The following is a 53,769-nucleotide window of genomic DNA, read 5'->3' as shown; positions in this document are numbered from 1 at the left end:
GTGCATAGACCAATGGCTGGACGAGAGCGGACAGGAAATTATCAAGAAAGCCCGGGAACACAAAGTGGCCCGGAGCACCCCATTTCGATGCCCTATCCGAAAAGTGGTGTTACCGACAGAGAAATGAACACGGGCGGGATGTAACGCGGCAAATCGTCCCAAGGCTATTCTACACACAGTAGAGTTGCTATCGTCCATTCATCGTAACAGGCGGAGTTTCTTAGGCCAATCGGGTGGTGAATGAACTCGAACAGGTGCATCCCATTACTCGGACGCCCTCTTCTCTATCCGTAACCACCAATACGGTGATCCGTGATGGCTCCGCGGAACGCGAGCCGGACGTTCGACACTAATCCCTGACACGCTCGTCCAATGGCATGCGGCCGGGTTTTTCGCAAGAGAGTTTTTCGGAGCGAACAATCCGTTCGGAAAGACAGACGTGCCAGCTTTTCTGGGAACGAACACAAACGAGGACACAAAAAAAATCGGGCCTCCCGGATATTTCCGGGAGGCCCGATTTCAATTGGTAGCGGGGACAGGATTCGAACCTGCGACCTCTGGGTTATGAGTCGGGCTGTCTCCGTCCCAGGCGTCCCCCGATGTGCTGTCAGTCCTGTTGTGACCAGCACCTTAGCTGCCATGTAGTACCAGCCGCGCCGGTCCGTCCCAGACGTCCCGCAGCGTTCCTGCTACACATCCTGCTACGCCCAGCAGCGGGTGATGCGTGCTCGTACAGCACCATGGGCCACCCTCCTGCTCGACTTCAGTTCGCTGTCATCGCGGGCTCCACCGCGCTCGGCAGCGGCCCGCGCGAGCAAGGCTACAGGTATCGCTGTCGGCCGATGCACTGGGGCACAGCTCGGGTCCGCCCGCCCCGTTTCATCTTCATGAGCCACACGGAGGAATCTATGTCCACCACACCCAGACTCGGTACCGTGGATGCCATGCCGACCGCTGATGATGCTGCCGCGCTCGCCGAACACCACCTTGCGCCACTGGGGCGACGGTGGCACCACGTTCGTGCGGTCGCAGCACGAGCGGCGGACCTGGCCAACGCCCTACCGATCGATCAGCGCAACACCCTGGTGACGGCAGCGTGGCTGCACGACATCGGGTATGCCCCCGACCTGGCGAAAACAGGGTTTCACCCGCTCGACGGTGCGCGCTTCCTTCGAGCGTCGTCATGGCCCGAACAAGTGGTGAACCTCGTGGCGCACCACTCCGGGGCGCGGTTCGAAGCCGAGGAGCGCGGCCTCGCCGACGAGCTCGCGGCCTTCCCCTTCGAAGACTCAGCGCTGCTCGACGCGCTCAACACCGCAGACCTCACCACCGGCCCGGATGGTCAACGACTGGCGTTCGGTGAGCGCATGGACGAGATTCTGCACCGCTACCCGGAAAACGACCCGGTGCACCGCACCTGGGTTCGAGCACGGCCGATCATCCAGGAAAGCATCGAGCGTACCGAGTCCCGACTTTCTGCAACTCAGCCGAGGTAGGGCATCCGCCGCGAATCGTCAACGGCGTGCTCGATCCGCATGCGCATCGAGGGGTGAATGTTCAACGACGGCAGGTCAGCCAGGTCCACCCAGCGAACGGCCTTGCTCTCCGTGCCGTCTTTGCGGGGTGCGCCGCCGACTTGTCGAGCCGTGAAGCACAAAGAGAACTGCTGACGCACTTCCCCGTCCGCGTAGGCCATGCGGTGGTTCGGGTTCGTGTAGGTGCCGGTCAGGTTCGTCACCTCGACCTCTACGCCGGTCTCTTCCCGAACCTCGCGCACAACCGTCTCCACAATGCTCTCCCCCGGATCGTGCCCGCCGCCAGGCAGAGCCCACAGGTCGTTGTCGACCTTATGGATCATGAGCACCCGACCGAGCTCATCGCGCACCACACAGACCACCGACGGCACGACACTGTTGATCGCGGGTGCGTCCGGATCATCGATGTAGTCAACCCGTGGCACGGCCACCGCCTTATTCTTCGGGTACCGCCTGCGACCACACGCGTTCGAACGAGCGCATGTAGTTCTCCCACATCAGACCACCATCCAGGCGACGGAGATGCAACACCGGATTCTGTCCGGCGAGCGACCCGTACGAATGCGGGTTCACGAGCATCTGATCGTCGAATCGGTAGATCGAGTTGTACAGCGGCGTGCCATGCGTCCGGACCTCGATGCCGGTAAGCCCGGCAATCTCCTGCATGTACCGGCGTACGAGCTGGACCCGCCCCTCAAGCCCCCCGGTGGTCCCCTCCTCGAGCGCCCGGGCGATGACACCACTTGAGGTCTCATCGCCGACACAGCACCGGACCCGCATCCCCCCGGCCGCCCCTGCTCGCATCGCGGGCAGGAAGTTGTACTGCTCAACGAGGAAGGTCCCGGAGTAGAACAGCACATCAACGTTCTCGGTCGCGCCCTCCACCAGCTCCGACCACACTGTGGGCGGCACCTTCGAGCGGTTTGGGTACACCTGCACGAGCTCGGTCTCTGACGGTGGCGGGGTTCGAACATCACCGGCAAGCGACGGCCAAAGGTGCACCTCGTCGACGGTCAGCAGGGTTGCCACCTTGTGACGCGTAGTTCGGTGGGGCACGCGGCTCTCATCACGGATCCACCGCTCAACTGTCTTCACGTCAGGACCGACCCGCGAGGAAACGTCCTCTACGGTCAGTCCGGCCGCGAGCATGGCGGCCCTGAGCCGGTCATTCGTCATCTGGCGTACCGCCCCTCGGGACGTTTCGGGGACACTTCGGACGTTACAACAGGAGTGAGGACGTTCACAAGAATCCTCGGAAACGTGGTGTGGACGTCTCCGAATCCTGGCGATGCTTTAACCATGACAGCGAACACGAAGACCTCCCACCAGCGGTTGGCCCTACCGGTCCCGGCCGCTGCCGGTTTCGAGGCGTTCGACTCGCTCCCGAAGCTCGCGAACCTCGTTCCGAAGCTCATCGAGCGGCCCACCGCCTTCCGGAGTCTCCCCGTCAGCAACCGCACCGAGGTACTCACGCGGCCAGTTCAGCGCAGCCGACACCGCGGCGAGGGTTCGCCGCGACGGCCTGTAAGTCCCGTAGTTGCGCTGGATACCGCGGAGGGTTGCCGACGACACCTGAGACCGCACCGCAAGGTCTTGCTGACTCAGGTCCAACTCACCCATTCGAGTGTTTATCGCCTCAGCGACAGCTTCCCAGTTCTCTTGCACTGAACCTCCCTAATCCAAGCCATGACCAGCGCTAATTCTAGCGCTAGAACTTCTGATTTACCAGCGCGCCAGTTCTGACGGGCATTCTCGCGGCTGACGTATCGCTTGTTTTATCGCTTGTTCTAGCGCTAGTGTTAGCGACATGAACACCAAGGAGACACCGTGAATTCCCGTTTGACCAGGCCAGCCCTTACTCCGGTCCAGCCGTGGCGGCTGCTCCTCGATGAAGACGAGGCACTGACCCCGGAAACAGAAGAGGCAGCCGCAAGCGAAGTGATGGAGCTGCTTGCCGAGTTCGACCGCCAGCTGGCTGAGAAGGAGGCCGCCGACGAGCGGCGTGCAGGTGAGGTTGTCGTGTTCCCGCGTACCGCGGGTGCCGCGACCGGTTCCCAGGATTCGGAGGCAGCGTGATGTACGAGCAGACGGTGATGGTTCGCGGCGAGCTTGCTGACCATGAGTGGCGCAAGGTGGGTCGGACCGAGGGTATTGAGGGGTTCCTGGTGAACCGGTGGCGGCGCGGCTCGGTTGAGCTGACGCTGGCTTGGGTTGGGGATCACGAGGTTTCGCACGCGGTGGTCTCGATCGCCGGGCAGGGCAAGCGTCGTATCGAGCTCGACGGTCTGGCCGGGCTGATCACCAGCCATTCGAGCGCGGAGCGGGATCTGGTTCTCAAGCGCACCACGGGTTTTCTGCACGCGGTGGCGTGGCAGGTCCGGAACCGTCGCCGGGCACGGACATATCTTCGGGCGGTGGGGGCATGAGTATCGAGTTGTGGTTGCTCGCGGCGACGGCGGTGCTGCTGTTGTTGGCGCTGGCAACCGATCTTGCCCCGGTGCGGGTGATGCGGCGGCTGCCGCGGTGGACCCCGGCCCTGCTGGTCGGTGGCGCGATTCCCTGCGCAATCGCGCTGTGGGTGGTGCCGTGGCTATGAGCACCACACACCCTCACCAACGAGTCCGCGAGTTCCGAGCGAAGCGAAGTTTGTCGATGTTGTGCCCCGGTACGGCGGTGCGTTCTTGGCGGATCCGACCGCCGTACCGGGTGTCCCTTACCAGCACGAACCGTATGACCAGCAATGGCCGGAAAGGTATTCCGATGATAGTCCCCGATTCCCCGCAGTGGCGGCGTCCGGTGGCGGTGTCCACCTTGGTCGAGATGGGCCGTCTGGCCCGTAACCGCCCGGTCGCGGATGCCCCGCCCGCTGTACTCGCCGAGTGGTACCACGCCAAAGCCGACCTGCACCACCGGTGCGCGGCCGAAGCTCTGGCCGCCGGGAACATCGCCGAGGAAGGCCACGAAGAGATGTACGCCCGCCGTGACCGAAGGCGCGCTGAGCACCTTGCCGCGACCGCGCGGCTTGGTCTGGGGGTGGCGGCGTGACGAGCCTGCACGAAACCTCGCGCCGCCTGCGGCTCCTGATCGCCCATATGGCACGGCACCCGGATCTTCCGGAAGTGCGGCATCTCGGCACGACGTACGGCCCAGAAGATCTGGAGATCACTGTGGACGGTGACGGCACGGCCAAGTTTCTGGCCTGGTGCGCCAGTTTGGATCAGCCCAGGGTCCGGGTGGTCGGCTCGTCGGGTCCGGGGCTGGCGATGTTGTGGTGCCGCGGGTTCATCCGCGGTGACATGGTCCAGCTTGACGCGCATGTCGCTGATCTACCGGAGCTGGGCGAGTGGAGCGAACCCATGCCGCTAATCGGGTTCTGCCACGTGCTGATCAACTCGGGATGGAGGCCCTGACATGGCGCACCCCAGCGACGACGCACCGATCCCCGACGAGATCGGCCGGGTCCTTGAAGCCGGGCGCGCCAGGTTCAAGTTCGACCTCAGCCCGGGGGCCGGGATCTGTCTGGACACCACGTCCCACGACCACCCCACCCGTGTACGCGGGCCACTGGTGGTGGTGCCCGACGAGCTCGACGCGATCCGCGCAGAGATCCGGCGACGGCTCGCCCGGATGGCCGATATCGCCGCCGCGGATCTGGACTAACCGGCGGGGTTCGGTCATGGCGGGGAAACAGTTCCCGATCGTCAAGGCCGAGGTTCCGTGGTCGACGGGGTGGGAGTTCACCCGCGGCGAGTACGACGGGCTGCCGCTGCTCTCGCACGGGTGGGCACCGCGGGAGCTGCTGGCGACCCGCCGCCAGCTCCGCGAGCTCGGGTTACGGCCCGGGGGCGCGGACCCGGTCGCGGTGCTGTATGTGCGGCACGCGGGGTCGGGGCGGGTGAACTACGCGAACCTGTACCTGATCGCCGCGGCGAAACCGGTACGCCCCATGACACCGGCCCGCAAGCAGGCCCTGGAGGCGGCGCTGGCGGGGCGGCGGCGCTGCTACTGGTGTGGTGAGGACACCGGCCGGTATCAGCCCCGCCAAGCCGAGCAGCGGTTCTGCGACGCGTGCTTGTTCGAGCACTGCGATTTGGATCCGTGGGACGAGCTACACCACTACGTCGACCCGGTCACCATCGGCGAGAAACCAGCATGGTCCGCCCCGGCACCCGCGCCGGGATGGGCGCTCGCAGCCTAAACCGGCGGCGAGCCACCGAGAACCCTCTTCCAGAAACCGGAATCCGTTTCGGGGTGTGGTCGAACGCGCCCCGAAACGCCGACCTTATCTCCTATTTGAAGGCGTATCCCTCATGATTGTCAGCGGAACTATCACCCTCTTAATCCTGGTTGTTCTGGCCTTTTTTGCAGTCAAGGCCGGATGGCATCACATCGTCACCCTGTTTCTTGGCGTGATGCTCGGTGTGGTGCTCCTGAAGTCCGCGCTTGCTGGGCCAGCAAACACCATCGTCACTCAAATACTGAACCTTCCCATGGGGCTGCTGCATGCCCTGCACATCAACGTCTAGCCCCAACACCTGCGAGTACGGGAGTGAGCGACTAGCTATGAGCCGTGCGAAACGTGCCAGGGAGGCCGAGTTGAGCCGGGAAATATGGCGCTACCGGCGACGGATACACGACCTGGACAAGCAAGCCGAGAAAGCACAGTCCAGCGGTGACAATGCCACCTGCAAACGACTTCGATTGCAAGCCATGAAACTCGAAAAAGAACAGACCACCTGTGTCAGTAAATACCGCAAGTTCCTCTGAAACCGGCGACCACACCCGTCGCCATCCCCTTTTTCTCTCCTGGAGTTTGTCTGATGAGTAACGCACGAGAATTCGCCGAGCAGCATCCCGAGCTGGCCCGCGAACTGGACTCGATCCCGCAACCCCACCAGCCACAATCCCGCGAACCGGAACCAGAATCGTCGCGGCCGCTGCGGCTGTATCTGGCGCAGTTCCGCCACGGCAGGGTGACCTACACCCCCGCCTGGCTGGTGATGACCATCGCCGTGCTCGGGGTCGTGTTCGACCTCGGTGGAGCGTGGCTGTCCTCCTATTTCACCGTGCACGACGTGCTGCCCGGCTGGCTCGGCTGGCCGCTGGCCGTCCTGCTCGGAATCGCCGCGATCGCCGACGCGTACCGCTGCACCGACCTCGCCAGCGAGATCCACGACATGCGCCGCGCCCTGAAACAAGGTGGTGAACAGCAGTGAGCTACGGACAAGCCGACTACTACGCCGAACTGGCCACCCGCTACCCGGGATCCAGCGACGCGCATGTCAACGCCACGATCGCGAACGCCTACGCGTCACTGGCGGTCGCAGGCGAGCTACGCAGGCTCCGCGCCGCCCTGTGCGGGAACCCGGCCGACGAGTTCACCGGGGGCGCATTCGGGGAGCTGGCCGATGCGATCGTGCGAGGTAGGTGACCGGTCATGACGCGCACATTGCCGAGCCAGGCCAGCGCGACACCGGATGAGCCGGTGGTCTCGCGGGCGGATCGGCTGACCGCGGACGCTGCCGAAGCGGCGGCGGTACGGGCGGCCACGAGTCACCCTGATGTGGTGGCGTTGCGGGTGGAGCGGGTGCGCACGCAGGTGGATGTGCTGGTGTGGTTGGGGATTGTGCTCGGTCTCGGGTTCACGATGGCCAACGTCCAGGCCTTCGCCGCCGCGGCCGCCGCGGTGTGGTCATTGCCGTGGTGCGCGGCGTGGCTGCTGGATCCGATGGTGTCACTGGTGTTGGTCGCGGTGCTACGCGCCGAGCAGGTCACCGCCCGCTGGCAGGTCGGCACCGGGACGTGGGTCAACCGCACCAAGTGGTTCTGCTTTCTGGCCACGTATGTCATGAACACGTGGCAATCGTGGTCAGCACTCACCTTGTCGGGGATCGTGTTGCACTCGGTTCCCCCGGTACTGGTGTTCCTGGCCGCGCAGATGGCCCCCACCCTGCGCGACCGGCTCACCGAAGCAGTCAACCACGCCGCCACCTGGCACACCCCCGCACCGACCGAGAACCCCGCCCCGGAACCGGCCGCCCCAAGCGGTGCCGAGGTTTCCCCGGCTGTACCTGCTGAACCGGAGACGACCGCGGGTACGGAGCTCGCCGAATCAGCGTGCGAGCAGACCATCCCGATCCCGCGGATCACCGACGCCACCCCGGGACCGGCCCCGGCCGCGAAGACCGGCCCGGCGCGGAAACCGAAGACCCGCAAGGCGAAGTCGCGGGCGGCGAAACCGGCACCGGCAGCGTCGCGGTCGCTGGACGAGTTGCGGGCCGAGCTCGCCACCGCGATCGAGGACGGTCGGATCACCGCGCCGCCCTCGGCCGAGCAGATCCGCACCACGTTGCGGTGCGCGCCGTCCCGGGCGCGGCTGCTGCGTGACGAGTACCAGGCCGAAACCAGCGCGGTAGCGGCCTAACCAGGAAACGCGCACGCGCGCCGCTTCGACACCCGGAATTCCCCGTGTGGGTTTCGGGTGCGGGGACGCGCGTGCCCGAAGAAGCCCTGTCCCCCTATGGAAAGGAAGTGCATGTCGAATTTCGATAAGGCCAGCCGGATCGAGTCCCAGATCCGCGAGGTCCAGGACCGAATCCGTCACGCGTCGAAGAAAGCGCAGGAGTGCACCGAGCGCGGGAAGCTGCGCGAGTACGCGAAGTGGGACCGCAAAGGCCGCAAGTTGGGCCGTAAGGAAGACCGGCTGCGCAAGCAGTTGCGCCGCCTCCTGCCCTAACCCCACCCCGTTCCCCGTTCCCTGCCCGGGTTTCCCGAGTGTTCCCCCCGATTTTCGTGAAGGAGTACTGCGATGGGATTTCTGACCACCCAGAAAAACGAGCGGTTGCGTGACAAGGGCAACCGGCACGCCGCCTCGAAATGGTCCGGCAAGGGCGGTGACGTGTGTGACGGCTGCGGTAAGCCCCTCGCGAGCCGCGGTGGTCGCAGCAACTACCACCCGAAGTGCGCCAAAAACGCCGTGAAGGGTTGGTGACCTGGTGAAGACGATCCGCACCACGCGCATGCCCTGTCCCAAGTGCCGGCAATCCGGACGCACACCCGCGGGCGGGGTGTGGCGCTGGCATGAGAAAGACCGTGACCACGCCCCCACGTGCATCCAATGCGGCTGGTGGCCCCGGCTCCGTCTCCCACCGAGCTAACCACCCCCGCCGGGCGCACACCGGGATCCCCGCGGTGCGGACGCCCCGCACGGTGTCCGCACCGCGGGGATCCCCTGTTCCCTTTTCCTTTTGATCCGAGTGAGGGTCCACGATGTACAACACTGAAACCAGCAACGGGCAGGTCCACGACCCGGACGCGCTCCGGACCGTGCTGCCTGACACCGACCCGGACACCCCGGGTCCCGGGTCGGCCGATGACCCGGAAGCGATCCCCGGCCCCCGCGGATCGATCCCCACCGACACCGACCCCGACAGCCTCCCCGACGACAGCGCCCCCGACGACGCCGTCGATCCGGACGAGGCAGTCGATTCGGACGAGGTAGTCGACACCGACGAAGACGGCGGGGAGTATGAGGTGCCGACCGTGGTCGAGGGCACCGTCATCGACCCGGGGACCGGGGAGGATCGAGGTGTCCCGGCCGATCCGGAACCGGTGGATTCGGCCCCGGATGACCCCGGCGGCGAGGAGGATCCTGAGGACCCGACCGATCGACCAAAACCGGTCGCGGTCGATGCCCCAGGGAAATCGACGCGGATCGAGCTGCCCGCCCGCGCCGCGGCGGCCGAAGCGGCGCGGCATCCGATCATCGCGCCGTGGATGAAACAGGCCAGCCAGCGCACCGCCGTCCTGCGGTGGGCGGTGCAGTACGCCCTGCACGTGGTCGCCTTCCACGCGGTGCGGATCCCGCTGTATGTAGGCCGCCTGGCGTTGCGCGCCCCGTATGGCACGTACCGGGCGGTGCGGGACACGATGCGCTGGGCATTCGACTACGAATCGAAACCCCTGCGCACGGGTGCCAGTGATGGCGGGGACGCGGCCACGTACATGCAGCTCTCGCACCAGCGCAACGACCGGGTCAAGCACCGCCTGATCACGCTCGGGTTCGTGGTGCTGCCGCTGCTGATCGGGGCGGTATTCGTGTGGTGGCTGCTGCCTGCCGGGCCGCGGCTGCTGACGTTCGTGGCGCTGGTGTGCGGGCTCGGGTTCGTCGGCTCGCCACGTGACAAGCCGGTCATCGGCCGGGCGGTGGTCAAGCACGGTTTGGAGAAGGTGACCAGCGAGATCGTGGTGCGCGGGCTCGGCTCGCTCGGGCTGACCGGGATCAATCAGGCCATCGCCAAGAAGGAGGGCATCCACTTCCCGACCCCGATCACCCGCGATGGTCCCGGGGCGCGGGTCGTGGTCGATCTCCCGCCCGGGGTCACCGCCGACGAGGTCATGGAACGCCGTAAAAAGCTCGCCTCGGGGCTGCGTCGGCCGCTCGGGTCGGTGTGGCCTTCCGGGGACGCCAGCGTGCACGAGGGACGGCTGGTGTTGTTCATCGGGGACGAGGACATGAACAAGGCCAAACAGCCCGCCTGGCCGCTGGCCAAGGCGGGCGAGGTCGATGTGTTCAAACCGCAGCCGTTCGGGACCGATCCGCGCGGTCAGTGGATCTCGATCACCCTGATCTACATCTCGGGGATCATCGGGGCGGTCCCGCGGATGGGTAAGACGTTCACGCTGCGGTTGTGGCTGCTGATCGCCGCACTCGATCCCCGCACCGAGCTGCACACCTACGACCTGAAAGGAACCGGCGACCTCGATCCGTTCGAGCCGATCGCGCATCGGCATCGGGCCGGGGACGAGGACGACGACATCGAATACATCCTCGCCGATTTCGAAGCGGTGCGGATCGAGATGCGGCGTCGGGCCAAGGTGATCCGCGGCCTGCCCAAGGACGTGTGCCCGGACTCGAAGGTGACACCGGAGTTGGCGTCGAAACGCTCGCTCGGGTTGTGGCCGATCGTGATCGGCGTGGACGAGTGTCAGATCCTGTTCGAGCACCCCGACCACGGGAAACGGTTCACCGAGATCTGCACCGACCTGGTCAAGCGGGGACCCGCCACCGGGATCACGCTGCTGTTGGCCACCCAGCGCCCGGACGCGAAATCGATCCCCCCGGGGATCAGCGCGAACGCGATCATCCGGTACTGCCTCAAAGTCCAGGGCCACACCGAGAACGACATGGTGCTCGGTACCTCCGCGCACAAGCAGGGCATCCGGGCCACCACGTTCGCGTGGGCGGACAAGGGCATCGGCTACTACCGCGGGGAAGGCGCGGACGCCACCATCACCCGCTCCGTGGCGCTCGACGGGCCCGCGGTCGAAAAAAGGATCGCCGCCGCCCGTGCCGTCCGCGAAGCCCGCGGGCTGCTCACCGGCTACGCCGCAGGTGTGGACGCGGACCCCGACCAGGCGCACACCAGCGCCAAGCCGCGGTTCGACGTGCTCGCCGACGTCGTCACCGTGTTCGACGGTGAAGGCGCCGAGAAGCTCTGGACCAGCGTCATCCTCGCCCGCCTGGCCGAACTGCACGGCGACGTGTACAGCGGCTGGACCGCCAAGGCACTCGCCGACGCGCTGCGCCCGGTCGGGCTCGTGCCCGGCGCGGTCTGGGCCGTCGATGAGAACGGCAAGGGCACCAACCGCAACGGCTACACCGCCGCCGCGGTCCGGGCCGCCAAAGCCAACCGCGACAGCGGCCAACCCGGCGACGACCCGGACGAGTAACCCAACAATCTAGACGGAGAGTAACCGAGAGTTGGTCTAGAGGGTGCCGGGATTCCTAGACCCGGCACCCTCTAGACCTAGACCCGCCTCTAGACCCCCACATACCCGCTGGCCAGCAGCCTAGATCCTAGACCCGACCCGGCCGGAACCAGCGGAAACCCGGAAAACCCCCGCGCGAGCACCCCACCGGCCGCCCGCGCGGCCAGCTCAACACACCCACCAGCAGATACACACCGTAACCATTGGAGGAGACATGACCACCCAGTACCCGCCCGCGGATGACCCCTGCGAACGGCTCGCCGAACACCTCAACGAGTTCTACGAACGCGAGTACTACACCTACGACGACGTCCACGAAGGTGCGGTCGCCGTCATGGGCGAACTGTCCGGCGACCGCTCCCGGCTTGCCGACGAGCTCGTGCGCGCCAACCGGCAGCGGCGCGTGTTCTGGGACCTCCTCGAAACCCAGACACGGCACCGGAGCACGTACGCCGCGCTCGCCCGCGCTCACCGGCGCGCCCTGGCGCGGGCCACCGACGAACTCACCGCCCTACGCCATGAACGCAGCGCCTTGCGCCACGAACGCGACCACCTCGCTGAAGAGGCCGCCCGGCTGCAACGACTGCTCGACACCGCCGTTGGCGAACCCCTGTTCGCCGACTCTTGAACCACGCACACCCCGACCCCGCGCCCCCGACAGATTCGAAGGAGAACCCTCTCATGCCCCGAAGCATCGACCGCGCCACCGGCCAGGAAATCAAGACCATCTCCCCGGTCCGCGCCAGCGGACACGTGCGCGTGCGCTACCCGCACAACGGCCAGACCGAAGTCATCGACGCCGCCCGCGTCAAAAAGGTCAAGCGCTAACCCACCCGCACCCTGCCCGGGTGCGCCCCTCGAGCTCTGCCGGGGCCAGTACCGCACGCCTTGCTGCTGGCCCCGGCAGCCCCCACCCCGAAACACCCTGCCCCGCAACAGGAAGGAACACCTGCGATGGCGATCGTTCGCCGCGACATCGTCGCTTCCGGTATCCCGCGCACCGAGTGCCGCCACACCGCACGGTGCGCGCGCTGTAAACGCAAACTCGCCCCACCACCCAACGACGGGGTCATGTGCCCCAAATGCGCCCGCCGCTAACCCCCTGCCCGGAAGGAAACCTCTCATGGCCAAGAAGATCCGCGCCGACCAGATCCGTCCCGGCATGCGCGTCGACGTCGACGGCCAGTGGTCGACCGTGAAGACCACCGACACCAGCGGCGGCCTCGTGACCCTCCTGGTCGCCGCGCCGAATGGCCGGAACGTGTACCTGCACGCCCGCCGACGCGACCGCATGGAAACCCGCTAACCCCCGCACCTCTACGGAAGGAAACCCAGCCATGGCCAAGATTCGTGCCGACAAGCTCCGCCCCGGAATGCGCGCGATGATCCGCGGCAAGTGGTGGACCGTCGAACACACCTCCACCTTGTACGGCGTCATCACTATCGACGCTCGCGCCGTCGCAGGCGGCGCGACCAAAACCATGCACGTCCACGGCATCAACCGTGTCGAGTACCGCTGACCCCGGGGATCCCGTATGGAACCCATCCACATCGCCAAGGACGCCAGCGGATACGCGCATCGGCTCGGGCTGACCCGCACGGTCAAGACCTACTGCGGGAAACGGCTACGCGCCCACGATCCACCCTCCGATCGTGCCCGTACCTGCCCGGAATGCGCGCGCCGCGCGGGCTGGACCGGCACCCCACCCGAACGCCCACGGAGGCCAGCGTGACCAACGTGATCCCGCACCAGTGCACGCGCCGGATGGGGCACTACTACCAGTTCCACCGGACCCGGCGCGTGTGGATCTGCAAACGCTGCCGCCACATCAGCACCCACCGATGAAAGGACCCGGATGCCGACACCACCGGCCACCCCCGAAGAACAGTTCGACCAGCTCGCCCAAGCGCACTACGCCCAGGCCAAGGACCCCAGCGAGGACCCGCGCACCCGGCAGATAGCCAAGGCCCGCGCCGACTTCTACCGCCGCGAAGCCCGCCAGATCCGCAAACAACGACGCAAGCAGCCCTAGCCACCCGCCAGTACAAGGCCCCGGCCAGCACGGAAATTCTGTTCAGAGAACGCGTGCTGGCCGGGGCTGTTCCCACCCAAGGAAGGAACCCACCCATGGTAGCCCCTGACCAGAAGTACCGCTCGGCAAGGCGCCGCTCCCGCTGGGAATGCCGAAGCTGCCGACTCGATTTCCGCACCTTCGGTCGGCTCACCACCCACATGCGCCGCCACCACGGCAAATAGCCCGGGAGCCCCCATGCCCAGCAACCGTGACCGGGACCGCTCGCGCTACCTCACCCTCGCCGCCGAATTCGCCCGCGAGGCCCGTAATCCCAACAACAGCGCCAAGACCCGCAAACAGGCCCAGACCAGCGCCGACCACTACCGCAACCAGGCCCGGCAACGCCGCGGCCGCTAACCCGAAGGACCCCATGGAACCCGTACACGCTGTCGGGAAGTTCGAAATGCTCCTGCATCACCTCGGACTCAACAACAACCAGATCAAAGCCCGCTGCGGCAAACCGGTCCTGCCCAACACCAAGAACGCGCCGCTGTGCCGCAAGTGCGCCCGCATCACCGGCGAAACCGACCCGCCCCGCACCAACCGCAAGTAGCTCCCCGGGGAGGACCACCTCATGGAACCTATGCACATCGTCGGGCACTTCGAGCGTTTCCTCGACGTGACCGGGCTGAACACGAACATGAAAGCCCGCTGCGGCAAACCGATCGGCTCCGGCGCACCCCGCAACGCCCCCATGTGCCGCCAATGCGTGCGCATCGCCGGATGGGTCGGTAACCCACCCCGCCCACCGAAATAGCCACGCCGCCTGGGGGCAGGTTCACCGGACCTGCCCCCAAGCACCACCCCCACCCTGCACACGAAGGACCACCCACGATGGCTACCACCGACCTCGCCGAATGGGCGCTGTACCTAGCCCTGATGGGCTGGCACGTGTTCCCCCTCCGGCCCAACAGCAAAACCCCCACCGGGCACCGCGAAGCCGACTGCCCCCGCACCGGACGCTGCACGGGCGGGCACCGCACCCCCGAACAGCGCGCCACCACCGACCTCGAACTCATCCGCGCCGGATGGCAGGACACCCCCTGGAACATCGGTGTCGCCACCGGGCCATCACGGCTGCTCGTGATCGACCTCGACACCCCCAAACACCCCGGCAGCCCGGACGGTGCGGCCGGGCTCGCCGAGCTGGCCGCCACCCGCGGGGTCACCCTGCCCGACACCTACACCGTGGCCACCCCCTCCGGTGGGTCGCACCTGTACTACCGGATCCCGGACGGGGTGCACCTGCGCAACACCAAATCGGTGCTCGCGGCCGCGGTCGACACCCGCGCCGAAGGCGGGTACGTCGTCGGTCCCGGTTCCGTACTGCCCGCGGGCGGTTACGAGCTCGCCGACGACACCGAGCCCGCCGAACTGCCCGCGTGGATCCTGCAAGCCCTCTGCGAACACCACACCCCCAAGCAGCAGAACGCGCCGGTCACGGTGCACAGCAGCACCTACGGGAAAGTCGCGCTCGCCGGGGAATGCGACCGCGTCCGGAACGCGGAACCCGGACACCACAACGAAACCCTTGTCAGCGCCGCCTACCGCATCGGCCAACTCATCGGAGCCGGACAACTCGACCACCACAGCGCCCACACCACCCTCACCGACGCAGCCCAAACACTGATCACCGGCAACTGCGGCTGCACCCCACGCGAAATCGAGCGCGTCATCACGGCCGGACTCCACAAAGGACAGAGCAACCCGCGCGCCCTCGCAGCCAAAAGCCAGGCCGCGTAACCCTACGGACAGGAAAACCACTCATGACCACAAGCAGCACCTTCGACCCCACCGCGACGAATCAGGTTCTCACCGAGGTACAGCACGAACGCACCCGCCAGCACCTCAAGTGGGGCCAGCAGAACCACCCCGCCGCTACCTGGCTGGCCATCCTCACCGAGGAAGTCGGAGAACTCGCGCAAGCCACCCTCGCCGACCAGTTCGGCACCGCAGACCACCACTCCCACAGCAGCAGCCTGCGCGAGGAAGCAACCCAAGTCGCCGCCGTCGCGGTCGCCTGGCTCGAACACCTCAACCGCACCGAAAGCCACTGACAATGCGTATTCGCATCACCGGAACCGAACCCGAAACCAGACGCGCGGCGGCGCTGATCGCCGAACTGTTCCCCGTGCGCGAGACCAGCCGCTTCTACCGCAACCGTTCCGGCGAGCTTGGCCGGATCTACATGGAAGTCCAGTCAGCCCAACCCCCGCCGTCCCCGTGACGGTCACCTACCCACCGCGTCCCTAAGCGCCGACCCGCACCGGAGGCCCCATGTTCGCCGCCACGCTCCCAACCACTGTCGAACAGCGTGCCGCCACCGAGGCCGCCGACGTCGCCCGCGCTCCCGAAGGACAAACCGATGCCGGATGAACTCGACGCCACCCTGGCGGCCATCGACGCCGTCACCACCCCCACCGAGACCTCACCGAGCCCGGCCCCGCTGTGCCAGCAGTGCGGATCCGGGCTCGGTGACTCGGTCTCCGACGACTTCTGCACCGAACCCTGCCAGCACGCCTGGCAAACCGCGCGCGCCCAACGCCCCCAACCCAGCGACGGTGAACCGACCATGCCCGACGAAACCATCCCGGACACCGATCCGGGCAGCATGCCATGGCTGACCGGTCCCGAAGCCACACCCGAAGCAGGCCACGACATCCTCGACGAGCTGACCGCGTTCATCCTGCGGTTCAGCGCGTTCCCCGACCAGCACTGCGCACCCATGCTGGCGCTCTGGTACGCCCACACCCACGCCGCGGACTGCTTCTACGTCACCCCGCGGGTCATCCTGGACTCGGCCGAACCCGGATCCGGGAAAACGCGGGTACTCGAAATCGCCCAGCACTTCACCGCCCACCCGGAAATGACCATCTCCGCCACCCCCGCGGCGCTGTTCCGGATGGTCTCGGACGGGCCGATCACGCTGCTATTCGATGAAGTCGACACGATCTTCAACCCCAAGAACGGAGGCAACAACGAAGACCTGCGCGCCCTGCTCAACGCCGGGTACAAGCGCACCGCCACCGTGGCCCGCTGCGTCGGCGACGCGAAAGCGATGAAAGTCGAGCGGTTCCCCGTCTACGCACCCGCCGTCCTGGCCGGGATCGCCGGACACATGCCCGACACCATCACCACCCGCGCGGTCACCATCCACATGCGACGCCGCAACCCAGAACTCGAACCCGTGGAGCCCTACGACGACCGAGCCGTCACCGCACAAGCCCAACCCCTACGGCAGCGACTCGCCACCTGGATCGGGCATCACGGCGAATACCTCGCCAACGCCCGACCCACCATGCCCGAAGGAGTCACCGACCGTGCCGCCGAAATCTGGGAACCCCTGATCGCGATCGCCGACCGTGCAGGCGGGCACTGGCCCGACACCGCCCGCGCCGCCTGCACCCACTTCGTCGCCCAAGCCAGCGGCGACAAGGGAAGTCTCGGTGTCCGCCTGCTCAAAGACCTCAAATGGGTCTTCACCAAACACGGAACCGACCGGATGCACACCGACACCATCCTCACCGAGCTGCACGACATGGAGGACGCGCCATGGGCCGAACTCAAAGGAAAACCCCTCGACTCCCGCGGACTGAGCCGACTGCTCGGCCGATACGAAATCAAGCCCGTCGACGTCAAGGTCAGCGGCAACAACCGCAAGGGCTACCGCACCGACGCCGGACTCCACGACGCATGGAGCCGCTACCTCCCCCAGTCCGCTACCTCCGCTACCAGCGCTACCCCGCAGGTCAACCCGGTAGCGGACACCGAAACCCTGCCGCTACCTCCGCTACCCGACCCAGACGACGGTAGCGCAGGTAGCGGATAGGAAACCCCATCCGCTACCGCTGTGACCAGCAAAGTAGCGCAGGTAGCGGAGGTAGCGCACCCCCAAACCGAACCACCACCCACCACCCAACCGGCCAGGCACCAGCGCACCGCCAACACCACACCCATTCACAGAGCACCGCGCCCACAGACCCGGCCAGAACGGAACTCGCATGTTGCCTCACGATCCCTTCACCGATCAGCCCCCGCTGATTCCCGTGCCGCGTGGCGCGACGCTGCTCGGTATCAGTCGCTCCGCTGCCTACCGCTACGCGGAAAACGGTGACCTTCCGGCCCGCAAGATCGGCGGCCGGACCTACCTCGTCACCGCTCTCCTCCGCGAACTGATCACCGAGGCCGACGAACCCCAGAAGGGAGCCGCCTGATGGCTGAGAAGAAGCGCCGCATCCCCGGCATTTCCGTGTACCCGCGCGGTAAGAAGTGGGCCTACCTCGTGGAGGGCGCCCCGGATTTGGTGACCGGCGACCGTCAGCGCATGTACAAGGGCGGTTTCGAGACCGAGGACGATGCGTGGGAGGCCGCGCTCGCGCTCAAGGCTCAGGTCGATGCCGGGCGCGTGGTGAAGCCGTCCAGCCGCACGCTGGAGCAGTTCCTCCGGGAGTGGCTGCCTGCGGTGGAACCGGCGCTGAAGCCGAGCACCTACCGGAACTACGTCGACAATGCCGAGTCCTATGTGTACCCGTTGATCGGCCACCATCCGCTGCAAGGAGGGCTCAGCGTTCCGGTGCTGAACGCCTACTACGCCCGGCTCGCTGAAAGCGGTCGGATCAAGGGTGACGGGAACGCGCGCATGTACGCGTACTGGTTGCAGCACAAGGAAAAGCGGGACGGTCAAGGTCCCGGGCCAACGGAGTTGAGCAAGGTGTGCGACACGTCGTATCACGCCGCGCGCAAGGCGGTGCACCGCTACCAGCACGGGAGGATCCCCGTGGACTACTCGGCAGGTTTGGCTCGCAAGTCGATCCTCAACGTGCATCGGCTGCTGCATCATTCACTCGATGACGCGGTGGCGTGGGACTACGTCAGTTTCAACGCCGCCGCGCACGCGAGCTTGCCTCGCCGTCGTCGTGGGCAGAAGACGACTGAGCAGCCGTGGAGTTTGGAGGAGCTTGCCCGGTGGTTGCAGGTCGCGATGCGCGACCGGTTCGCCGGAATGTGGGTGTTGGTCGCGACGACGGGCATGCGCCGCTCGGAGCTCGCCGGGTCGACCCGTACCGGTCTGAAGCTCGACGCTGCGGTGCTCTCGCTGCTCGATACGCGCGTGGTGGTCAACGGTCAGGTAATCGACGAGGACGGCAAGAGCGATGCGGGCGAGCGGGATGTGTCCCTCGATGTGTTCACGGTCGCGGCGTTGCGCGATCACGTGGCCATGCTCGATGACGAGCGGCGCGCGTTCGGGTCCGGCTACGAGAACAACGATGAGCTGTTCGTGTGGGAGGACGGGAGTCGTCCGCATCCGGACACGATCACGCGCCGGTTCAATCAGCTCGTGGACGCGGCGGGGGTGCGCCGGATTCGGCTGCACGACATTCGGCATACCTACGCGACGCTCTCGTTGGATTCCGGGGTGAACGTGAAGGTGCTCAGCGACCGGATCGGGCATGCCCAGTTGCTCAAGGACTATGTGCACCAGACCAAGGGAGCTGACCGGGCCGCGGCGGACCAAATCGGGAAGCTCATCGGCGAAGCCGTCGGCCACTCGAAGCCTTCGAAAAAGGCCTCGTGACGGTCGGTCTGCTACACATTTGGCTACACAGCCACGAAAAACGGCCCTCCAGATGTTCTCTGGAGGGCCGTTTTGGCTGGTAGCGGGGACAGGATTCGAACCTGCGACCTCTGGGTTATGAGCCCAGCGAGCTACCGAACTGCTCCACCCCGCGTCGGTGTGTTGAGAACACTCTATCCCACGCCTCCACGGCCCGTTGCACGGGGGGTGGTTACCGCGTTTTCGCCGCTCAGCCACCTCCGCTTTGGCCGCCGTTGGCACCGGACTGATTGCCCTGTGCGGACTCGAAGCGCTTGGTGGCCTCGTCCAGCTGCTTGTAGGCCTCGCCGAGCTTGCCGAAGTCACCATTGCGCTGTGCGTCGCGGACCTGCGCCAGTGCGCTCTGAATGTCACGCACGGCCGAGGACAGTTGCGGGCTGGCCCCGCCACCACCCCCGCCCGTGTTCGGCGGCGGGCTGGATGACGAGGAGGGCGGCTGCTGCCCCTCGTCGCCCTCGTCGCTTCCCGGCGCGCTGTCCGAGCCCGGCGTGAGCTTGTTCAGCGCGTCCTGCAGGTTGTTCCCGACGCCCACCTGGTTGTTGTAGGAGACGAGCACCTTGGCCAGGTTCGGGTACGAGTCCTGGCCGTTGCGCTGGATGTACACCGGCTCCACGTACATGATCCCGCCCGCGACCGGGAGCGTCAGCAGGTTGCCGAACTTGGGCTCGACATCTTTGTTGCCGAACAGGGTGCGGTCGGTGGTGAACGCGGGGTTGGTGTCGAAGGCGTTCTGGGTCTGGAACGGTCCCCGGGTCTGCGCCCCGGACGGCAGGGTCAGCATGGTGAACTTGCCGTAATTGCGCGGATCGCTCGACGCGGAGAGCCAGCCGGCCATGTTCTGCCGGTTCAACGGGGTGAACGTGGAGGTCAGCTGGAAGGTCGGGGATCGCTGTCCCGGCGCCTGCGCGAGCACGTAGTAGGGCGGCTGACCGGGCGCTTCCCTGCTCGGCCGCAATCCTGGCTGGGCCGCCGGGGTGTTCTCCTCGTGGTAGGTCGGATCCTTCGGCACGCTCCAGAAGCTGTTCTGCGAGTAGAACTCCTGGGGATTGTTGACGTGGTACTTCGCCATCAGGTCCCGCTGCACCTTGAACAGGTCCTCCGGGTAGCGGAAGTGTTCGGAAAGGGCGGGCGGGATCGCGCTCTTGGGCTTCACGGTCCCCGGGAATACCCGCTCCCACGCCTTGAGCACCGGGTCCTGATCGTTGACCGAGTAGAGGCTGACCTTGCCGGTGTAGGCGTTGACCGTAGCCTTGACCGAGTTGCGGATGTAGCCGATGTTCCGGTCCTCCTGGGGCCGGACGCTGCCCCCGGTCGTGGACACGTTGGTCGCCTGCGCGAGCGGGGTGGACTGGGAGTACGGGTACTTGGACAGCGTGGTGTACCCGTCCACGATCCACTCGACCTGACCGTTGACCACCGCGGGATACGGGTCGCCGTCGGTGGTCAGCCAGGGCGCGACGGCCTGCACACGGTCACGCGGATCCCGTTTGAGGATCACCCGCGAGCTGTCGTCGATGTCGTTCGAGAACAGGAAGTTGCGCTCGGTGTAGTAGGCGGCGAAGGCGAGACGGTTGAACCAGTTGCCGATCTGCACTCCGCCGGAGCCCTGATAGGTGTACTTGGGCTTGTTGTCCGCGTCGTACTCGCGCGGCGCGCCGGTGCCACCGCCGACGATCGCGTAGTCGTCCGGCGAACGGTTGAGCAGCCCGTAGTAGATGCGCGGCTGATTGACCCGCAGCCCGCCATCGCCTGGATGGTCGAGATCGCTGATCTTGATGTCCGGGTAACCGCCCTCGTCACCGGACTTGATCTGGTTGGCCGGTGCCGCGACGAAACCGTTCCCGTGCGTGTAGACCAGGTGCTTGTTGATCCAGTCGCGCTGAGTGTTCGCGAGCTTGTTCGGATCGATCTCCCGCGCGGCGACGATGTAGTCCTGCTTCTTGCCGCCCACCGTGTACCGATCGATTCCGAGATTGTCCGGGAACCCGTAGAAGTTCTTGTTCCCCGCGCCGAGCTGGGTGAACGTCGGCGAGAGGATGGCCGGATCGAGCACCCGGATGTTCGACATGGTCGGGTCGTCCTGGTTGACCTGGGAGATGGGCTTCGCCGACTTGCCCGGGTCATAGGGGATCTTGTCGATCTTGTCGCCGGTGATCCCGTAGGCCTGCCGGGTCGCCTGGATGTTGCGCTCGATATAGGGCGCTTCCTTCTGCTGCGCGTTCGCGCTCACCGAGAACTGCTGCATCAGCAGCGGCCACACGGTCCCCACGAGCAGCGCGGAGAGCAGCATCAGCACAAAGGCGATGGCGGGCAGCTGCATATTGCGCATGAACGCGCCGACGAAGAACGCGACCGCGCAGAACACCGCGATGCACAACAGGATCAGCTTCGCCGGAAGCAGCGCGTTGACATCGGTGTAGGAGGCACCGTCGAACTTGTCCGAGTGCCCGGAGAACAGCGCCTCGTACCGGTCCAGATAGTAAGCGCCCGCCTTGAGCAGCACGAACAGCCCGATGAGCAGCCCGAGATGGATGCGCGCGGGCACCGAGATCTGTCCCCCGCGCCCGGCGAGCCGGATCCCGCCGAACAGGTAGTGGGTGATCAGCGCCGCGAAGAAGGACAGCGTGATCGCGACGAACAGCAGGCTCTTGATCCACTGGATGAACGGCAGGGTGAAGACGTAGAAGCCGATGTCGATGTGGAACTGCGGATCGGTCTGGCCGAAGGAGCCGCCGTTGAACAGCAGCTGCACGGTCTGCCACTGCGCGGTCGCGGTCCACCCGGTGATCAGCCCGATCAGCGCCGGGATCCCGATGATGAACAGCTTCCGCCTGCGCACGATCGTCGCCCGGTAGCGGGTGAGCGGATCATCGCTGCCGGTCACCGGCACGAACACCGGGCGGGTCCGATAGGCGAGGAACATCGCGAGCAGCACCGCGCCCGCCATGAACACCCCGGCCACGAAGAACAGCACGATCTCGGTGACCAGCTGGGTGCCGAACACCGAGCGGAAGTTCACCTCGCCGTACCAGAGCCAGTCCACGTATTTCGCCAGCAGCCGGTTCCCGAGCACGAGGACCAGGAGGATGAATACCCCGATACCGATCAGTATCTTGCTGCGCCGAGACAACCTCGGCAGTGCTCCCGCAGGCCGACTGGCCACCAGACACGCTCCACACAGGTCAACGTCGAGTACATCCCCTTGCCCGACCCTAACGTGCCTGACCACGCCACCAGTTCCCGGATGCACACGGCGTGCCACGATGGGGCGGTGGCAGAACAAGACGCGAGCGCGGCGATGCTCGGTGGCCTCGCCCGTGAAATCGAGGAGTTCGTCGGATCGGCGGGCTGGGACCAGGGCCCACAGCTGTTCGCGCTCGTTCCGACGAGAGTGCTGATCGCCGAACAGCCCGAGCTCGCCGAGCAGCTCGCGGAGGCCGCCGAGCTCACCCCGATCGCCCAGGAGGGACTGCCCGCCGAGGATATCGGCGAGGCGCTCGCACAGATCGAATGGCCGGAGACGGTGCACGGCTGCGCGCTCGCCCAGGAGATCGTGATCCTGCCACCCGAGGCGCAGGCCGAGGTGGACGAGCTCGGTGAGGACGACGAGCACCTCGAACAGCTCGCCGCGCAGCACCCCCAGCGCCGGGAGGCCCGCCTGGTCGCGGTCGTGCACCGGAACGAGGTCGCCGCCTGCGTGCTACGGCTGCGCGCCGCGGAGGACGAGGAGGAGCCCGAGGAGATCGTGGAGCACCCGGACCTCGCACCGAACCTGGTCGAGGCGCTGCGCACCACGCTCGCTTAAGAGTGCGGGCTCGCTCAGCAGTGCGGGACAGCCTGCCCGGAACGTAGTTTGCGCAGGTCGGTGACGGCATCGCTGAGGGAGCCGACCTTCACCAGCTGCAACCCGTCCGGAGCGGTCGCCTTCGCCTCGACGCAGTTGCCCGCAGGGACGAGGAAGGCCGAGGCACCCTGTTCCTTGGCGGCGATCAGCTTGAAGTTGATCCCGCCGATCTGCCCGACCCGGCCCTCACTGTCGATCTCACCGGTCCCCGCGATCGTCTTGCCGTCGGTGAGCTGGTCCGGGGTGAGCTTGTCGATGATGGACAGCGCGAAGATCAGCCCGGCCGAGGGACCGCCGACGTCGTTGAGCCGGATGCCGATGTTGAACGGCACATCGGCCCGGTTGGTCGGGGTGAGCCCGAGAAAACCGAAGTCGCCCTGCGGGTTCCTGCCCAGCTTGATCCGCTCGTCCCGCGGCTGCCCGCCGTGCTGCGCGGTGACCTTCACATCCACCGACTGCCCCGGCTTGGTCTTGCGCATGACGTCGAAGACCTGTTTGGCCGTGGTCACGTTCTTCCCGCCGATCGCGAGGATCTGATCACCGGCCTTGATTTTCTTGTCCGAGGGACCGCCGTTGACGATCGTGTTCGCGAACACCTTGCTCGGGAAGTGCAGGTAGCTCAGCGCGGCGACCTCGGCGTTGCTCTGCGAGCTCTCGAACTCCTGGGTGTTCTGCTGGTTGACCTGCTGGCGGGACTGCCCGGGCGGGAAGTACGCCTCGCGCGGCGCGAGCGCCTCCCGGCCACCGAGCCAGAGCCCCATCGCGGCGAACAGGCTGAGGTTGTCGGTGAGCGAGACCGTGGTCATCCGCAGCTGGCCGGTCGTCGGATAGGTCTTCGGCCCGGTGCCGATCTCGATGACGTCCGCACCGTTGTGTTTGCCCAGGGTGTTGAAGGTCGGACCGGGTCCGACCGCCACATAGGGAACCCGCACGAAGATGCCGATCAGGGCGAACACGATGACCAGTCCGAAACTGAACAGCACCGTCCACGTTCGCCTGTTCCACCTGCGCCCGGACGGCGCCTCGGTCTGTTCACTCACGGGCGCCAGCCTAGAGCCCTGGCGACCTGGCCTGTTCGCAGGCGGCGATACGCGTTTCGCGCGCACTCCGCGTACGGTAGGAGGCATGACCAATATGCCGTTCGGGTTCTCTCAGGGCGAGCCCGAGGAGCCCGACAAGCGAGGCGAGAACGAGCAGGGCCCGCAGCAGGGCGGGTTCGGCTTCGGCGCGCTGCCCGGGGGGATGCCTGGCATGCCCGGCATGGGCGGCCCCGGTGGGGAGAATTTCGACGTCGGCCAGCTCGGCCAGATGCTCTCCCAGCTCGGTCAGATGCTGTCGAACGCGGGCACATCGAGCGGACCGGTCAACTACGACCTCGCCAAGCAGATCGCCGTGCAGCAGCTCACCAACGCGGCCGGGCTCGCCGGTGCCGATCAGCAGAAGGCGGTCACCGACTCGATGCATCTCGCCGAGATGTGGCTCGATCCGGTGACGACCCTGCCGGTCGGTGCCCGCGAGATCGGCTCCTGGTCGGCCCGGGACTGGGTGGAGCACACCCTCGAGACCTGGCAGCGACTGTGCGACCCGGTCGCCCAGCGAATGTCGGGCGCCTGGGTGGAAGCGCTCCCCGAGGAGGCGAAGCAGGCCGCGGGCGCGCTGCTGGGCATGCTGGGGCAGATGGGCGGGATGGCCTTCGGCTCGCAACTGGGCAACGCACTCGCCCAGCTCGGCTCCGAGGTGCTGACCTCCTCCGATGTCGGCCTTCCGCTCGGCAAACCCGCGACCGCCGCGCTGCTTCCCGCGAACATCGAGCGGTTCACCGAAGGCCTCGAGCGCCCCACGTCCGAGGTGATGGTCTTCCTGGCCGCGCGTGAGGCCGCCCACCAGCGGCTGTTCGAGCACGTGCCGTGGCTGCGCGAGCGCCTGCTGTCCACCGTCGAGGAGTTCGCCCGCGGGATCACCGTGGACACCGCGGCCCTCGAGGAACTGGCCGGCCAGATCGATCCGAACAACCCCGCCTCGATCGAGCAGGCGATGAGCTCGGGCATGCTCGAGCCGAAACAGACCCCCGAACAGGAGGCCGCGCTCACCAGGCTCGAGACGTTGCTCGCGCTCGTCGAGGGCTGGGTCGACGTCGTGGTCAGCGAGGCCGTCGGCGAGCGGTTGCCCGGGGCGAACGCACTGCGCGAGACCCTGCGCAGGCGGCGTGCCTCCGGTGGACCGGCCGAACACACCTTCGCCACCCTTGTCGGCCTCGAGCTGCGGCCGCGCAAACTGCGTGCCGCCTCCGGCCTGTGGAAGCTGCTCGGTGACCGGCTCGGCATTGAGGAGCGGGACAAGCTCTGGTCACACCGGGACCTGCTGCCCACCGCCGAGGATCTGGACAACCCGACCGACTTCGTCGACCGGCTCGCCGGAGCGGAAGCGGGCTCGGACGAGTTCGCCATCCCCGACGACCCGATCGCCGCGATCAAGCAGGCCGAGCGCGAGGAGCAGGCAGCCAAGGAGGACGAGGAGGAACCGGGCGAGCAGGACTGACCGCCCGGTCCGGGTCCACCTATTCCGTATCGGCTTCCTCGTCGATCGGCCAGCCCGCGGCCGCGGCCAGCCCTTCGAGATAGCCGATCGCGCGCTCGGCACGCGGGTAGCGGTTCACCATCTCCCAGAACGAGTCGTCGTGCGCCGCGATCTTGAGATGCGTCAGCTCGTGTACCAGCACGTAGTCGAGCACCCAGCCCGGCGCTTCGCGCAGCCGGTTACTCACCCGGATCGTGCGCCTGCTCGGCGTGCAGGAGGCCCAGCGGGTGCGCATCGGCGGAACCCAGCGGATCGCCTCCGGGACCAGGGCGGGATCGAGATAGGTCTTGGCCAGGTGCTGGCAGCGCGCGAGCAGCGCGGCATCCGATTCCCCCGCCGGTGACCGCCTGCGCTGTTCGCTGCGTTGCAGCCGGCTGACCATTTCATTCACCCAATGGAGTTCCTCCCGTTTGTTCATGCGCGCCGGGAGGAGTACGACCACTTTGTCCCCTTCGCGATACGCGCTGACTGTGCGGACTCGGCGCTTACTGCGGCGCACCTCGATGCGCGGTTCTGACACGAGTCCACAGTACGTCCGATCACCGACAAAAATGGACCGCTCACCGGAAAACCACCGGCCCGGGCAGACACACCGTGGCCCACATGCACAAATAGACACCCATACACGGGTAGCGTGCGAACAAACCGAGCACATCACGACCTCGGAAAAAGGGAATAGTCAAGGAGTGTGAGTCGTGGCGGATCAGTACAACGGATACTGCGTCAAGTGCAGGGAGAAGCGCGATTTCCAGGGGGAGATCAGCGAGACCAACGGTCGGCGAATGGCCAAGGGAACCTGCCCGGTCTGCGGCACGAAAATGACCCGTATCCTGGGCAAAGCCAGCTAACGGACACCGTAACTCCGCTGGTCGCGCGCCAGCCCGGCAGCGGATTCTTCGTCGCTATCGCGCGCGGACATTCGATTCGTCCGCGTCAATGGTTCCATTGACGCGGTCGCCGGTATTCCAGGCGAGGCCGGAATCGTGCCAGGGTTCGGTCATGAACCAGATAACCAAGTACGCGAACACTCCGCGAAGATCGCTGTCCAGCCGTCCTCGGCTGCTGCCGGGCCTCACCTTGCTCAGCAGGGCCCCGGACGTCGCACAACTCGGACACGCCCTGTGCGTCACCGGCTCGAAGCGCATCTACGAGCTGCTTCGCGGCCTCGACGGCAGGCACAGCTATACCGAGCTGCTGCAGTCCACCACGGAACCGGAACTGCTCCGCGAACTCGTCACCGACCTGGATGAATCCGGGCTGCTCGAAGATACCGGATCGCGTCCTCCTCCCGGCAGGCTCGATGGCGATCTCGCGGCGCGGGCACTCGAGGGTGCGCGCCCGCGTGCTGTGCTGGAGGCGCGCGCCAGGGCCGCGGTGGTCATCCACGGCGACGGCCGGATCGGGATCGCCACCGCGCTGGCGCTGGCCGCGGCCGGTGTCGGGCACGTGCACCTCGCGGCGAGCGGGACCGTGCGCGCCCAGGACTGCGGCACCGGCTATCGCGAGACCGATGTCGGCAGGCCACGCTCGACGGTCGCGCCGGAGCTGCTGCGCACCGTGTCGAGCACCGCGCGGTTCGACAGACTCTCCCCGAAACGCGCCCCCGATCTCGTCCTGTTCACCGACACCCCGGCGGCCCGGCCGGAGATCGCGACCGCGCTGCACTCCGCGGGCATCCCCGCGCTGCTCGCCTATCCGCGGGACGGGACCGGAGTGATCGGCCCGCTCATCGTCCCAGGTCAAACCGGGTGTGTGCGCTGTATCGATCTGTGGCGTACCGGCAATGATCCCGGCTGGCCGCGCATCGCAACACAATTGGCCGATCTGCCCCAGCCCAGCCCGCTCGCCGTCGCACACCTGACCAGCGCCATCACGAGCGCACAGGCACTGCGCTTCCTGGACGGCGATCCGCTCGGGCAGCTGCGCGACGCCGCGGTGGACGTCGAACCGGACACCTTGAACCTGCGGTGGCGCACGTGGCCCCCGAATCCCGCGTGCACGTGCGAACGGCAAGCAGGGCAGGAGCCGGCACCGTCATCCGAATCACATCCGGCACGCCAAGCAACACGGGAGAGGGGGTAGTTACCTGCGCCGGTGCACGGCAAACTAGCGAGGGTGAGTGACGAACTCCCGCGCAAATCGATGCAACGCACCGCGAGGCTGGCCAGCCTGCCGTTCGGCGTGGCCAGCCGGGTCGTCGGCGGGTTCGGTAGGCGGATCGCGGGCGGCAACGCCGAACAGATCAACGCGGAGATCTCGGCGAAGACGGCCGAGCAGTTGTTCACCGTGCTCGGGCAGCTCAAGGGTGGCGCGATGAAGGTCGGCCAGCTGCTCTCGGTGTTCGAGGCCGCGGTACCCGAGGACATGGCCGCGCCCTACCGGGAGGCACTCACCAAGCTCCAGTCGGCCGCTCCCCCGATGCCCTTCGAGACCGTGCAGACGGTGCTCACCGAGCAGCTCGGCACCCAGTGGCGGGAGCGGTTCACCGAGTTCACCGAGGAACCGGTGGCCTCGGCGAGCATCGGCCAGGTCCACCGCGCGGTCTACCGGGACGGGCGCACCGTCGCGGTCAAGGTGCAGTACCCCGGCGCCGACGCGGCGCTGTACGCGGACCTTCGCCAGCTGCAGCGGTTCTCCAAGCTGATCCAGGCCGTGCAGCCGGGTGTGGAGGTCAAACCGCTGCTCGCCGAGATCCAGGAGCGCGTGGTCGAGGAGCTGGACTACCGCACCGAGGCGAACTATCAGCGCGCGTTCACCGAGGCGTTCGCCGGCGACGAGCTGTTCGTGGTCCCCAGGGTCGTGGCGAGTGCCCCCAAGGTGCTCGTCTCCGAATGGATCACCGGAACTCCGCTTGCCACGATCATCGCCGAGGGGAACCAGCAACAACGGGACCACGCCGGCTACCTGCTGGCCCTGTTCGGGTTCAGTTCGCCGAACAGGGCGCACCTGCTGCACGCCGACCCGCATCCCGGCAACTTCATGCTGCTCGAGGACGGCCGGATGGCCGTGATCGATTACGGCGCGGTCGCCAGGATGCCCGAGGGCAGCCCGCGCGGTCTCGGCGAGATCGCCACCATCGCGCTGCACGACGACCCCGAGGAGCTACTCGCCATGCTGCGCGCGGAAGGATACGTGCGCGAACACGTCGAGGTCGACGCGAACGCCGTGCAGGCCTTCTTCGCGCCGTTCGTCGACGCCTGGCGCCAAGACCGGTTCCAGTTCAGCCGGGACTGGCTGCGGGTCGAGGCCGAACGGGTGACGGACCTGCGCGGCAAGGACTTCCAGACCGGGCGGATGCTCAATCTCCCGCCGGAGTACGTGCTGGTCGTCCGGGTACTCGGCGGGCTCACCGGCATCCTCTGCCAGCTCGGCGCCCAGGTTCCGGTGCGCGGAATCGCCCACCGCTGGCTCGACGGTTTCGAGGACGAGCACGCCGAACAGCACTGAGCAGTCTCGCACTGTTCGCACGCACAGCAAGGAGCATCGGATGGGATCCCGGCTCAATCCGTGTATCGCCTTCGACGGGAACGCGCGGCAAGCGATGGAGTTCTATCAGGAAGTCCTCGGCGGGAAGCTGGAGCTGGGCACGTACGGCGATTTCAGCTCACCGGAAGCACCCGATGGTGATACCGGCAAGATCATGCATTCCGTGCTCCGCACCCCGGACGGCTACACCGTGATGGCATGGGATGTCCCGGAGCGGGTGCCGCTCCGGCCGGGCAACAACGTCGCGCTTTTTCTCGAGGGCGAGGACACCAAGCTCCGTGACCACTTCGAGAAGCTGTCCGCGGGTGGCACCGTGACACTGCCTCTGGAGAAGCAATCATGGGGCGACGAGGCCGGCTCGCTCGTGGACAAGTTCGGGATCAGCTGGATGGTCAACATCAGCCAGCAGCACGCCGAACAGCGCTGAATCGTGAGTTGTCCACAATTCCTCAACGGAGTTATCCACACCATGGTGTGAATGGACCATTCACGAGGTTAGTTGTCCACATTTTTGGCAAATTGCAGGCCGGGAATTCACCAGCCGTGCATCATTGACTCCATGTTCAGAGAACAACACCCAAAGTGTGTGAATACCGGCAAACCCGTATCGGAGCGGGCAACGGATACCGCGGATCACGGAGTCACGACGCTGGCGAAACTGAAAGCGGCCGGGATCTCCGAGCACGCGATCGCCACCCGGTGCCGGACCTGCGGGCCGTGGCAACGGCTGTTCGGCAAGGTCGTCCTGCTGCACTCCGGGCCGCCGAACCGCGAGCAGTTCCTGCGCGCCGTGTTCGCACATCTCGGTCCTGGGACCGTGCTGACCGGGGCAGATGCGCTGCGGCGGCACGGGGCGCGGCTGGAGGTTCCGCGGGGATCGGTGCACGTCCTCGTTCCGGCGAACCGGAGGGTGGGCAGCCCGTCCGGGGTGATCGTGGAGCGCACGACGCGAACTCCACGGACCATCGAGGCCGACGGGGTCCCGCTCGCCGCCCCCGCACGGGCCTGTATCGACGCGGCGCGCAAACAACCCGGTGGCGAATCGGTGGACCAGATCCTGCTGGCCACCCTGCGCGACGATCTGTGCTCGCTGTTCGAACTCGAGACCGAACTCGAACAGGGCAGCCAGCGCGGCGCCGCGACCGTGCGCGCCCGGCTGCGCGATCTCTCCGGCAAGCTGGCTTCGATCAACGAGCAGCGGGCCCGCCGTATCTGCGCGGCGAGCCGGATCCCGGCGCCGCAATGGCACGCCGCGCTCACCGACGCCGAGGACAGGCCGCTGACCGTGGTTTCGGCGCACTGGCCGGACCTCGATCTCAGCTGGGACTTCACTCCGAGCGGGCACCACGCGAAGCTGCTGAACGAGCAGGGCAGGGCGGCCGTGCACACCCCGCCGCGCATGCTCGCCAGGGACGCGGCGCGGGTGCGCACGCTGCTCGAGACGGCCTACCTCATGGCGGGCGACCGATCGGCAAGCCACACACCGTGATCACCAGTACTCGGTCGGCAGCTTGCCCTCGATATCCCGCAGATGCAGCCGGGCGCACGCGGGGCACAGCCAGGAGTCCCGCTCCGGTGTCCGCTCGTGCACCCAGGTCAGCCGCTCGGCAGCGGGTGCCTCTTGCCCGAGCGCCAGACCACAGCGCCCGCATGCGATCGCGTCGGCATCCATCGCGATCACGGTACTCACCGGCCGGGGTCGCCGGAGCATCCCCGACCGGCGAGACGCGGAAAAAATCCCCGCGGGCGCGGGTCAGCTGTCGCGGACCTTCGCGGCGCGCTTCGCCGCCCAGCCTGCGAGCCGTTCCCAGCGACGAATCGCCAGCATCCGGTTCGCAGTGCGTTGTTCGGCGGCCACGCGCTGGTCCTCGCGCATTCGTATTCTCGACATATCCTCGTAGATCAACATTCGCTTGGTCTCCTTCGTTCGTAGCCCGGTCGGTCGGGAAGTCGGGATCGGGGTCTTCTCGGCGTATCGCCGATTCACGGTCTGGACGAGTCGGATGCGGTTCATGCGACGAATTCCTCCTGCCTGGTCTGGTTCTTGCGCGGACGTCCCCTCGGCCTCTTGCGAGCGATGACGGCTCCTCTTTCGAAGATCTCGCCGCCCCACACGCCCCACGGCTCACCGCGGGACAGGGCACTCGCCAGGCACTCTGCTCTGATGGGGCAGTCCGTACAGAGTTTCTTGGCCTTTTCCAACTCGGCCGGGGTATCCCCGAACCACAGGTCCGGATTGCCGAGTTGGCACGGCAAGTCGGTACGGCCCGTCCCGGCTGCGTCGAGGACACCTGCGATGCCGGTACAGGATTCCTCGTCGAGTTCGGGTACGGCTCCACCGTCGACTGGAACCGTTGCGGTCAACACTTGCTCTCTCTCCTTGTCTCCTCGGTTCGATATTCGGTTGTGGAGTACGGCCCCCGAAACACAAGAAGGCCGCGGAACCGATGACGGTCCGCGGCCTTCTCATGCCTTGAGGGTCCTCGTGGGTCAAGGGCATCGGTCCGGTACGGACGACAGCATCGGCATATCTGGGGTCATCACGACCTGCTCGACCGCCATCTGCACGCCGACGGTGCTACGGCGCGCGCGAGTGATTCCGGCGGACTGTGCGCAGGCGCGCTCGAACTGACCATGAGCGCCGAGGTGACCGTCGATCTCCGTGAACTTCAAAACCACTTCGGCCACCTCCTTCATCGCTACGCACGCCGCCCCGCTCGGGAACCGGCGCCGGGGAACCCTTCCCCATCCACGGGCCACGTTGAACCCGGTGCTTGCAGGCTATTCGGATCGGGTACGCGGGTGCAACTCTTTTTTGGAATCTTCTTCCGCGAGCCCCGTCACGGCGACCAGATCGCCCCCGACCAGGGCAAGGACATCCTCGCCGAACCGTTCGAGCTTGGTCGCGCCGATCCCCGGGATCGCGACGAGCGCACGGGTATCGGCCGGTTGTTGTTCGGCGATCGCGAGCAGTGTGGCATCGGTCAGCACGACGTAGGCGGGCACGCCGAGCGACTTGCACTTCGCCGAGCGCCATTCCTTGAGCCGCGCCAGCAATTCATCGTCCACATTGGACGGACAATGATCGCAACGGCCGAGTTTCACGGCCAGCGCACCGGTGAGCGGCCCGCCGCAGACCCGGCAGGTGCCGCCGCGTTTCCCGGTTTTCTGGCCCGCGGATTTCGGCAATCGCGCTGCCGGGTGATCCTCGGGAATCACCCCATAGAGAAACCGGCTGCGCCTGCGATTCGGTTTTCCGCCCTCGTGCCGGGAAAGCGCCCAGGACAACGACAGCCGTTCACGCCCGCGCGTGACACCGACATAGAGCAGCCGTCGTTCTTCCTCGATCGCGGCCTCGTCCCCCTCCGCGTGCTGGATCGGCATCGTGCCCTCCACGAGCCCGACACAGAACACGGCATCCCACTCGAGCCCCTTGGCCGCGTGCAGCGAAGCGAGCGTCACCCCTTCCACCTTCGGCGGGTGCTGCGCGTCCGCACGCTGCTCGAGCTCGCGCACGAAATCCGCGACCCCCGCCTGCGGAACGCTCGCGGTGAGTTCCTCGGCGAGCTCGACGAGTGACAGCAGCGAACCCCACCGGTCCCGCGCTGCGCCGCCCTCGGGCGGTTCGGCGGCGAGCCCGAGCGGAGCCAGCAGCTCGCGCACCCTGCCGGGCAATGGCTCGCTCGTCTCCCCGGCCGTGCGCAGCGCCGCAAGCGCTTGCCGTACTTCGACCCGGTTGAAGAACCGCTCCCCGCCGCGGACCAGATACGGCACCCCGGCATCGGCGAGCGCCTGCTCGTAACGCTCCGACTGCGCGTTCACCCGGTACAGGACGGCGATCTCGCTCGCCGGGACCCCCTCGGCGATCCAGCGCTTGATCCGCCCCGCGACCGCGGCCGCCTCGGCATGCTCGTCCGGGTGCTCGGCGAACTCGGGCTCCGGTCCCGGCTTCCGCTGGCCAACCAGGCGCAGGCGGGTTCCCGCGGGGCGGTTGCGCGCCGCCCCGATGACCTGGTTGGCGAGGGAGACGACCTGCGGGGTCGAACGGTAGTCCCGCTCGAGGCGAACCAGGGTCGCCTCGGGGAACCGCCTGGTGAAATCGAGCAGCGGACGCGGCGAGGCACCGGTGAAGGAGTAGATCGTCTGGTTGGCGTCGCCGACGACGGTCAGATCGTCGCGCCCGCCGAGCCACGCTTCCAGCACCCGCTGTTGCAGCGGGGTCACATCCTGGAACTCGTCCACCACGAAGCAGCGGTACCGGTCCCGGAACTCGTGCGCCACCTCGGCGTTGTCCTCCAGCGCTGCGGCGGTGTGCAGCAGCAGGTCGTCGAAGTCGAGCACCTGTGCCGCGGTCTTGGCTTCCTCGTAGAGCGCGTACACCTTCGCGAGGAGCTCGGGCGCGACCGGAGTGTCCCGATGCGCCCTGCTCGCGGCGGTGGCGTACCCGTCCGGGGTGATCAGAGAGGCCTTCGACCACTCGATCTCCGAGGCGAGATCACGGAGCGATTCCGGCTCGGTGGACACGCCACAACGATGCGCCGCCCGCCCGACGAGCTGCAGCTTGCGCTCCACGAGATCCCACGGGGCGCCGCCGATCACCTTGGGCCAGAAGTACCGCAGCTGGCGGAACGCCGCCGCGTGGAAGGTGCGCGCCTGCGCCGAGGCCACGCCGAGCGCACGCAGCCTGGTGCGCATCTCCCCCGCCGCGCGGGCGGTGAACGTCACCGCGAGCACCTGACCAGCCGCGACGTGCCCCGCGGTGACCAGCTGCGCGATGCGGTGGGTGATCGCCCTGGTCTTCCCCGTCCCCGCACCGGCGAGCACGCAGACCGGACCGCGCGGAGCGAGCACCACGGCACGCTGCTCGTCATCGAGCCCCTCGAGCAGTGTCGGTACCAACTCCCTCGGTCCTCCCTCGCGCATCAGCAGAGCGTTCTCAGCCATCCTCGCAGATGCCTACGACACTCCCGGCCGTATCCTGGTAGGCATGGCTGGTAAGGAGAAAGCCTCGGCGCAGGAAAAGCAGCAGCAGCGTGCCGAACGCAAGCAGAAACGCGGGCAGTTCTTCGAAGCGTTCAAGATGCAGCTTCGCGAGGACAAGGGCCTCATCCCGTGGCTGCTCGGCACCTTCATCGTCATCGCTGCCGTGGTGTTCGCCATCGGCTGGATCATCGGGCAGCCATGGATCCTGCTCCCGCTCGGCGTGGTGCTCGGTGTGCTCGGCGCGGTGATCGTGTTCGGGCGGCGAGTGCAGCGCAACGTCTACGCGAAGGCGGACGGGCAGCCGGGGGCCGCGGCCTGGGCACTCGACCAGCTGCGCGGTGGCTGGCGGGTCAAGCAGGCGGTCGCGGGCACCACCCAGCTCGACGCGCTGCACCGAGTGGTCGGCAGGCCGGGGGTGATCCTCGTCGCGGAGGGCGCGCCGCACCGGGTCAAGTCGCTGATCTCCCAGGAGAAGAAGCGCATCGCCCGGGTCATCGGGCAGACCCCGATCTACGAGGTCATCATCGGTGACGAGGAAGGCCAGGTGAAGCTGTCCAAGCTGCAGCGCCACCTCATGCGGCTGCCCCGGAACATCACCACCAACCAGGTGGACGAGATCGAGAAACGGGTCACCGCGCTCGGCACCAAGGGCGCGGCCATGCCCAAGGGGCCGACCCCGCAGGGCGCCAAGATGCGCAACGTGCAGCGCACCATCCGCCGCCGCTGAGCAGCCGGGTGCTCAGCGCGCGTTGAGCACCATCGTGCCCGAGGCCCGGTCGTGCAGGCCGCGATTGTCGCTGTTCCATACGCAGGCCGGGACGATCGGCGCGATGAGCAGGGTGCGCAGTGCCGCCCTCGGCACCCCGACCAGCTGGGTGCCGTCCATGCGGACCACGCGCAGCCCGAGCAGCGCCATGCCCGGGGTGAACCCGAAGAAGCCGTGCCCGATCACGGTGATCACGTACCAGATCCCGACACTGACGTAATTCTGCTGCAGCATCGCCGGGGTGTCGGTCGGATTCGCACGCAGGAACAGGGCGCCGATCAGTCCGGCGATCACCAGGTCTACCAGCAGTGCGCCGAGCTTGCGCCCCATCGAGGCCACCGAGCCCTTGCCCGACTCCGGCAGCTCGAGACGTTCCCCGGGGTAGGCCTGCCGGTCAGCCTGATCGGCCGTGGGCGGCCCGGACAGCCACGACCCCGTCCACCTGCTCGAACGCTGCGTATCGTTCACACAGCGAGGATAGCCTCGCCCATTCGTGCGCACGGTATCGCGCTCGTCACGGCTGTGTCCTCGGTTCGCCTCCTCACTCGCTCCGCTCCTCGCTCGCCGGGGCTCGCTACGATGCTCGCTCGATCGTCGCCTTCACGAATCGGTTAACGTGAGCGAAACCTGCGGGTGATGGTCGAGCAACACCTCGAACATAGATTCGCCGGAGACTGCAACCACGATGAAGGAGCAGGTGACGGTGTTCCAAACTACCGACGAGGTACTCGAGTTCATCTCTGACGAAGGGGTGAAGTTCGTCGACGTTCGGTTCTGCGACCTGCCGGGCGTCATGCAGCACTTCACGGTGCCCGCGAAGGCGTTCGACGCTGACGCGATCACCGAAGGGCTGGCATTCGACGGCTCCTCCGTGCGCGGCTTCCAGTCCATCCACGAGTCCGACATGCTGCTGCTGCCGGACCTCACGACCGCGCGTGTCGATCCGTACCGCACCGAGAAGACACTCAACGTCAACTTCTTCGTGCACGACCCGTTCACCCGTGAGCCCTACAGCCGGGACCCGCGCAACATCGCGCGCAAGGCCGAGCAGTACATCACCGAATCGGGCATCGCCGACACGGTCTTCTTCGGCCCCGAGGCGGAGTTCTACCTGTTCGACTCCATCCGTTTCGACTCCGCCGAGAACGCCTCCTTCCACGAGATCGACTCCATCGAGGCCTGGTGGAACACCGGTGCCGATGAAGAGGGCGGCAACAAGGGGTACAAGACCCGGTTCAAGGGCGGCTACTTCCCCGTCCCGCCCCAGGACCACTTCGGCGACCTGCGCGACCGCATCTGCCTGCAACTCGAGAGCGTCGGCTTCACCATGGAGCGCGCGCACCACGAGGTCGGCACCGCGGGCCAGACCGAGATCAACTACAAATTCAACACCCTGCTGCACGCCGCCGACGACCTGCAGCTGTTCAAATACATCGTCAAGAACACCGCGCACCAGGCCGGACGTACCGCCACTTTCATGCCCAAACCGCTCTACGGCGACAACGGCTCCGGCATGCACTGCCACCAGTCACTGTGGAAAGACGGACAGCCGCTGTTCCACGACGAGTCCGGCTACGCGGGCCTTTCCGACAGCGCACGGCACTACATCGGCGGCATCCTGCACCACGCGCCCTCACTGCTCGCCTTCACCAACCCCACGGTGAACTCCTACCACCGCCTGGTGCCCGGATACGAAGCCCCGGTCTCGCTCGTCTACTCCCAACGCAACCGGTCCGCCTGCGTACGTATCCCGATCACCGGAGACAACCCCAAGGCCAAGCGCATCGAATTCCGCTGCCCCGACGCATCCGGGAACCCGTACCTCGCCTTCTCCGCCATGATGATGGCCGGACTCGACGGCATCAAGAACAAGATCGAGCCGCCCACACCCATCGACAAGGACCTCTACGAGCTACCGCCCGAAGAGGCCCGCGACGTCCAGCAAGTGCCCGCCGACCTCGGATCCGTGCTCGACGCTCTCGAAGCCGACCACGACTACCTACTCGAAGGCGGCGTGTTCACCCCGGACGTCATCGAAACCTGGATCGCGTTCAAACGCGAGCACGAGATCGACCCGCTGCGGTTGCGCCCGCACCCCTACGAGTTCGCGCTCTACTACGACGTCTGATCAGCCGGGCTGATCACCAGCGGCGAATCTCAGAGAACGACGGTTGACCTGCGATAACCAATTTCAACGGATCGCAGCGTCTTCCGTCGTTTTCTGCTGTCATGTGCCCCAGCCCCCCATCCGTCCACTGTGGACGATGGCGCGAGCGAGCTCAGACCAGGCCGCCGAGGAGGCGGCGCAGTTCGGAGCCGGTGGCGGCAGCTGTTCAGAGAGTTGATCGAGTGCGTGTCTGCAGAGCTCGAGCTGTGCCGATTCGTTGGTTACCCCTGCAGTGCCCGACGAAGCTGGTAGACACCCAGCGAGCCTGTCCTCCTAGGGTGACGAGCTTCCTTGGGTGACGAGGCGGGCTCAACACGTCCTTCATGCCATCAGCGGGCGAGGGTGGCGCGGTGCACACCAACGGCCCTCTCCGCTTCGCCGGTGCTGACCAGTCGCTGCGCGGGCATGGGTGGACGCCGACGCGCGGCGGCTTGCGCGGGGTCGGTTCGATGAGATCTTCCAAGCACGGGCCGCGCCGGACGCGGCGGTGTGTCGCCCCTCGGCCACGCTGCGGCAGGCACATGCTGATGACCCATGTGAACCCAAGAGGAAGGCCGTCATCCCCCACACATGACAACGGCGAAACCTCACGCCGAAGCGACACCAGCACCGAGCCGACTCCAGGAAGCAGGCCTAGGCGCCCCATCCTGCCGCCCGACGGAGACGGCCTTGTCCCAGGTCGACAATCCGACCACTACAAGTCAATCCCCCAACTCGGTGGCGAACAGGTGGACTTACTTCGCGGTTAGCTGTGTATAACGCGCATAACGGACATCGCCAGCCGTCTCGGCTTCGGCGGAACCGTCGCCCCTCCTCGCGCGTCCGAGTGCCGAAGCGAGAGACTTGTCAGAACCGGTACTACGCCAGTGATAGGTCCGCTACACTCGCCAAACACGAGGCGCAAGCGGTTGGTCGAGGGAGGGAACCCGATGCCAGGAAGCATGCAGTACGACAGCGCCGCGATGCAGAACGCGATGAAGACGCTACAGGACGCCTACAACAAGCTTACGAAGATGCAAAGCGATGTAGATTCCCTTAAAGACGTGGTACCGCCCGGGCGTTCAGACTATACCGGTCAATTCCACCAAGCCCTCGTCAACACCAACAATGCTTTCCGTGCGAATCACCAGGCGCGCCTCAAGGAAATAACTGACGCCTTGACAGAACTTGTTGCCATCGATAAAGCATACAATAATTCAGAGCTGGTAAATAAGCTCACTCTGCAAAAGTTTGATAAGGCCGAGAGTAAAGGGTAGCCATTGCGTACCGCTACACTGGGAGTACTCGCGCTTGGTGCCACAGCCTTCGTTCTTGCTTCGTGTTCTGACCCGATCACGGGCACGCCTACCTCGGCGGAGTCATCCCCTTCGCAGACGAAAGAATTGCATGGCGCTCCCCACGTAGATAAGCCGCTTGACACTCAAAAGTTCAAAACAGATCCATGCAGCGCCCTGACTCCGGAACAATTGAAATCACTCAGTGCGTCCCTCGGGATTGGCACAACAGGCGAGCCGGAGCACCGGAGGGGACTTACAGACAAATGTACGTGGATGGGTTCTACTAGCACCATGGCAGATGTTGGATTCCTTCAAGGGGGCGGCGGACTATCTTATATCTATGCCCAACGCAAAGAATCTCCTGTTTTCGAGGTTCGTCCCCCTATTGACGGGTATCCAGTAGTGCACGAAGCCGGAGGACCGGAACGTCCCGGAGACTGCCGAGTGGTAATAGGCGCTTCCGATGATCAAGCTGTTGCGGTCGATTACTCGCAGCCTTCTGGCGACGTGAAACCGTGTGATGCCGTAACCAAGGTGGCCACGGAAGTTGTGCGGACGTTGAAGTCGGCGGGCTGAGATTTGCTAGGCGTCATGGTGAGCGGGAGGTAGTCATGGGACTGGGCGACGCCCTTTCAGCGGTAGGTAACGGGCTTTCGAAGGCTGGCGAAGCGATCGGGCATGCCGCCGAAGAGGTCGCGGAAGATATCGGAGAAGGTATTGAAACCGCGGGCCAGTACCTGAAAGTCCATTTCATGGGCGGTAAGGTCGGCGGAGTGGACCCGCACGAAATCTGGGAGTATTTCCACGGCGGCCCCGGCACGCCCACATATGAAGCGGCTAAAGACGTGTACGGTGATGCTGGCAAATCATATGGGGGAATCTCGCAGCACATCAACGCCGCGAAGCAGCAGCTCGACTCCGGGTGGCATGGAGGAGCCGCTGACCGGGCCCGCGCTGCGATGAGCCACGTCCAGAACAACTTCGACGCTGTGGGCAAGTTCTCGGGTTTCGCGTCCGGCCATATCGGTCAACAAGTAGATTCATTTAATGACGCGAAGAGCAAGGTGGTCCCCGTAGCAGACAAACCACCGTCCGGCGGAATCGGCGGCCTGGATCCCATCAGCATGGCAGTGGGTATGCCCGCCGATATCAAGGCGATGGATTACCAGAATAAGGCTCAGGCAAACCAGCACGTATACAAGGGATATGGGGGCGCCACCACCCCCCAGGGCACGGCCCTTCCAAATAATCAGGTTCAAGCGCTACCTATGGGGGACACGGGTTCGCCAGATCCGACGACAACGAGCGGTGGGCAGACCTCGAGCTACAACTTCTCCGGTGGTTCTGGCGGGGTGAATCTCGGCAGCGGCCCGTCCACGAGTGGCAAGAATCGGTCGACTCCGTCGGTGGGTACTCCTGGCGGTACCTCGGCGCAGAGTGTGGAGGCTCCGCCGTCGAATGGCCCGGTGAACGTGCCTCCGCCGAGCAACGGGCCGGTACCTGATCCCAGTCGTGGACCGTTGGCCCCTGGTCCGATCGGTGGCGCTGATCCGCGTCTCCCAGGTGGTGGCGGGGAACCGTTCTCGCCCGGTCCGGGTGGGACCGGCGGTGCACGAGGTGGCGGAGTTCCCCCGTTCGCACCGGTCACAGATGGTGCTGGTGGGCGCGGTGGGTCGACGCTGCGCGGCACACCGAAGCCCGGCACGTTCCGTGGCGGCAGCTTGAAGGAGCCCGAATCCGGTAGTGGTAGCGGCGGCAAGGGCTCGGGAACGACCGAGCGAACCCAGCCGGGTGGCCGCACCGCGGCCAAAGCACTCGGCGCGGAACCGGAAGGCACAGCCGCTGGGAAAGGCGCTGGTGCCGCAGGCAAGGGCGGTTCCTCGGGCGCTGTTCCTCCTGGTGGACGTGGCGGTAAGAAGAAGGACGACGAAGAGCACGAGACGCCCTCGTACCTGATCCACGAGGAACACGGCAACCAGATCGTCGGCGACCTGGATCCGACCGCGCCACCGGTTATCGGCGACACGGCCACGGATCAATGAGCCGGATCCAGTTTCCGTTACACTTGTCTGCTTCGACGTTCGCGTTGACCTGGGACTTCGCTGAAGACGTCGGCGAGTTGCCGACACCGTTGTTCGCCTTGTACGAAGGCACGACCGACGACGAGGTTCTCCGCTCAACGGTCGGTGCGTACCAGGAGTTGTTTCGCGGAGGTGCGTTCGACGAGGCGTTCGCGAACGAGCTCGAGCGGGTGTACCAGGCGCTCTCTGGTCCACCGTTGGAGTACTACGGGTATGTAGCGCGCGAGGACGGAACGACCTTCAGTGTGTTCGTCGCCTGCCACGACCGGTACGCCTATCTCGCGGTTCTCGACGGGGACGTCGTGATGATCAACCAGGTCTCCCCGGACTACGCTGCAGAGGCCCTCGTCTCGGTGTTGCCGGAGTATCCAACCGGCGCGTTCCGCTCCGCGAGCGCTCCGGCGAGCGAAGTCGTCGGGGATTCCCCTCAAAGCAACGGCAGCGTGATGGTACCCGCAACAGCCAACCGCAGCGGGGATGCTGGCCTTCTGGCTCGCCTGCTCCGTGGCAGCAATCCGCCTGGTAAGGGGCAGCTGTACGTCGCCATGCGGAACAAGCACGGACGCCGACAGGCCAGCGAAGAGTTGACGAACTACATCGACCACGCTGAATACGGACGAGTGATGTTCTACAAGACCGGACCAGCAGAATCTGAGTACATCACCGCACGTGCTGGTCGACCGGACAACCTCGCGGGGCGGCTGTACGAGGTGCGGGACGGCCTCCGGTAGCTGGACACATCGGCATGGCAGAAGATTCCGCTCCAGGCGGTGGCGTTCGGCTACGCCCGTACCAGGTCGAAGCGGTCGATGCGATCGTTGCCAGGCTACGGCGTGGTGGTCGTGGGCAGTTGCGGGCGGCGTGCGGGACGGGCAAGACGCTGGTGATGGTGCACGCCAGCGATCGACTGGTCCCGCAGTGGGGAACGGTGGTGGTGCTGTGCCCTTCCCTGGCGTTGGTTGCTCAGCTGTTGGCGGTGTGGTCCGAGCACGCGCCAGATCATGCGGTGATGGCGGTGTGCTCGGACATCGGAGTGCGGGACTCGTTCGTGCATACCAGCGACCTGCCGTGCCCGGTCACGACGAACGCGGACGAAGTCGAGGCCTGGCTGCGTAAGCACCAGAACACGCGACGCCTGCTGGTCGGAACCCACCAATCGGCCCAGGTAGTCGCGGAAGGTCTCAGCCTGGTGGGCTGCCGCCCGGACCTACTCGCCGTTGACGAGGCGCACCACACCGCGGGCAGCCGCAAACACGTCGCGCTCGTGCACGACGACACCCAACTCCCTGCGGCGCGGCGCTTGTACGTGACCGCAACACCGAGGATGCTCACCGACCAGGCCTCCGACTCGTCCGAACAGGACGGGGATGAAGCCGTGTTCTCGATGGACGATTCGGACGTGTTCGGGGCGGTCTGCTTCGACTACCGGTTCTCCCAGGCCATCGACGAGGGATGGCTGGATGATTATCGGTTGGCAGTCATCGGCGTAGCACGACCGGATGTGCTGGCCATGCTGCGACGAACTGATCCGGACGCAGTGTTGGATCCGAGACTGCCGCGGATCCGCACCACACTGGTGCAGCTCGCCCTTGCACAGGCGGCTCGCAGGTGGAGTCTGCGGAGGGTGATCACATTCTGTCCGCGCATCGATGAAGCGGCCGAGTTCGCCCGTTCGATGCAACGCACGCTTGATCAAGCTCCGGACGGGACACGACCCGCGGGCGAACTCCGAGCTCACCACGTCTCAGGACGAATGAACGTGCGCCAACGCGAGTTGGTCATGCAACAGCTTCGCCATCCGCCAGCCGATGGGTGGACCGTGGTTGCCAACGCGCGGTGCCTCTCCGAGGGTGTCGATATACCCGCGGTTGACGCTGTGGTGTTCGCGCATGCGAAACGTTCCACCGTCGATATCGTGCAAGCGGTTGGCCGAGCACTGCGCCGCAATCCTGAAGGACACGGTACCGCGACGATCCTGGTACCGATCCTGTTGCCCGACGACCCGCACGCGTTGACCGATGTCGGGGATCCCGGTGAATACGAGGCGCTGTGGGAGGTCGTACGGGCACTTCGCGCGCACGACGACACCCTGGCCGCGGAACTCGATCGCAGTCGCACCCGCTATTCATCGGAGGAACCGCAGCTACCAAGCAGAATCCTGATCAGTCTTCCCGACGAATACCAGACGGGGAACCTCGCCGAGACACTGTCGGTACGGTTGGTGCGCTCCGCATCGCCACCGTGGTGGGGCGGGCTTGCTGCGGCGCGCGAGTACTACGCCCAGTACGGGCAACTCGATGCCAAGATCGGATACCGTACTCGCTCGGGCTATCGACTTGGCAAATGGTTGAGCCGCCAGCGCGCACTGCGTCGGCAGGGCCAATTGCCCGCAGAACGGAGAGAACTACTCGACGAGCTCGGTGTGCGATGGGACGTCGACGAAGAGCGCCGCGCAGAGAAAACCGCCGTGCTGCACGCCTACCGACTCGAGCATGGCCACGCCGGAGTACGGCCGAATGAAGGTGTTCCGGAGTTCCCGAACCTCGGACATTGGCTGGCATCGAAGCGGTACGAAAATGAACGCGGCAAGCTCCCCCGTGAGCAGGTACACGAGCTTGACGCAATTGATCCGTTGTGGATGCACCCGAAACAGGCCCGGGTCATTGCGGCCGTCCACGATTACTACAAGCATGTCGGCAGTCTCAAGGAGATTCCCCGCGCCCACCGTGAACATGGAATTCCGTTACGAACATGGTTGCGTCGTTGGCGTGAAGAGCGAAACAACGGAATACTGCTGCCAGCTGTTGGGGACGCCTTAGACGAACTCGATCCAAGTTGGTCTCGTCCTGATACCCCGTGGGATCGCAATCTTGCGGCCGCGCGCGCATTCCACGCCCGCCACGGACACGTGAACGTACCACGTGGCCATATTGAAGACGGGGTTCGATTGGCCAGGTGGATCTCAGCCCAACGACAACAGCGACGCGCGGGCAAGCTCTCGGCTCAGCAACAGGCCATTCTCGATGAACTGGGATTCGATTGGTTAGGAGTTGATATCCCCTGGGAAGAAGGCTTGGAAGCCGCCCGTAATTACCACCGTCGAACCGGCCACCTCATGCCGGGTCCGAAACATCGAGAAGACGGTCTCTTACTTCAGAGCTGGATCGCGCATCAACGCCACCGCTACCAGACGGGCGAGCTCGAACCCGAACGTATTGCCGCGCTCGAAGAACTCGGCATGCAGTGGGACAGCACGGTGCAGCGAGATCGCGGTCTCAATGCCGCTCGATGCTTCTTCGAAAAGCACGGCCACCTCGATATTCCGTCTGGCTACCGCACCGAAAACGGATACCCCCTTGGATCCTGGCTTCAGGAACGCCGTAACCGCTATCGGAAAGGTAAGCTTCCGGACGAGCTGGTCACCGCGCTCGATGAAATCGGCATGATCTGGGAACCTCGCGGGAACCAGTGGGAGCGCCGTATTGAAGCCTGCCGCCAGTATCGGGAGCTACACGGTAACCTCGATGTCCCGCCGCCGTATCGCACATCAGATGGACTTCAATTGGGGATCTGGGTCCGCGACCTTCGCGCTAGGTACCGCAAAGGGAAGCTCACTGCGCAACAAATCAGGCAACTAGAATCAGCCGGCATGAACTGGATCCCGCCGATGCTACGAGGCAACCCATGAGACCACAGTCTGCGGCTCCCGGACAATCGCGGGACAGGTCGAAATTCAGCCACTAAGGGTTCCTGACAGAGACCGGCACCGACTCAAAAGCAACTCAATCTATTAGGGCCTCTAAGCGGGGAAACCGTTCTCAAACTCGACCGCTACCTACCGCCTGATGATGACGGCGGTTACGCGGATCGCTACGAGCTGTTCTACATGTAGTCCTCGAGCACATCGCCGCGTCCGTTCAACCGGGAATTCGTCAGAGCACAAGCTGGAATCCCGTCCACCAGGAGATGTCAGCCCGTTTTCACCGCGGCGTTCTCCCGGGCGGTCGCGAGGCGCTCGCACAGGTGACCGGTCGCGGCGGCTCCTGCCACGGCGAGCAGGATGGGCACGAGCAGCTGGTGTGGCGCGTTGGTGAATTCGACGGTGAGCACGACCGCGGTGATGGGCATCCGCTGGGATGTGGCCAGGAATGCCGTGGCGCCGACGATGGCGCAGGATCCGATGGACAGGCCGGGCCACATCGCGGCCCAGATTCCGCCGAGCACGACGCCCATGAGCGCGCCGTTGGCCAGTGATGGCGTGAGCAGTCCGCCTTCGGCTCCGCCGCGCAGGCACAGGGCGACGATGACGATGCGGAACACCAGCAGTCCGACCGCGACTCCGAGGATGGGCCGGCTGTCGAAGGCGAGCTGCACTGGCCCTTTGCCGTTGCCGAGCAGCTCTGGGAAGGCGATGGACAGGGCACCGGCGATGAGGAAGGCGAGCGGGGCGAGCAGCATGATGAGTCTGCCGTGTGGCGCGCTTTTCCGCGCCCGCGCGGCGAGCTTGGCGAATCCGTGGGCGACCACGCCGGTGATCGGGCCGATGATGACCGACCAGATGGCCAGCGAGGTGCCGACGGTCAGGTCTGGCAGATGGTACTGCGGGGTGTCGGGGAGCCCGATCCAGGAGATCACGGTGGCGAGCACGGAGGTCACGACGGCGGGCAGCACGGCGCGCACCGACCAGGTTCCGAGCAGCACCTCGAGGGTGAACACGGCCCCGCCGACGGGCACGTTGTAGACGGCGGCGAGCCCGGCACCCGCACCGCAGGCGACGAGGATCTGGCATTCCCGGGCGGTCAGCCGGGCCCTGCGGGTGAGCCAGCCGGCGAACATCGCCCCGATCTCGCGTGGTGCGACCTCCCTGCCGAGCGGCGAACCGAGCGCGACGGTCACGATCTGCAGCAGTGCATGGCAAGTCGTGGTGAGCATGGGCATGCGCGGGTCCTCGCTGCGCACGGCCTTGGCGATGCTGATCAGCGGACGGCCGAACCGGTACACGGCCCACCAGCCGAACCCCGCGATGAGCCCGGCGATCGCCATGACGATGAGCCTGCGCGGCCAGGCGGCCGAGGTCACGCCCGCGGTGAAGGAACCGCCCACATACCCGTAGGCCAGGTGCTGCAGGGCGTGCAGCAGCAGGGCGAGACAGGTCCCGCCCACACCGGCGCCGAGCCCCACGAGCACCGTGACGACGGCGAGCCGGACGAGCCCCGAACTCTGCTGTTCTCCGCTGCGCACGCCGGGCATTCTGCCACCGGCGGGGAGCGGGAGCCGGAAGCCGAGCAACCGTGGGGTGTCGGCGTTCTGCCTGGTCAGCCCCTGGCTCCGGGAACGGTGCGCGCCATGTCCGGCGATCACAGTGACCGGGATCGCCACCGCGATTACGCTGCCCCCATGGAACAGCCACCTCGAAGCTATGACGAGTTCACGGCAGGCTCGCTGGAGCAGCGGCGGCAGTGGTACGGCAGCCTCACCGAACACGAACAGGACGCGCTGTGGATGGAACAGTTCCGGCGCTACCGCGAGGCGCACGCGCACGAACTGTCCACCCGGCAGGAGCAGATCATCGAGGCGGCGATGCGGCTCTTCCACGGCATCAAGGATCCGGTGGCGATCCGCGAACTCGGCGAACAGGCCCGCGACGCGTTCGGCTTCGACGAAGCACGCAGGCTGTTCGCCACGCTCGGTCCCGAGGAATGACGCCGGTTTCAGCCTGACCGGATGGGCCGGATCCCGGTCTTGGCCCGTTCGACCAGGTTTCGCAGTGGCCCGGCCGCGGGTAACAGGGTCCGCCCGATCCCGGCAGCGAACCGTTCCGCGACCTGTGGGATCGACAGCTCATCGATGTGCAGGTGTTCGGCGAACCGCTTGTCCCCCAAAGCATCCCGACAACGGTCGACCTGGGAAAGCGCCCAGGGGTCGGCGCGCAGTTTGCCGATGATCTCCTCGAAGTAGTCCCCCACCATGAGCGTCATGGGCACGATGATTCGCTGACCATACTTCCGGACAACCGCCGGTGCAGTTCGAAGGCCGTCTGGGTTTTCCCGCCACCGAACGGGCCGTTGATCCATACGAGAACCGGTGCCATTCTAGAGCTCCCGGATGATCCGCGCCGGATTTCCCGCGGCGAACACCGCATCGGGAATGTCTTTGGTGACAACGCTTCCCGCGCCGATCACGGTGTTCGATCCGATACTCACCCCGGGGCAGACGATCACCGCGGCGCCGAACCAGGCGTTGTCCCCGATGCTGATCGGAGCCGTTGTCTCCCAACGATTCCGGCGCATCTCGTGATCGGATACCGGATGCAGCGCGGTCACCAGCTGGGTGCGCGGGCCGATCGAACAGTCGTCGCCGATGGTGATCGGCGCACCGTCCATCAGGATGCAGTCGTAGTTGAGGAAACTGTTGCGCCCCATGGTGATCAGCGATCCGTAGTCGCACTGGAAACGCGGCATGATCCAGGAACCCTCACCGAGTCCGCCGAGCAGTTTGCGCAGAATCGCCTCGCGTTCATTTTCCTGACCCGCGCGGGTGGCATTGAACTCGTCGAGCAGTTCCTGGCACCGTCTGCGTTCGGCGACCAGCTCGGGGTCTTTGTCCTGATACAGCTCGCCGCGCAGCATCCGTTCCTTGTTCTCACCCATGCTCCGACGATAGCCGCAGGAACAACTCGGTGCAGTGCGCCACGAGTTCGGCGCGGGACAGCTCCAGCCCGCCTTCCAGCCAGGCGGTCAGCACCTGCGCGAATCCGCCGACGGCGAACTCGGCCTCGACATTCAGCGCCGTCACGGCGAGTTCGGCGCTTTCCTGCTCGCCGTAGTGTTCGCGCGCCTGCTGACCGAGCAGTCCGGCGAACAACCGGGCGGATTCGCCGCGCTGCACCGCGAAGGATTCGCCCGCGAGCGCGGTAGAGAACAGCAGGCGGCCCAGCCGCGGATCGTCCCCGATCAGCCCGATGATCCGGCCGACGCCCGCGGTGACCTTCGCCCGGGTGCCCGCCCCCGCCTCGGCGACGGCGGCCAGGGTCGATTCGGCGACCAGCCCGACCACATGGTCGTAGACCGCCTGCTCGAGCGCGGAGCGATCGGTGAAGCTCTCGTAGAAATAGCGCGCGGCGAGCCCGGCCTGCTTGCACACCCCGCGCACGGTGAGCGCGTTCTCCCCGGTGCCGAGCAGTTCGAGCCCGGCATCGATGAACCGCTCCCGGCGCGCTGACCTGCGCTCGGAACCGCGCACGCCGCCGTAGGTGCGCAGCGGGGCCTGATCTTGACAGCTCGTCACGGGTATGAGTATATATCTGCATACGGTCGTTCGCAGATTGGCGGTGCGAGGTGCGCGAGCCGAAGAGACTGCTGGACACGGTGCACGGCGCCGCCCTGCTCGGGGCAACGGCGAACGTGATCATGCAGCTGGCGATGCTTCCCGTCGGGCACGGTGTCGCGGAGAGCCGGGTGCAGAGCGGACAGCTGTTCCGGCACCCGATCAAACGACTGCGCACCACGCTGACCTATCTCTCGGTCGCGATCTCCGGAACCGAGAAGGAGCGGCGGCTCTACCGGGAGGCTACGAACGCCTCGCACCGCGATGTGCACTCCCGCCCCGGCGATCCGGTGCGCTACAACGCCTTCGACCGGGAACTACAGCTCTGGGTCGCCGCCTGCCTGTATAAAGGTGTCGAGGACACTTTCCGGCTCCTGAACAAGGGTGTGCAGGTTCCCGAGCACATCTACCAGGAGGCCGCGACGCTTGGCACCACGCTGCAGGTGCCCGCCGAGATGTGGCCCGCCGACCGCGAGGAGTTCGAGAAGTACTGGCAGGACGGGATGTCGCGGATCGAGATCGACGAACTCGTGCAGGAGTACCTGTACAAGCTGATCATGTTCGAGTTCATGCCGAAACCGTTCGGGAAGATGCTCGGTGATTTCAACAGGTTCGTCACCACGGGCTTTCTACCCGAACCGTTCCGCGAGCAGCTGGGCCTGCCGTGGAACGCGCGCAAACAGCAGCGATTCGAACGGCTGATCGGCCTGATCGGCACCCTCACCCGGCCGCTTCCACCGATCCTGCGCAGGTTCCCGTTCAACGGCTATCTGTGGGATATGCGGGTGCGGATCCTGTTGCGCCGCAAGCTTGTCTGATCGTCACGCGTCGTAGAACAGCCGCTCGAAAACCTCGCGCGCGTGCCGCGCCGTCCGTTTGTAGTGATCCAGGAACTCACCGGGATCGTCGAAATTCTCGAAACCGCACACGCCGGCCACCGCGGTCAGTTCCCGTCCGGCGCGGGGCAACTGATCACTTTGCTTGCCCCGCACGAGCATGGTGGCATTGCGCGCCTTGGTGGCGAGCAGCCACGCCTCGAGCAGCGCCTCGGCATCCGGCTCCTCGATGAGCCCGGCGTCCTGGGCCGCACGCAGTGCCTCGATCGTCGACGGGGTGCGCAGCTCCGGTACCCGGCCGGCGTGTTCGAGCTGGAGCAGCTGCACCAGCCATTCCACATCGGACAGTCCGCCCTTGCCGAGCTTGGTGTTGGTGGACGGATCGGTGCCGCGCGGCAGGCGTTCGTTCTCCACCCGCGCCTTCATCCGCCGGATCTCGGTGGCCCGCGCGGTACCGATACCGTCTTCCGGGTACCGGTGCCGGTCGGCGATCGCGAGGAATTCCGCGCCGAGTTCCTCATCGCCCGCGATGGGCCGGGCGCGCAGCAGGGCCTGGAATTCCCACGTGTCCGCCCATTTCTCGTAGTAGCCGCGATATCCGGAAAGGGTGCGCACGAGCGGGCCCGCCTTGCCCTCCGGGCGCAGATCGGCGTCCACCTGCAGCGGCGGATCCTGCGAAGGAGAGCCCAGCAGCCTGCGCACGGTTTCGGCGACCCGCGAGGCGTACCTGACCGCGTCCCGGTCCGCGGCCCCCTCCAGCGGGCGGCACACGAACAGCACGTCGGCATCCGAACCGTAGCCCAGTTCCCGGCCACCGATTCGCCCCATACCGATCACCGCGATCGTGGCTTTCCTGCCGTCGGCGGCGACCGATTCGGCGCGGTCCACCGTGTAGAGCACGGCCTGCAGCACCGCGATCCACACGGTGGACAGCGCCGCACACACGGTCTCCGTCTCGATCATGCCGAGCAGATCGGCGCAGGCGATGCGCAGCAGCTCGTGGCGGCGCAGCGAACGCGCCGCGGAGACGGCATTGGTGAGCAGCCCGTGCCTGGCGACCGCGCTGCGCATGGCCGCGGTGACTTCCTCGGGGGCGCGCGCGACGAGCGCGCTGTCGTTCGCGAGCAGTCGCAGGGTCTCCGGGGCGCGCACCGCGAGATCGGGGATGAGCTTCGCGGTGCCGAGCAGGTAGACGAACCGCTGCGCGACGGTGCCTTCGTCTCGCAGGAAGCGCAGGTACCACGGGGTTTCGGCGAGCGCATCGGAGACCTTGCGGTAGGCGAGCAGCCCGCCGTCCGGGTCCGGGGTGTCCGCGAACATGCCGAGCAGCGCGGGAAGCAGAGTGGACTGGATCGAGGAGCGCCGGGAGACCCCGGAAGTGAGCGCGTTGATGTGCTGCAGCGCGCCGTCCGGTGCGGCGAAGCCGAGTGCCGCGAGCCTGCGCACGGCCTGGTCGGTGGTCAGCCGCAGGTCTTCGGTCGGCACCCGGGAAACGGCATCCAGCAGCGGCCGGTAGAACAGCTTCTCGTGCAGCCTGCGTATCCGGGCCGCGTGCGTGCGGAACTGGGCGAGCAGGCTGGCCGGCATGTCCTTGCCGCGTACCGGGGTGATGCGCGCGGAACGGGCGAGCCAGCGCAGCCCCTCGAGGTCGTCCTCGGCCGGGAACACGTGCGTGCGGCGCATCTTCTCCAGTTGCAGCCGGTGCTCGAGCAGGCGGAGGAAGGCATAGGACTCGGCGAGCTCGGCGGCATCGGTCCGGGCCACATAACCGCCCGCACCGAGCGCGCGCAGCCCGTCCATGGTGGACTGCCTGCGGATGTCTTCGTCCGTGCGGCCGTGCACCAGCTCGAGCAGCTGCACGGCGAACTCCACATCCCGCAGCCCGCCCCTGCCGAGCTTGATCTCCCGTTCCCGGAAGTCCGGCCGGATGTGCTCCTCGACGCGGCGGCGCATGGACTGCACATCGGTCACGAAGTTCTCCCGGTCCGCGGCCTGCCAGACCATCGGGTACACCGCGTCCAGGTAGCGCTGGCCGAGCTCGGTGTCCCCGGCCACCGGCCGCGCCTTGAGCAGGGCCTGGAACTCCCAGGTGCGCGCCCATTTCTCGTAGTAGGCGATGTGCCCATCGAGGCTGCGGACCAGCGCACCGGCCTTGCCCTCGGGCCGCAGGGCGGCGTCCACCTCGAAGGCCGCCGCGCTCGCGATCCGGATCATGGTGCTGGCCAGTTTGGTCGCGCTGGGCAGATCACCCTCGCCGACGAAGACCACGTCCACATCGGAGACGTAGTTCAGTTCACGCCCACCGCATTTGCCCATGGCGATCACCGCGAGCGAGCAGGGTTCGGCCTCGGCGTGCTCGGCGCGCGCCAGCTCCAGGGCGGTCCGCAGTACCGCCTCGGCGAGTCCGGTGAGGGCCGCCATGGTCTCCTCGAGGCTCGGGGTGCGCAGCTCCGGTTCCACCGTGCCTGCGAGGTCCTCGGCGGCGATCCCCGCGAGCAGGCCCCGGTAGCAGGAGCGCAGCGCGGCGATCGCGGCCGGGCCCGCGGTGTCCCGCAGGGCGTTCGCGAGCACCTCGTCCGGATCGGCCGGGTCCGCGGCGCGCAGCCAGGCGCACTGCTCCGGGTTGGCCACGAGATGGTCGCCGAGCGCAGTCGAGGCCCCGAGCACCCCGAACAGCCGGCCACGGAACCGCGCGGAATCGGTCAGCCACTCGGAGAGCCTCGGCCACTCGTCCCCTGCCGCGGTGCGCAGCCGGTCGAGGGCGCGCAGCGCGAGGTTGGGGTCCGCTGCCCGGGCGAGCGCGGTGAGCACCGGGTGCGCCGGAGGCACCGGCCCAGTGTCATCCCACCATCCCGCGGCACGCAGCTCGGTCTCCGAGCTCGCGTCGGTGAGCCCGAACCGCGCCGGCGAGGGAACCCCACGCCTGCGTTCGTTCATCACCGACCACACTACTGCGCCGCTACGCGGCCAGCGGCACGTCCTTGTCGTCCTTCTTCGACTTCGACTTCGACTTGGTGCGGGTCATGCTGTCCTTCGCGAAGGTGTCCGCGCCGACCTTGCTGCGCCTGGCGAGCACGAACAGCAGGATCGCGATCGCCAGCCCGACCAGTCCGACCGTGATGAACCCGCCGGTGCCCAGCTCGGCCACATAACCGGCGAGCGCACCGACGAGCGCCGCGGCGGGCAGCGTGATCGCCCAGGCGGCGACCATCCGGCCGACGATGCCCCAGCGCACCGCGCGCGCCCCGCGGGCGACCCCGGAGCCGACGATGCCGCCGGAGACCACGTGTGTGGTGGACAGCGCGAATCCGAGGTGCGCCGAAGCCAGGATCACCGCGGTGGAGCCGGTCTGCGCCACGAAACCCTGGGGTGCCTCGATATCGGTGACATCGGTGCCCACCGTCTTGATGATCCGCCAGCCGCCGAGGTAGGTGCCGAGCGCGATCGCCGCACCCGCCGAGACGATCACCCAGGTGGGCGGCGCCGCACCGGTGGGGAGCGCGTTCATCGACACCAGCGTCAGCGTGATCACCCCCATCGTCTTCTGCGCGTCGTTGGTGCCATGCGCGAGGGAGACCAGCGAGGCCGAGGCGATCTGTCCCCAGCGGTACCCGCGGGTGCGCACATTCCCGCTCACTCCGCGGGTCATCCGGTACACCAGAGCGGTTCCGCACACCGTGGCCAGACCGGCAACGACCGGAGCGGCGAGCGCGGGGAGCAGGATCTTCTCCACGATCGCGCCGAAGTGCACCGCCCCGGTGCCCGCCGCGACCCAGGCCGCCCCGATCAGCCCGCCGAACAGCGCGTGCGAGGAGCTCGAGGGCAACCCGAAGTACCAGGTGACCAGGTTCCACAGGATCGCGCCGACAAGCGCACCGAACACCACATTCGGGGTCACGACCCGTTCGGCGACGATCCCGGAGGAGATCGTGCGCGCCACCTCGACCGAAAGGAACGCCCCGACGAGATTGAGCACCGCGGAAAGGCCCACCGCGAACTTCGGTCGCAGCGCCCCCGTCGCGATCGAGGTCGCCATGGCATTCGCCGTATCGTGAAAGCCATTGGTGAAATCGAAGGCGAGCGCCGTGATCACGACGATGATGATCAGCGAGTAGTCCATGCGGACCTCCGTCCGACTGTTATGGACTGTGCACGGAAAGTCATACCAGCGGAATCGATATCCGTGAAGAGGCGGGCTCGAGCTCGCCTGCGGCCAGTCGGACGAATCGGGCGGCGAACGGCCGCCAGGTCTCGGTCAGATATTCGTGCACCGTGGCAAGGTATTCTGGGTCCAGCGTCCCCGCCCGCGCCGCGGCCGCACCCTCCGGAGCCTCTGCTGCCCAGTCGAGCACGATCCGCGGGGTGGTCTCGATGTGGAACTGGGTCGCGTATCCCGACTGCCCGACCCGGAACGCCTGGTTCGTACACCGTGGTGCCGCGGCGAGCAGCTGCGCCGAACCGGGCAGTGCGGTGATCTCGTCCCGGTGGAACTGGATCACGTCCGGGGTGAACGGCAGCTCCGCCCAGAGCGGGTCCTGATTGGCCGCGTCCCGCTTCGCCACCAGTGAGGGACCCGACTCCGCTCCTTCCGGCATCTCTCGGACACGACCGCCGGTGGCCACCGCCAGCAGCTGGGCGCCGAGACAGATCGCCAGCGTCGGCACCCGGTTCGCCACCGCCGAGGACAGGAGTGCGCGTACCTTCGCCAGCCACGGATACTGTTCATCGTCCAGCGCACCCATGGCTCCACCGAGCACGACCAGCCCGGAGAATCCTTCGAGATCCGCGGGAACCTGGTCCTCCGCGAAGGGCCGGCACACCGTCAGTTCTGCGCCGGCCTCGGTGAGCCAGTCGGCGAGCGGACCTGCTGGGTCCGTCGCGTCCGGCTGGACTATCAGCAACGGGGTCACGGAATAGCAGGGTAAGTCTTGACCGCAAGGACCCGTTCGGCGGCCGCCAATTTGGTGGGGAGGCGTTATCCACGCGTCACCCGAGGTAGAGCTGCTCATCGGCCTGTGGGTGACCGGAGACTACCGATGGTGTCTGTACCGGTCCCGCGCCGCTCTGGTCACTGTGGTGTATTCGTCAAGGCTTGAACAGCGAAAGGCACGAATAAGAAAGGCCCGGTTCAACGGACAATCCGTTGAACCGGGCCTTTTCAGTTTGTGTTCGGCGGTGTCCTACTCTCCCACACCCTGGCGGGTGCAGTACCATTGGCGCTGGTGGGCTTAGCTTCCGGGTTCGGAATGGGGCCGGGCGTTTCCCGCACCGCTATCACCACCGAAACAGTCGTGAACCATTTTTTTGTTTTCGACCCTGTCTCAAGACCTGCAGGTCTTGGGGGGTTGTTGGTTCAGAATCGTATAGTGGTTGCGGGCAGAGCTTGTTACGTTTTGTTCGCGTTTAGTGTTTCCACCGCATCTGGTGTGGT

At 66.4% G+C, this 53,769-nt stretch carries 67 protein-coding genes, 1 tRNA gene and 1 rRNA gene; 48 read left to right on the top strand and 21 right to left on the bottom strand.

Annotated elements, in window-relative coordinates:
- The first annotated feature begins 944 nt into the window (after window positions 1-944).
- Window positions 945-1,496 carry an HD domain-containing protein gene (locus A37U_RS0115935; protein ID WP_026197270.1) on the top strand — a complete coding sequence of 184 codons (552 nt, stop codon included), beginning with the start codon at window positions 945-947 and terminating at the stop codon, window positions 1,494-1,496.
- Here the strand turns inward: A37U_RS0115935 and A37U_RS0115930 are convergent.
- The 3 genes from A37U_RS0115930 to A37U_RS0115920 all read right to left on the bottom strand — a co-directional run bounded on the left by A37U_RS0115930 (window position 1,484) and on the right by A37U_RS0115920 (window position 3,200).
- Window positions 1,484-1,960: an NUDIX domain-containing protein gene (locus tag A37U_RS0115930; protein ID WP_026197269.1), complete on the bottom strand. Its 477-nt coding sequence runs from the start codon at window positions 1,958-1,960 to the stop codon at window positions 1,484-1,486. The two genes, A37U_RS0115935 and A37U_RS0115930, sit on opposite strands and share 13 nt — an antisense overlap.
- Window positions 1,961-1,970: 10 nt before the next feature.
- Window positions 1,971-2,711 carry a helix-turn-helix domain-containing protein gene (locus tag A37U_RS0115925; protein ID WP_026197268.1) on the bottom strand — a complete coding sequence of 247 codons (741 nt, stop codon included), beginning with the start codon at window positions 2,709-2,711 and terminating at the stop codon, window positions 1,971-1,973.
- A gap of 162 nt (window positions 2,712-2,873) precedes the next feature.
- Complete coding sequence (locus A37U_RS0115920; protein WP_026197267.1) at window positions 2,874-3,200, bottom strand: helix-turn-helix transcriptional regulator; 327 nt, start codon at window positions 3,198-3,200, stop codon at window positions 2,874-2,876.
- A gap of 162 nt (window positions 3,201-3,362) precedes the next feature.
- Between A37U_RS0115920 and A37U_RS51585 the strand changes: the two genes are divergently transcribed.
- The 31 genes from A37U_RS51585 (at window position 3,363) to A37U_RS0115760 (ending at window position 18,956) form a co-directional block, all read left to right on the top strand.
- The gene (locus A37U_RS51585) at window positions 3,363-3,611 is read left to right on the top strand and encodes a hypothetical protein (RefSeq protein ID WP_157182857.1); all 249 of its coding nucleotides are present in this window, start codon (window positions 3,363-3,365) and stop codon (window positions 3,609-3,611) included.
- Window positions 3,611-3,961, top strand: coding sequence for a hypothetical protein (locus A37U_RS0115910; protein ID WP_157182856.1), 351 nt, complete (start codon window positions 3,611-3,613; stop codon window positions 3,959-3,961). The genes A37U_RS51585 and A37U_RS0115910 overlap by 1 nt, the downstream gene beginning before the upstream one ends.
- Complete coding sequence (locus tag A37U_RS51580) at window positions 3,958-4,131, top strand: hypothetical protein (protein WP_020497640.1); 174 nt, start codon at window positions 3,958-3,960, stop codon at window positions 4,129-4,131. Before A37U_RS0115910 ends, A37U_RS51580 begins: the two co-directional genes overlap by 4 nt.
- A gap of 164 nt (window positions 4,132-4,295) precedes the next feature.
- On the top strand, window positions 4,296-4,580 hold the full coding sequence (locus tag A37U_RS0115900) for a hypothetical protein (protein WP_020497639.1): 285 nt from the start codon (window positions 4,296-4,298) through the stop codon (window positions 4,578-4,580).
- Window positions 4,577-4,945, top strand: a complete 369-nt coding sequence (locus A37U_RS0115895) for a hypothetical protein (RefSeq protein WP_020497638.1) — start codon at window positions 4,577-4,579, stop codon at window positions 4,943-4,945. Before A37U_RS0115900 ends, A37U_RS0115895 begins: the two co-directional genes overlap by 4 nt.
- Window position 4,946: 1 nt before the next feature.
- Window positions 4,947-5,195 carry a hypothetical protein gene (locus A37U_RS0115890; RefSeq protein ID WP_020497637.1) on the top strand — a complete coding sequence of 83 codons (249 nt, stop codon included), beginning with the start codon at window positions 4,947-4,949 and terminating at the stop codon, window positions 5,193-5,195.
- A 16-nt stretch (window positions 5,196-5,211) separates the two neighbouring features.
- A complete protein-coding gene (locus A37U_RS52935) occupies window positions 5,212-5,733 on the top strand; it encodes an RRQRL motif-containing zinc-binding protein (protein ID WP_020497636.1) in 522 nt (173 codons plus the stop codon).
- 55 nt (window positions 5,734-5,788) lie between these two features.
- A complete protein-coding gene (locus A37U_RS0115880; RefSeq protein WP_157182855.1) occupies window positions 5,789-6,061 on the top strand; it encodes a hypothetical protein in 273 nt (90 codons plus the stop codon).
- Window positions 6,062-6,098: 37 nt separating this feature from the next.
- Complete coding sequence (locus tag A37U_RS51575) at window positions 6,099-6,302, top strand: hypothetical protein (RefSeq protein WP_157182854.1); 204 nt, start codon at window positions 6,099-6,101, stop codon at window positions 6,300-6,302.
- 53 nt (window positions 6,303-6,355) lie between these two features.
- The gene (locus A37U_RS0115875) at window positions 6,356-6,751 is read left to right on the top strand and encodes a hypothetical protein (protein WP_020497634.1); all 396 of its coding nucleotides are present in this window, start codon (window positions 6,356-6,358) and stop codon (window positions 6,749-6,751) included.
- Window positions 6,748-6,966, top strand: a complete 219-nt coding sequence (locus tag A37U_RS0115870) for a hypothetical protein (protein WP_020497633.1) — start codon at window positions 6,748-6,750, stop codon at window positions 6,964-6,966. Before A37U_RS0115875 ends, A37U_RS0115870 begins: the two co-directional genes overlap by 4 nt.
- A gap of 6 nt (window positions 6,967-6,972) precedes the next feature.
- Window positions 6,973-7,959, top strand: a complete 987-nt coding sequence (locus A37U_RS54885) for a hypothetical protein (protein ID WP_020497632.1) — start codon at window positions 6,973-6,975, stop codon at window positions 7,957-7,959.
- Window positions 7,960-8,070: 111 nt separating this feature from the next.
- Complete coding sequence (locus tag A37U_RS0115860; RefSeq protein ID WP_020497631.1) at window positions 8,071-8,271, top strand: hypothetical protein; 201 nt, start codon at window positions 8,071-8,073, stop codon at window positions 8,269-8,271.
- A 72-nt stretch (window positions 8,272-8,343) separates the two neighbouring features.
- On the top strand, window positions 8,344-8,526 hold the full coding sequence (locus A37U_RS0115855) for a hypothetical protein (protein WP_020497630.1): 183 nt from the start codon (window positions 8,344-8,346) through the stop codon (window positions 8,524-8,526).
- Window positions 8,527-8,804: 278 nt separating this feature from the next.
- Window positions 8,805-11,267 carry a hypothetical protein gene (locus tag A37U_RS0115850; protein WP_020497629.1) on the top strand — a complete coding sequence of 821 codons (2,463 nt, stop codon included), beginning with the start codon at window positions 8,805-8,807 and terminating at the stop codon, window positions 11,265-11,267.
- Window positions 11,268-11,520: 253 nt separating this feature from the next.
- The gene (locus tag A37U_RS0115845; RefSeq protein WP_020497628.1) at window positions 11,521-11,934 is read left to right on the top strand and encodes a hypothetical protein; all 414 of its coding nucleotides are present in this window, start codon (window positions 11,521-11,523) and stop codon (window positions 11,932-11,934) included.
- 53 nt (window positions 11,935-11,987) lie between these two features.
- Window positions 11,988-12,134 carry a hypothetical protein gene (locus A37U_RS51570; RefSeq protein ID WP_020497627.1) on the top strand — a complete coding sequence of 49 codons (147 nt, stop codon included), beginning with the start codon at window positions 11,988-11,990 and terminating at the stop codon, window positions 12,132-12,134.
- Window positions 12,135-12,260: 126 nt separating this feature from the next.
- Window positions 12,261-12,404: a hypothetical protein gene (locus A37U_RS51565; RefSeq protein WP_020497626.1), complete on the top strand. Its 144-nt coding sequence runs from the start codon at window positions 12,261-12,263 to the stop codon at window positions 12,402-12,404.
- 25 nt (window positions 12,405-12,429) lie between these two features.
- Window positions 12,430-12,612 carry a hypothetical protein gene (locus A37U_RS0115830; RefSeq protein WP_020497625.1) on the top strand — a complete coding sequence of 61 codons (183 nt, stop codon included), beginning with the start codon at window positions 12,430-12,432 and terminating at the stop codon, window positions 12,610-12,612.
- Window positions 12,613-12,643: 31 nt separating this feature from the next.
- A complete protein-coding gene (locus tag A37U_RS0115825; RefSeq protein WP_020497624.1) occupies window positions 12,644-12,826 on the top strand; it encodes a hypothetical protein in 183 nt (60 codons plus the stop codon).
- Window positions 12,827-12,841: 15 nt separating this feature from the next.
- The gene (locus A37U_RS43945) at window positions 12,842-13,039 is read left to right on the top strand and encodes a hypothetical protein (RefSeq protein WP_020497623.1); all 198 of its coding nucleotides are present in this window, start codon (window positions 12,842-12,844) and stop codon (window positions 13,037-13,039) included.
- A 123-nt stretch (window positions 13,040-13,162) separates the two neighbouring features.
- Window positions 13,163-13,339: a hypothetical protein gene (locus A37U_RS51560; RefSeq protein WP_020497621.1), complete on the top strand. Its 177-nt coding sequence runs from the start codon at window positions 13,163-13,165 to the stop codon at window positions 13,337-13,339.
- Between the two features lie 237 nt (window positions 13,340-13,576).
- A complete protein-coding gene (locus A37U_RS51555; protein WP_020497620.1) occupies window positions 13,577-13,738 on the top strand; it encodes a hypothetical protein in 162 nt (53 codons plus the stop codon).
- Window positions 13,739-13,751: 13 nt separating this feature from the next.
- Window positions 13,752-13,934 (top strand): hypothetical protein, encoded by a 183-nt coding sequence (locus A37U_RS0115800; RefSeq protein ID WP_020497619.1) that lies wholly within the window; start codon window positions 13,752-13,754, stop codon window positions 13,932-13,934.
- A gap of 21 nt (window positions 13,935-13,955) precedes the next feature.
- On the top strand, window positions 13,956-14,138 hold the full coding sequence (locus A37U_RS51550) for a hypothetical protein (RefSeq protein WP_157182853.1): 183 nt from the start codon (window positions 13,956-13,958) through the stop codon (window positions 14,136-14,138).
- A 77-nt stretch (window positions 14,139-14,215) separates the two neighbouring features.
- A complete protein-coding gene (locus A37U_RS0115790; protein ID WP_020497617.1) occupies window positions 14,216-15,124 on the top strand; it encodes a bifunctional DNA primase/polymerase in 909 nt (302 codons plus the stop codon).
- Window positions 15,125-15,147: 23 nt separating this feature from the next.
- A complete protein-coding gene (locus tag A37U_RS43940) occupies window positions 15,148-15,438 on the top strand; it encodes a nucleoside triphosphate pyrophosphohydrolase family protein (protein ID WP_020497616.1) in 291 nt (96 codons plus the stop codon).
- A 2-nt stretch (window positions 15,439-15,440) separates the two neighbouring features.
- A complete protein-coding gene (locus A37U_RS51545) occupies window positions 15,441-15,608 on the top strand; it encodes a hypothetical protein (RefSeq protein WP_020497615.1) in 168 nt (55 codons plus the stop codon).
- Between the two features lie 138 nt (window positions 15,609-15,746).
- Window positions 15,747-17,210 (top strand): DUF3631 domain-containing protein, encoded by a 1,464-nt coding sequence (locus A37U_RS0115770; RefSeq protein WP_020497613.1) that lies wholly within the window; start codon window positions 15,747-15,749, stop codon window positions 17,208-17,210.
- Window positions 17,211-17,382: 172 nt separating this feature from the next.
- Window positions 17,383-17,595 carry a helix-turn-helix domain-containing protein gene (locus tag A37U_RS0115765; RefSeq protein WP_020497612.1) on the top strand — a complete coding sequence of 71 codons (213 nt, stop codon included), beginning with the start codon at window positions 17,383-17,385 and terminating at the stop codon, window positions 17,593-17,595.
- Window positions 17,595-18,956, top strand: a complete 1,362-nt coding sequence (locus tag A37U_RS0115760; RefSeq protein WP_020497611.1) for a tyrosine-type recombinase/integrase — start codon at window positions 17,595-17,597, stop codon at window positions 18,954-18,956. The genes A37U_RS0115765 and A37U_RS0115760 overlap by 1 nt, the downstream gene beginning before the upstream one ends.
- A gap of 77 nt (window positions 18,957-19,033) precedes the next feature.
- On the opposite strand, the gene A37U_RS0115755 is transcribed toward A37U_RS0115760, so the two are convergent.
- Both A37U_RS0115755 and A37U_RS0115750 read right to left on the bottom strand, forming a co-directional pair.
- A tRNA-Met gene (locus A37U_RS0115755) sits at window positions 19,034-19,110 on the bottom strand.
- 75 nt (window positions 19,111-19,185) lie between these two features.
- The gene (locus A37U_RS0115750) at window positions 19,186-22,158 is read right to left on the bottom strand and encodes a UPF0182 family protein (protein WP_026197265.1); all 2,973 of its coding nucleotides are present in this window, start codon (window positions 22,156-22,158) and stop codon (window positions 19,186-19,188) included.
- Window positions 22,159-22,239: 81 nt separating this feature from the next.
- Between A37U_RS0115750 and A37U_RS0115745 the strand changes: the two genes are divergently transcribed.
- A complete protein-coding gene (locus A37U_RS0115745; protein WP_420806234.1) occupies window positions 22,240-22,800 on the top strand; it encodes a PPA1309 family protein in 561 nt (186 codons plus the stop codon).
- A gap of 14 nt (window positions 22,801-22,814) precedes the next feature.
- Here the strand turns inward: A37U_RS0115745 and A37U_RS0115740 are convergent, their stop codons facing one another.
- A complete protein-coding gene (locus tag A37U_RS0115740) occupies window positions 22,815-23,879 on the bottom strand; it encodes a YlbL family protein (RefSeq protein ID WP_169526883.1) in 1,065 nt (354 codons plus the stop codon).
- An 85-nt stretch (window positions 23,880-23,964) separates the two neighbouring features.
- Here A37U_RS0115740 and A37U_RS0115735 point away from each other — a divergent pair, with 85 nt between their 5' ends.
- Window positions 23,965-25,377, top strand: coding sequence for a zinc-dependent metalloprotease (locus A37U_RS0115735; protein WP_020497607.1), 1,413 nt, complete (start codon window positions 23,965-23,967; stop codon window positions 25,375-25,377).
- A gap of 19 nt (window positions 25,378-25,396) precedes the next feature.
- Here the strand turns inward: A37U_RS0115735 and A37U_RS0115730 are convergent, their stop codons facing one another.
- Window positions 25,397-25,936: a M48 metallopeptidase family protein gene (locus A37U_RS0115730; protein ID WP_020497606.1), complete on the bottom strand. Its 540-nt coding sequence runs from the start codon at window positions 25,934-25,936 to the stop codon at window positions 25,397-25,399.
- 175 nt (window positions 25,937-26,111) lie between these two features.
- On the opposite strand from A37U_RS0115730, the gene A37U_RS52595 reads away from it, so the two are divergent.
- The 5 genes from A37U_RS52595 to A37U_RS43930 all read left to right on the top strand — a co-directional run bounded on the left by A37U_RS52595 (window position 26,112) and on the right by A37U_RS43930 (window position 30,391).
- Entirely contained in the window at window positions 26,112-26,264 is a 153-nt protein-coding gene (locus A37U_RS52595; RefSeq protein ID WP_020497605.1) for a DUF5679 domain-containing protein, read from the top strand.
- Between the two features lie 151 nt (window positions 26,265-26,415).
- A complete protein-coding gene (locus tag A37U_RS43935; protein WP_020497603.1) occupies window positions 26,416-27,498 on the top strand; it encodes a TOMM precursor leader peptide-binding protein in 1,083 nt (360 codons plus the stop codon).
- Window positions 27,499-27,558: 60 nt separating this feature from the next.
- A complete protein-coding gene (locus A37U_RS0115710) occupies window positions 27,559-28,863 on the top strand; it encodes an ABC1 kinase family protein (RefSeq protein WP_051111654.1) in 1,305 nt (434 codons plus the stop codon).
- Window positions 28,864-28,903: 40 nt separating this feature from the next.
- A complete protein-coding gene (locus tag A37U_RS0115705) occupies window positions 28,904-29,329 on the top strand; it encodes a VOC family protein (RefSeq protein ID WP_020497601.1) in 426 nt (141 codons plus the stop codon).
- A gap of 159 nt (window positions 29,330-29,488) precedes the next feature.
- Complete coding sequence (locus A37U_RS43930) at window positions 29,489-30,391, top strand: hypothetical protein (protein ID WP_020497600.1); 903 nt, start codon at window positions 29,489-29,491, stop codon at window positions 30,389-30,391.
- On the opposite strand, the gene A37U_RS51540 is transcribed toward A37U_RS43930, so the two are convergent.
- The 5 genes from A37U_RS51540 to A37U_RS0115675 all read right to left on the bottom strand — a co-directional run bounded on the left by A37U_RS51540 (window position 30,392) and on the right by A37U_RS0115675 (window position 33,846).
- Window positions 30,392-30,574 carry a hypothetical protein gene (locus tag A37U_RS51540; protein WP_157182852.1) on the bottom strand — a complete coding sequence of 61 codons (183 nt, stop codon included), beginning with the start codon at window positions 30,572-30,574 and terminating at the stop codon, window positions 30,392-30,394.
- A gap of 81 nt (window positions 30,575-30,655) precedes the next feature.
- The gene (locus A37U_RS51535; protein WP_156365344.1) at window positions 30,656-30,811 is read right to left on the bottom strand and encodes a hypothetical protein; all 156 of its coding nucleotides are present in this window, start codon (window positions 30,809-30,811) and stop codon (window positions 30,656-30,658) included.
- Between the two features lie 101 nt (window positions 30,812-30,912).
- Window positions 30,913-31,269, bottom strand: a complete 357-nt coding sequence (locus tag A37U_RS0115685; protein ID WP_020497597.1) for a WhiB family transcriptional regulator — start codon at window positions 31,267-31,269, stop codon at window positions 30,913-30,915.
- Window positions 31,270-31,392: 123 nt separating this feature from the next.
- Entirely contained in the window at window positions 31,393-31,599 is a 207-nt protein-coding gene (locus tag A37U_RS0115680; protein WP_020497596.1) for a hypothetical protein, read from the bottom strand.
- Between the two features lie 84 nt (window positions 31,600-31,683).
- Window positions 31,684-33,846: an ATP-dependent DNA helicase UvrD2 gene (locus A37U_RS0115675; protein WP_020497595.1), complete on the bottom strand. Its 2,163-nt coding sequence runs from the start codon at window positions 33,844-33,846 to the stop codon at window positions 31,684-31,686.
- A gap of 43 nt (window positions 33,847-33,889) precedes the next feature.
- On the opposite strand from A37U_RS0115675, the gene A37U_RS0115670 reads away from it, so the two are divergent.
- Window positions 33,890-34,612 (top strand): DUF4191 domain-containing protein, encoded by a 723-nt coding sequence (locus A37U_RS0115670; RefSeq protein WP_020497594.1) that lies wholly within the window; start codon window positions 33,890-33,892, stop codon window positions 34,610-34,612.
- A 12-nt stretch (window positions 34,613-34,624) separates the two neighbouring features.
- On the opposite strand, the gene A37U_RS0115665 is transcribed toward A37U_RS0115670, so the two are convergent.
- Window positions 34,625-35,119, bottom strand: coding sequence for an RDD family protein (locus A37U_RS0115665; protein ID WP_020497593.1), 495 nt, complete (start codon window positions 35,117-35,119; stop codon window positions 34,625-34,627).
- Between the two features lie 217 nt (window positions 35,120-35,336).
- Here A37U_RS0115665 and glnA point away from each other — a divergent pair, with 217 nt between their 5' ends.
- The 6 genes from glnA (at window position 35,337) to A37U_RS49705 (ending at window position 43,864) form a co-directional block, all read left to right on the top strand.
- Window positions 35,337-36,779: a type I glutamate--ammonia ligase gene (glnA, locus tag A37U_RS0115660; RefSeq protein ID WP_020497592.1), complete on the top strand. Its 1,443-nt coding sequence runs from the start codon at window positions 35,337-35,339 to the stop codon at window positions 36,777-36,779.
- A gap of 968 nt (window positions 36,780-37,747) precedes the next feature.
- Window positions 37,748-38,074: a hypothetical protein gene (locus A37U_RS0115655; protein ID WP_157182851.1), complete on the top strand. Its 327-nt coding sequence runs from the start codon at window positions 37,748-37,750 to the stop codon at window positions 38,072-38,074.
- Between the two features lie 3 nt (window positions 38,075-38,077).
- Window positions 38,078-38,671, top strand: a complete 594-nt coding sequence (locus A37U_RS54880) for a DUF3558 domain-containing protein (protein WP_083933546.1) — start codon at window positions 38,078-38,080, stop codon at window positions 38,669-38,671.
- 35 nt (window positions 38,672-38,706) lie between these two features.
- Window positions 38,707-40,137, top strand: coding sequence for a hypothetical protein (locus A37U_RS51530; RefSeq protein WP_157182850.1), 1,431 nt, complete (start codon window positions 38,707-38,709; stop codon window positions 40,135-40,137).
- Window positions 40,134-40,907 carry an ESX secretion-associated protein EspG gene (locus A37U_RS0115635; RefSeq protein ID WP_020497587.1) on the top strand — a complete coding sequence of 258 codons (774 nt, stop codon included), beginning with the start codon at window positions 40,134-40,136 and terminating at the stop codon, window positions 40,905-40,907. The genes A37U_RS51530 and A37U_RS0115635 overlap by 4 nt, the downstream gene beginning before the upstream one ends.
- A gap of 14 nt (window positions 40,908-40,921) precedes the next feature.
- The gene (locus A37U_RS49705; RefSeq protein ID WP_083933544.1) at window positions 40,922-43,864 is read left to right on the top strand and encodes a DEAD/DEAH box helicase; all 2,943 of its coding nucleotides are present in this window, start codon (window positions 40,922-40,924) and stop codon (window positions 43,862-43,864) included.
- Window positions 43,865-44,145: 281 nt separating this feature from the next.
- On the opposite strand, the gene A37U_RS0115615 is transcribed toward A37U_RS49705, so the two are convergent.
- Window positions 44,146-45,555, bottom strand: a complete 1,410-nt coding sequence (locus tag A37U_RS0115615; protein ID WP_020497583.1) for a chloride channel protein — start codon at window positions 45,553-45,555, stop codon at window positions 44,146-44,148.
- An 18-nt stretch (window positions 45,556-45,573) separates the two neighbouring features.
- Between A37U_RS0115615 and A37U_RS0115610 the strand changes: the two genes are divergently transcribed.
- The gene (locus A37U_RS0115610) at window positions 45,574-45,879 is read left to right on the top strand and encodes a bacteriocin fulvocin C-related protein (RefSeq protein WP_020497582.1); all 306 of its coding nucleotides are present in this window, start codon (window positions 45,574-45,576) and stop codon (window positions 45,877-45,879) included.
- Between the two features lie 8 nt (window positions 45,880-45,887).
- Here the strand turns inward: A37U_RS0115610 and A37U_RS0115605 are convergent, their stop codons facing one another.
- The 3 genes from A37U_RS0115605 to A37U_RS0115595 all read right to left on the bottom strand — a co-directional run bounded on the left by A37U_RS0115605 (window position 45,888) and on the right by A37U_RS0115595 (window position 47,463).
- Window positions 45,888-46,154 carry a hypothetical protein gene (locus tag A37U_RS0115605; protein ID WP_020497581.1) on the bottom strand — a complete coding sequence of 89 codons (267 nt, stop codon included), beginning with the start codon at window positions 46,152-46,154 and terminating at the stop codon, window positions 45,888-45,890.
- Window positions 46,155-46,268: 114 nt separating this feature from the next.
- A complete protein-coding gene (locus A37U_RS0115600; protein ID WP_020497580.1) occupies window positions 46,269-46,826 on the bottom strand; it encodes a sugar O-acetyltransferase in 558 nt (185 codons plus the stop codon).
- Complete coding sequence (locus A37U_RS0115595; protein ID WP_020497579.1) at window positions 46,819-47,463, bottom strand: TetR/AcrR family transcriptional regulator; 645 nt, start codon at window positions 47,461-47,463, stop codon at window positions 46,819-46,821. The genes A37U_RS0115600 and A37U_RS0115595 overlap by 8 nt, the downstream gene beginning before the upstream one ends.
- Window positions 47,464-47,513: 50 nt before the next feature.
- Between A37U_RS0115595 and A37U_RS0115590 the strand changes: the two genes are divergently transcribed.
- A complete protein-coding gene (locus A37U_RS0115590; protein ID WP_020497578.1) occupies window positions 47,514-48,320 on the top strand; it encodes an oxygenase MpaB family protein in 807 nt (268 codons plus the stop codon).
- A 3-nt stretch (window positions 48,321-48,323) separates the two neighbouring features.
- Here the strand turns inward: A37U_RS0115590 and A37U_RS0115585 are convergent, their stop codons facing one another.
- The 4 genes from A37U_RS0115585 to rrf all read right to left on the bottom strand — a co-directional run bounded on the left by A37U_RS0115585 (window position 48,324) and on the right by rrf (window position 53,623).
- On the bottom strand, window positions 48,324-51,275 hold the full coding sequence (locus A37U_RS0115585) for a bifunctional [glutamine synthetase] adenylyltransferase/[glutamine synthetase]-adenylyl-L-tyrosine phosphorylase (RefSeq protein ID WP_026197261.1): 2,952 nt from the start codon (window positions 51,273-51,275) through the stop codon (window positions 48,324-48,326).
- 22 nt (window positions 51,276-51,297) lie between these two features.
- The gene (locus A37U_RS0115580) at window positions 51,298-52,458 is read right to left on the bottom strand and encodes an inorganic phosphate transporter (protein ID WP_020497576.1); all 1,161 of its coding nucleotides are present in this window, start codon (window positions 52,456-52,458) and stop codon (window positions 51,298-51,300) included.
- A gap of 40 nt (window positions 52,459-52,498) precedes the next feature.
- Window positions 52,499-53,248, bottom strand: coding sequence for a type 1 glutamine amidotransferase (locus A37U_RS0115575; protein WP_026197260.1), 750 nt, complete (start codon window positions 53,246-53,248; stop codon window positions 52,499-52,501).
- A gap of 257 nt (window positions 53,249-53,505) precedes the next feature.
- Window positions 53,506-53,623: ribosomal RNA gene (gene rrf / locus A37U_RS0115570) — 5S ribosomal RNA — on the bottom strand.
- Between the last annotated feature and the right edge of the window lie 146 nt (window positions 53,624-53,769).

The organism is Sciscionella marina DSM 45152 (assembly GCF_000379465.1).
GTDB lineage: Bacteria > Actinomycetota > Actinomycetes > Mycobacteriales > Pseudonocardiaceae > Sciscionella > Sciscionella marina.
Note: the sequence above shows the minus strand (reverse complement) of the source record. Positions and strands in the feature narration are given on the sequence as shown.

What these genes read in the sequence shown, in the direction of transcription:
- A37U_RS0115935 (WP_026197270.1), top strand. Translation starts at nt 945, where the DNA reads ATGCCGACCGCTGATGATGCTGCCGCGCTCGCCGAACACCACCTTGCG.
- A37U_RS0115925 (WP_026197268.1), bottom strand. Translation starts at nt 2,711, where the DNA reads ATGACGAATGACCGGCTCAGGGCCGCCATGCTCGCGGCCGGACTGACC.
- A37U_RS0115910 (WP_157182856.1), top strand. Translation starts at nt 3,611, where the DNA reads ATGTACGAGCAGACGGTGATGGTTCGCGGCGAGCTTGCTGACCATGAG.
- A37U_RS51580 (WP_020497640.1), top strand. Translation starts at nt 3,958, where the DNA reads ATGAGTATCGAGTTGTGGTTGCTCGCGGCGACGGCGGTGCTGCTGTTG.
- A37U_RS0115900 (WP_020497639.1), top strand. Translation starts at nt 4,296, where the DNA reads ATGATAGTCCCCGATTCCCCGCAGTGGCGGCGTCCGGTGGCGGTGTCC.
- A37U_RS0115890 (WP_020497637.1), top strand. Translation starts at nt 4,947, where the DNA reads ATGGCGCACCCCAGCGACGACGCACCGATCCCCGACGAGATCGGCCGG.
- A37U_RS52935 (WP_020497636.1), top strand. Translation starts at nt 5,212, where the DNA reads ATGGCGGGGAAACAGTTCCCGATCGTCAAGGCCGAGGTTCCGTGGTCG.
- A37U_RS51575 (WP_157182854.1), top strand. Translation starts at nt 6,099, where the DNA reads ATGAGCCGTGCGAAACGTGCCAGGGAGGCCGAGTTGAGCCGGGAAATA.
- A37U_RS0115875 (WP_020497634.1), top strand. Translation starts at nt 6,356, where the DNA reads ATGAGTAACGCACGAGAATTCGCCGAGCAGCATCCCGAGCTGGCCCGC.
- A37U_RS54885 (WP_020497632.1), top strand. Translation starts at nt 6,973, where the DNA reads ATGACGCGCACATTGCCGAGCCAGGCCAGCGCGACACCGGATGAGCCG.
- A37U_RS0115860 (WP_020497631.1), top strand. Translation starts at nt 8,071, where the DNA reads ATGTCGAATTTCGATAAGGCCAGCCGGATCGAGTCCCAGATCCGCGAG.
- A37U_RS0115855 (WP_020497630.1), top strand. Translation starts at nt 8,344, where the DNA reads ATGGGATTTCTGACCACCCAGAAAAACGAGCGGTTGCGTGACAAGGGC.
- A37U_RS0115850 (WP_020497629.1), top strand. Translation starts at nt 8,805, where the DNA reads ATGTACAACACTGAAACCAGCAACGGGCAGGTCCACGACCCGGACGCG.
- A37U_RS0115845 (WP_020497628.1), top strand. Translation starts at nt 11,521, where the DNA reads ATGACCACCCAGTACCCGCCCGCGGATGACCCCTGCGAACGGCTCGCC.
- A37U_RS51570 (WP_020497627.1), top strand. Translation starts at nt 11,988, where the DNA reads ATGCCCCGAAGCATCGACCGCGCCACCGGCCAGGAAATCAAGACCATC.
- A37U_RS51565 (WP_020497626.1), top strand. Translation starts at nt 12,261, where the DNA reads ATGGCGATCGTTCGCCGCGACATCGTCGCTTCCGGTATCCCGCGCACC.
- A37U_RS0115830 (WP_020497625.1), top strand. Translation starts at nt 12,430, where the DNA reads ATGGCCAAGAAGATCCGCGCCGACCAGATCCGTCCCGGCATGCGCGTC.
- A37U_RS0115825 (WP_020497624.1), top strand. Translation starts at nt 12,644, where the DNA reads ATGGCCAAGATTCGTGCCGACAAGCTCCGCCCCGGAATGCGCGCGATG.
- A37U_RS43945 (WP_020497623.1), top strand. Translation starts at nt 12,842, where the DNA reads ATGGAACCCATCCACATCGCCAAGGACGCCAGCGGATACGCGCATCGG.
- A37U_RS51560 (WP_020497621.1), top strand. Translation starts at nt 13,163, where the DNA reads ATGCCGACACCACCGGCCACCCCCGAAGAACAGTTCGACCAGCTCGCC.
- A37U_RS51555 (WP_020497620.1), top strand. Translation starts at nt 13,577, where the DNA reads ATGCCCAGCAACCGTGACCGGGACCGCTCGCGCTACCTCACCCTCGCC.
- A37U_RS0115800 (WP_020497619.1), top strand. Translation starts at nt 13,752, where the DNA reads ATGGAACCCGTACACGCTGTCGGGAAGTTCGAAATGCTCCTGCATCAC.
- A37U_RS51550 (WP_157182853.1), top strand. Translation starts at nt 13,956, where the DNA reads ATGGAACCTATGCACATCGTCGGGCACTTCGAGCGTTTCCTCGACGTG.
- A37U_RS0115790 (WP_020497617.1), top strand. Translation starts at nt 14,216, where the DNA reads ATGGCTACCACCGACCTCGCCGAATGGGCGCTGTACCTAGCCCTGATG.
- A37U_RS43940 (WP_020497616.1), top strand. Translation starts at nt 15,148, where the DNA reads ATGACCACAAGCAGCACCTTCGACCCCACCGCGACGAATCAGGTTCTC.
- A37U_RS51545 (WP_020497615.1), top strand. Translation starts at nt 15,441, where the DNA reads ATGCGTATTCGCATCACCGGAACCGAACCCGAAACCAGACGCGCGGCG.
- A37U_RS0115770 (WP_020497613.1), top strand. Translation starts at nt 15,747, where the DNA reads ATGCCGGATGAACTCGACGCCACCCTGGCGGCCATCGACGCCGTCACC.
- A37U_RS0115765 (WP_020497612.1), top strand. Translation starts at nt 17,383, where the DNA reads ATGTTGCCTCACGATCCCTTCACCGATCAGCCCCCGCTGATTCCCGTG.
- A37U_RS0115760 (WP_020497611.1), top strand. Translation starts at nt 17,595, where the DNA reads ATGGCTGAGAAGAAGCGCCGCATCCCCGGCATTTCCGTGTACCCGCGC.
- A37U_RS0115745 (WP_420806234.1), top strand. Translation starts at nt 22,240, where the DNA reads ATGCACACGGCGTGCCACGATGGGGCGGTGGCAGAACAAGACGCGAGC.
- A37U_RS0115735 (WP_020497607.1), top strand. Translation starts at nt 23,965, where the DNA reads ATGACCAATATGCCGTTCGGGTTCTCTCAGGGCGAGCCCGAGGAGCCC.
- A37U_RS43935 (WP_020497603.1), top strand. Translation starts at nt 26,416, where the DNA reads ATGAACCAGATAACCAAGTACGCGAACACTCCGCGAAGATCGCTGTCC.
- A37U_RS0115710 (WP_051111654.1), top strand. Translation starts at nt 27,559, where the DNA reads ATGCAACGCACCGCGAGGCTGGCCAGCCTGCCGTTCGGCGTGGCCAGC.
- A37U_RS0115705 (WP_020497601.1), top strand. Translation starts at nt 28,904, where the DNA reads ATGGGATCCCGGCTCAATCCGTGTATCGCCTTCGACGGGAACGCGCGG.
- A37U_RS51540 (WP_157182852.1), bottom strand. Translation starts at nt 30,574, where the DNA reads ATGGATGCCGACGCGATCGCATGCGGGCGCTGTGGTCTGGCGCTCGGG.
- A37U_RS51535 (WP_156365344.1), bottom strand. Translation starts at nt 30,811, where the DNA reads ATGTTGATCTACGAGGATATGTCGAGAATACGAATGCGCGAGGACCAG.
- A37U_RS0115680 (WP_020497596.1), bottom strand. Translation starts at nt 31,599, where the DNA reads ATGAAGGAGGTGGCCGAAGTGGTTTTGAAGTTCACGGAGATCGACGGT.
- A37U_RS0115675 (WP_020497595.1), bottom strand. Translation starts at nt 33,846, where the DNA reads ATGGCTGAGAACGCTCTGCTGATGCGCGAGGGAGGACCGAGGGAGTTG.
- A37U_RS0115670 (WP_020497594.1), top strand. Translation starts at nt 33,890, where the DNA reads ATGGCTGGTAAGGAGAAAGCCTCGGCGCAGGAAAAGCAGCAGCAGCGT.
- glnA (WP_020497592.1), top strand. Translation starts at nt 35,337, where the DNA reads ATGAAGGAGCAGGTGACGGTGTTCCAAACTACCGACGAGGTACTCGAG.
- A37U_RS0115655 (WP_157182851.1), top strand. Translation starts at nt 37,748, where the DNA reads ATGCCAGGAAGCATGCAGTACGACAGCGCCGCGATGCAGAACGCGATG.
- A37U_RS51530 (WP_157182850.1), top strand. Translation starts at nt 38,707, where the DNA reads ATGGGACTGGGCGACGCCCTTTCAGCGGTAGGTAACGGGCTTTCGAAG.
- A37U_RS0115635 (WP_020497587.1), top strand. Translation starts at nt 40,134, where the DNA reads ATGAGCCGGATCCAGTTTCCGTTACACTTGTCTGCTTCGACGTTCGCG.
- A37U_RS49705 (WP_083933544.1), top strand. Translation starts at nt 40,922, where the DNA reads ATGGCAGAAGATTCCGCTCCAGGCGGTGGCGTTCGGCTACGCCCGTAC.
- A37U_RS0115610 (WP_020497582.1), top strand. Translation starts at nt 45,574, where the DNA reads ATGGAACAGCCACCTCGAAGCTATGACGAGTTCACGGCAGGCTCGCTG.
- A37U_RS0115605 (WP_020497581.1), bottom strand. Translation starts at nt 46,154, where the DNA reads ATGACGCTCATGGTGGGGGACTACTTCGAGGAGATCATCGGCAAACTG.
- A37U_RS0115600 (WP_020497580.1), bottom strand. Translation starts at nt 46,826, where the DNA reads ATGGGTGAGAACAAGGAACGGATGCTGCGCGGCGAGCTGTATCAGGAC.
- A37U_RS0115585 (WP_026197261.1), bottom strand. Translation starts at nt 51,275, where the DNA reads ATGAACGAACGCAGGCGTGGGGTTCCCTCGCCGGCGCGGTTCGGGCTC.
- A37U_RS0115580 (WP_020497576.1), bottom strand. Translation starts at nt 52,458, where the DNA reads ATGGACTACTCGCTGATCATCATCGTCGTGATCACGGCGCTCGCCTTC.